Annotated in this window: 53 protein-coding genes, 1 tRNA gene and 3 pseudogenes (2 of these 57 running past the window's edge); 22 read left to right on the top strand and 35 right to left on the bottom strand. The window is 53.7% G+C overall.

Annotated elements, in window-relative coordinates; all coding sequences use genetic code 11:
* Positions 1-2394, bottom strand: partial view of a hypothetical protein gene (locus PGR91_RS06080; RefSeq protein WP_118656541.1) — the 5' portion only. Its footprint begins 174 nt before the window's first position; only the first 2394 of its 2568 coding nucleotides appear in the window; the start codon lies at positions 2392-2394; the stop codon falls past the left edge of the window.
* Between the two features lie 259 nt (positions 2395-2653).
* Complete coding sequence (locus PGR91_RS06085) at positions 2654-3328, bottom strand: porin family protein (RefSeq protein WP_101570731.1); 675 nt, start codon at positions 3326-3328, stop codon at positions 2654-2656.
* A gap of 873 nt (positions 3329-4201) precedes the next feature.
* Between PGR91_RS06085 and PGR91_RS06090 the strand changes: the two genes are divergently transcribed.
* Positions 4202-5167 (top strand): hypothetical protein, encoded by a 966-nt coding sequence (locus tag PGR91_RS06090; protein WP_055204541.1) that lies wholly within the window; start codon positions 4202-4204, stop codon positions 5165-5167.
* A 437-nt stretch (positions 5168-5604) separates the two neighbouring features.
* Positions 5605-6573, top strand: coding sequence for a hypothetical protein (locus PGR91_RS06095; protein WP_101570726.1), 969 nt, complete (start codon positions 5605-5607; stop codon positions 6571-6573).
* 340 nt (positions 6574-6913) lie between these two features.
* On the opposite strand, the gene PGR91_RS06100 is transcribed toward PGR91_RS06095, so the two are convergent.
* Together PGR91_RS06100 and PGR91_RS06105 are read right to left on the bottom strand one after the other, a co-directional pair.
* Positions 6914-8146, bottom strand: a complete 1233-nt coding sequence (locus tag PGR91_RS06100; RefSeq protein WP_182424154.1) for an energy transducer TonB — start codon at positions 8144-8146, stop codon at positions 6914-6916.
* On the bottom strand, positions 8143-8715 hold the full coding sequence (locus PGR91_RS06105) for an RNA polymerase sigma factor (protein WP_101570722.1): 573 nt from the start codon (positions 8713-8715) through the stop codon (positions 8143-8145). Before PGR91_RS06105 ends, PGR91_RS06100 begins: the two co-directional genes overlap by 4 nt.
* Before the next feature lie 117 nt (positions 8716-8832).
* Here PGR91_RS06105 and PGR91_RS06110 point away from each other — a divergent pair, with 117 nt between their 5' ends.
* Positions 8833-10674, top strand: a complete 1842-nt coding sequence (locus PGR91_RS06110) for a vWA domain-containing protein (RefSeq protein WP_118656543.1) — start codon at positions 8833-8835, stop codon at positions 10672-10674.
* A 100-nt stretch (positions 10675-10774) separates the two neighbouring features.
* On the opposite strand, the gene PGR91_RS06115 is transcribed toward PGR91_RS06110, so the two are convergent.
* On the bottom strand, positions 10775-11305 hold the full coding sequence (locus PGR91_RS06115) for a DJ-1/PfpI family protein (protein ID WP_055204054.1): 531 nt from the start codon (positions 11303-11305) through the stop codon (positions 10775-10777).
* A 167-nt stretch (positions 11306-11472) separates the two neighbouring features.
* Here PGR91_RS06115 and PGR91_RS06120 point away from each other — a divergent pair, with 167 nt between their 5' ends.
* A complete protein-coding gene (locus PGR91_RS06120) occupies positions 11473-11814 on the top strand; it encodes a winged helix-turn-helix transcriptional regulator (RefSeq protein WP_101570721.1) in 342 nt (113 codons plus the stop codon).
* A gap of 174 nt (positions 11815-11988) precedes the next feature.
* Here PGR91_RS06120 and PGR91_RS06125 read toward each other — a convergent pair whose 3' ends face one another.
* The 8 genes and pseudogenes from PGR91_RS06125 to PGR91_RS06160 form a co-directional block, all read right to left on the bottom strand.
* The gene (locus PGR91_RS06125; protein WP_101570718.1) at positions 11989-13158 is read right to left on the bottom strand and encodes a MalY/PatB family protein; all 1170 of its coding nucleotides are present in this window, start codon (positions 13156-13158) and stop codon (positions 11989-11991) included.
* 3 nt (positions 13159-13161) lie between these two features.
* Complete coding sequence (locus PGR91_RS06130; protein ID WP_118656545.1) at positions 13162-14595, bottom strand: MATE family efflux transporter; 1434 nt, start codon at positions 14593-14595, stop codon at positions 13162-13164.
* A gap of 18 nt (positions 14596-14613) precedes the next feature.
* A complete protein-coding gene (locus PGR91_RS06135; protein WP_101570716.1) occupies positions 14614-15480 on the bottom strand; it encodes a DUF3737 family protein in 867 nt (288 codons plus the stop codon).
* Positions 15481-15491: 11 nt separating this feature from the next.
* On the bottom strand, positions 15492-16061 hold the full coding sequence (locus tag PGR91_RS06140; protein ID WP_118656547.1) for a DapH/DapD/GlmU-related protein: 570 nt from the start codon (positions 16059-16061) through the stop codon (positions 15492-15494).
* A gap of 15 nt (positions 16062-16076) precedes the next feature.
* Positions 16077-17123 carry a cyclophilin-like fold protein gene (locus tag PGR91_RS06145; RefSeq protein WP_118656549.1) on the bottom strand — a complete coding sequence of 349 codons (1047 nt, stop codon included), beginning with the start codon at positions 17121-17123 and terminating at the stop codon, positions 16077-16079.
* Positions 17124-17363: 240 nt separating this feature from the next.
* A complete protein-coding gene (locus tag PGR91_RS06150; RefSeq protein ID WP_118656551.1) occupies positions 17364-18185 on the bottom strand; it encodes a carboxymuconolactone decarboxylase family protein in 822 nt (273 codons plus the stop codon).
* An 11-nt stretch (positions 18186-18196) separates the two neighbouring features.
* Positions 18197-18577, bottom strand: a pseudogene (locus PGR91_RS06155) (putative quinol monooxygenase); the annotation flags it as partial.
* A gap of 256 nt (positions 18578-18833) precedes the next feature.
* Complete coding sequence (locus PGR91_RS06160; RefSeq protein ID WP_101570709.1) at positions 18834-19919, bottom strand: alpha/beta hydrolase; 1086 nt, start codon at positions 19917-19919, stop codon at positions 18834-18836.
* 167 nt (positions 19920-20086) lie between these two features.
* Between PGR91_RS06160 and PGR91_RS06165 the strand changes: the two genes are divergently transcribed.
* The 7 genes from PGR91_RS06165 to PGR91_RS06195 all read left to right on the top strand — a co-directional run bounded on the left by PGR91_RS06165 (position 20087) and on the right by PGR91_RS06195 (position 26422).
* Complete coding sequence (locus tag PGR91_RS06165) at positions 20087-20983, top strand: helix-turn-helix domain-containing protein (protein WP_055204077.1); 897 nt, start codon at positions 20087-20089, stop codon at positions 20981-20983.
* 19 nt (positions 20984-21002) lie between these two features.
* Entirely contained in the window at positions 21003-21836 is an 834-nt protein-coding gene (locus PGR91_RS06170; RefSeq protein ID WP_118656553.1) for a helix-turn-helix domain-containing protein, read from the top strand.
* A gap of 306 nt (positions 21837-22142) precedes the next feature.
* On the top strand, positions 22143-22958 hold the full coding sequence (locus PGR91_RS06175; RefSeq protein ID WP_118458636.1) for a helix-turn-helix domain-containing protein: 816 nt from the start codon (positions 22143-22145) through the stop codon (positions 22956-22958).
* Between the two features lie 113 nt (positions 22959-23071).
* Positions 23072-23638: a DapH/DapD/GlmU-related protein gene (locus tag PGR91_RS06180; RefSeq protein WP_118458668.1), complete on the top strand. Its 567-nt coding sequence runs from the start codon at positions 23072-23074 to the stop codon at positions 23636-23638.
* Between the two features lie 2 nt (positions 23639-23640).
* Positions 23641-24795, top strand: a complete 1155-nt coding sequence (locus PGR91_RS06185) for an aldo/keto reductase (protein WP_118656555.1) — start codon at positions 23641-23643, stop codon at positions 24793-24795.
* A 356-nt stretch (positions 24796-25151) separates the two neighbouring features.
* On the top strand, positions 25152-25553 hold the full coding sequence (locus PGR91_RS06190) for a hypothetical protein (protein WP_228385773.1): 402 nt from the start codon (positions 25152-25154) through the stop codon (positions 25551-25553).
* Between the two features lie 155 nt (positions 25554-25708).
* Positions 25709-26422 carry a flavodoxin gene (locus PGR91_RS06195; protein ID WP_118656669.1) on the top strand — a complete coding sequence of 238 codons (714 nt, stop codon included), beginning with the start codon at positions 25709-25711 and terminating at the stop codon, positions 26420-26422.
* A 225-nt stretch (positions 26423-26647) separates the two neighbouring features.
* On the opposite strand, the gene PGR91_RS06200 is transcribed toward PGR91_RS06195, so the two are convergent.
* From PGR91_RS06200 to PGR91_RS06210, 3 genes are read right to left on the bottom strand one after another with little or no spacing between them, the layout of a single operon-like run.
* Positions 26648-27256: a flavodoxin gene (locus PGR91_RS06200; protein ID WP_118656557.1), complete on the bottom strand. Its 609-nt coding sequence runs from the start codon at positions 27254-27256 to the stop codon at positions 26648-26650.
* A 27-nt stretch (positions 27257-27283) separates the two neighbouring features.
* Positions 27284-27964, bottom strand: a complete 681-nt coding sequence (locus PGR91_RS06205; protein WP_118458640.1) for a dihydrofolate reductase family protein — start codon at positions 27962-27964, stop codon at positions 27284-27286.
* Between the two features lie 14 nt (positions 27965-27978).
* Positions 27979-28824, bottom strand: a complete 846-nt coding sequence (locus PGR91_RS06210; RefSeq protein ID WP_118458642.1) for an SDR family oxidoreductase — start codon at positions 28822-28824, stop codon at positions 27979-27981.
* A 372-nt stretch (positions 28825-29196) separates the two neighbouring features.
* Here PGR91_RS06210 and PGR91_RS13570 point away from each other — a divergent pair, with 372 nt between their 5' ends.
* Both PGR91_RS13570 and PGR91_RS06215 read left to right on the top strand, forming a co-directional pair.
* Positions 29197-29334: an HNH endonuclease gene (locus PGR91_RS13570; RefSeq protein ID WP_118458644.1), complete on the top strand. Its 138-nt coding sequence runs from the start codon at positions 29197-29199 to the stop codon at positions 29332-29334.
* 77 nt (positions 29335-29411) lie between these two features.
* A complete protein-coding gene (locus PGR91_RS06215) occupies positions 29412-29573 on the top strand; it encodes a hypothetical protein (protein WP_153498041.1) in 162 nt (53 codons plus the stop codon).
* Positions 29574-29660: 87 nt separating this feature from the next.
* Here PGR91_RS06215 and PGR91_RS06220 read toward each other — a convergent pair.
* Positions 29661-30218 (bottom strand): annotated as a pseudogene (locus PGR91_RS06220) (Fic family protein); the annotation flags it as partial.
* Positions 30219-30680: 462 nt separating this feature from the next.
* Here PGR91_RS06220 and PGR91_RS06225 point away from each other — a divergent pair.
* The 3 genes from PGR91_RS06225 to PGR91_RS06235 all read left to right on the top strand — a co-directional run bounded on the left by PGR91_RS06225 (position 30681) and on the right by PGR91_RS06235 (position 33011).
* Positions 30681-31631 carry a bifunctional helix-turn-helix transcriptional regulator/GNAT family N-acetyltransferase gene (locus PGR91_RS06225; RefSeq protein ID WP_118656561.1) on the top strand — a complete coding sequence of 317 codons (951 nt, stop codon included), beginning with the start codon at positions 30681-30683 and terminating at the stop codon, positions 31629-31631.
* A 124-nt stretch (positions 31632-31755) separates the two neighbouring features.
* A complete protein-coding gene (locus PGR91_RS06230; RefSeq protein ID WP_253906318.1) occupies positions 31756-32100 on the top strand; it encodes a cupin domain-containing protein in 345 nt (114 codons plus the stop codon).
* A 62-nt stretch (positions 32101-32162) separates the two neighbouring features.
* Positions 32163-33011 (top strand): RteC domain-containing protein, encoded by an 849-nt coding sequence (locus PGR91_RS06235; protein WP_118458654.1) that lies wholly within the window; start codon positions 32163-32165, stop codon positions 33009-33011.
* A gap of 373 nt (positions 33012-33384) precedes the next feature.
* On the opposite strand, the gene PGR91_RS06240 is transcribed toward PGR91_RS06235, so the two are convergent.
* The 7 genes from PGR91_RS06240 to PGR91_RS06270 all read right to left on the bottom strand — a co-directional run bounded on the left by PGR91_RS06240 (position 33385) and on the right by PGR91_RS06270 (position 41132).
* Entirely contained in the window at positions 33385-34611 is a 1227-nt protein-coding gene (locus PGR91_RS06240) for a site-specific integrase (protein ID WP_118656565.1), read from the bottom strand.
* A gap of 270 nt (positions 34612-34881) precedes the next feature.
* A tRNA-Lys gene (locus tag PGR91_RS06245) sits at positions 34882-34954 on the bottom strand.
* A 117-nt stretch (positions 34955-35071) separates the two neighbouring features.
* A complete protein-coding gene (gene rnhA / locus PGR91_RS06250) occupies positions 35072-35533 on the bottom strand; it encodes a ribonuclease HI (protein WP_101570697.1) in 462 nt (153 codons plus the stop codon).
* Between the two features lie 92 nt (positions 35534-35625).
* Positions 35626-36009 carry a TraR/DksA family transcriptional regulator gene (locus tag PGR91_RS06255; protein ID WP_055204085.1) on the bottom strand — a complete coding sequence of 128 codons (384 nt, stop codon included), beginning with the start codon at positions 36007-36009 and terminating at the stop codon, positions 35626-35628.
* Positions 36010-36104: 95 nt separating this feature from the next.
* Positions 36105-39545 (bottom strand): isoleucine--tRNA ligase, encoded by a 3441-nt coding sequence (gene ileS / locus PGR91_RS06260; RefSeq protein WP_118656566.1) that lies wholly within the window; start codon positions 39543-39545, stop codon positions 36105-36107.
* A gap of 103 nt (positions 39546-39648) precedes the next feature.
* Entirely contained in the window at positions 39649-40575 is a 927-nt protein-coding gene (locus PGR91_RS06265) for a DMT family transporter (protein ID WP_172970765.1), read from the bottom strand.
* A gap of 125 nt (positions 40576-40700) precedes the next feature.
* Positions 40701-41132 (bottom strand): META domain-containing protein, encoded by a 432-nt coding sequence (locus PGR91_RS06270; RefSeq protein WP_101570694.1) that lies wholly within the window; start codon positions 41130-41132, stop codon positions 40701-40703.
* Positions 41133-41275: 143 nt separating this feature from the next.
* On the opposite strand from PGR91_RS06270, the gene PGR91_RS06275 reads away from it, so the two are divergent.
* A complete protein-coding gene (locus tag PGR91_RS06275) occupies positions 41276-41650 on the top strand; it encodes a RidA family protein (protein ID WP_055204093.1) in 375 nt (124 codons plus the stop codon).
* A gap of 99 nt (positions 41651-41749) precedes the next feature.
* Here the strand turns inward: PGR91_RS06275 and PGR91_RS06280 are convergent, their stop codons facing one another.
* Positions 41750-43045 (bottom strand): glycosyl hydrolase family 28-related protein, encoded by a 1296-nt coding sequence (locus tag PGR91_RS06280; protein WP_147387396.1) that lies wholly within the window; start codon positions 43043-43045, stop codon positions 41750-41752.
* Between the two features lie 309 nt (positions 43046-43354).
* Between PGR91_RS06280 and PGR91_RS06285 the strand changes: the two genes are divergently transcribed.
* Positions 43355-44494, top strand: a complete 1140-nt coding sequence (locus PGR91_RS06285; RefSeq protein ID WP_118656568.1) for a 6-bladed beta-propeller — start codon at positions 43355-43357, stop codon at positions 44492-44494.
* A gap of 112 nt (positions 44495-44606) precedes the next feature.
* Here the strand turns inward: PGR91_RS06285 and bla are convergent, their stop codons facing one another.
* The 10 genes and pseudogenes from bla to prfA all read right to left on the bottom strand — a co-directional run bounded on the left by bla (position 44607) and on the right by prfA (position 55198).
* Entirely contained in the window at positions 44607-45593 is a 987-nt protein-coding gene (gene bla / locus PGR91_RS06290) for a class A beta-lactamase, subclass A2 (RefSeq protein ID WP_118656569.1), read from the bottom strand.
* Positions 45594-45609: 16 nt separating this feature from the next.
* Positions 45610-47217 carry a 4Fe-4S binding protein gene (locus PGR91_RS06295; protein ID WP_118656570.1) on the bottom strand — a complete coding sequence of 536 codons (1608 nt, stop codon included), beginning with the start codon at positions 47215-47217 and terminating at the stop codon, positions 45610-45612.
* Positions 47218-47232: 15 nt separating this feature from the next.
* Positions 47233-48171 (bottom strand): DUF362 domain-containing protein, encoded by a 939-nt coding sequence (locus PGR91_RS06300; RefSeq protein WP_101570684.1) that lies wholly within the window; start codon positions 48169-48171, stop codon positions 47233-47235.
* A gap of 36 nt (positions 48172-48207) precedes the next feature.
* The gene (locus PGR91_RS06305; RefSeq protein ID WP_182424240.1) at positions 48208-50085 is read right to left on the bottom strand and encodes a TonB-dependent receptor; all 1878 of its coding nucleotides are present in this window, start codon (positions 50083-50085) and stop codon (positions 48208-48210) included.
* Between the two features lie 4 nt (positions 50086-50089).
* Positions 50090-50381: pseudogene (locus PGR91_RS06310) on the bottom strand (phosphoribosyltransferase).
* Positions 50382-50385: 4 nt separating this feature from the next.
* A complete protein-coding gene (locus PGR91_RS06315) occupies positions 50386-50895 on the bottom strand; it encodes an ECF transporter S component (protein ID WP_118656572.1) in 510 nt (169 codons plus the stop codon).
* 63 nt (positions 50896-50958) lie between these two features.
* Positions 50959-52083, bottom strand: coding sequence for a DUF362 domain-containing protein (locus PGR91_RS06320; protein ID WP_055204113.1), 1125 nt, complete (start codon positions 52081-52083; stop codon positions 50959-50961).
* A 255-nt stretch (positions 52084-52338) separates the two neighbouring features.
* Complete coding sequence (locus PGR91_RS06325; RefSeq protein WP_055204543.1) at positions 52339-52920, bottom strand: HdeD family acid-resistance protein; 582 nt, start codon at positions 52918-52920, stop codon at positions 52339-52341.
* Positions 52921-53261: 341 nt separating this feature from the next.
* Positions 53262-54089, bottom strand: a complete 828-nt coding sequence (gene pyrF, locus PGR91_RS06330; protein ID WP_118656574.1) for an orotidine-5'-phosphate decarboxylase — start codon at positions 54087-54089, stop codon at positions 53262-53264.
* Positions 54090-54112: 23 nt separating this feature from the next.
* Positions 54113-55198, bottom strand: coding sequence for a peptide chain release factor 1 (prfA, locus tag PGR91_RS06335; RefSeq protein ID WP_055204545.1), 1086 nt, complete (start codon positions 55196-55198; stop codon positions 54113-54115).
* Positions 55199-55370: 172 nt separating this feature from the next.
* Between prfA and PGR91_RS06340 the strand changes: the two genes are divergently transcribed.
* The 4 genes in view from PGR91_RS06340 to PGR91_RS06355 are tightly spaced (each overlapping or abutting the next) and all read left to right on the top strand, a layout consistent with a single transcriptional unit that may run on beyond the window.
* Positions 55371-55775 (top strand): YbaN family protein, encoded by a 405-nt coding sequence (locus tag PGR91_RS06340; RefSeq protein ID WP_070103317.1) that lies wholly within the window; start codon positions 55371-55373, stop codon positions 55773-55775.
* Entirely contained in the window at positions 55732-56322 is a 591-nt protein-coding gene (locus tag PGR91_RS06345; RefSeq protein ID WP_101570672.1) for a purine phosphorylase, read from the top strand. Before PGR91_RS06340 ends, PGR91_RS06345 begins: the two co-directional genes overlap by 44 nt.
* A complete protein-coding gene (locus PGR91_RS06350; protein WP_118656576.1) occupies positions 56319-57119 on the top strand; it encodes a 1,4-dihydroxy-6-naphthoate synthase in 801 nt (266 codons plus the stop codon). Before PGR91_RS06345 ends, PGR91_RS06350 begins: the two co-directional genes overlap by 4 nt.
* Positions 57116-57671, top strand: partial view of an aminotransferase class I/II-fold pyridoxal phosphate-dependent enzyme gene (locus PGR91_RS06355; protein WP_101570669.1) — the start only. Its footprint extends 566 nt past the window's final position; only the first 556 of its 1122 coding nucleotides appear in the window; it begins with the start codon at positions 57116-57118; its stop codon lies beyond the right edge, outside the window. The genes PGR91_RS06350 and PGR91_RS06355 overlap by 4 nt, the downstream gene beginning before the upstream one ends.

The following is a 57671-nucleotide window of genomic DNA, read 5'->3' on the forward strand; positions in this document are numbered from 1 at the left end:
TTTATTCGCCAGTCGCTCCGGAGTGTCGTAAACAGGATGGTAAAACTCGGCTCCAGGTATATAACCCACCGTTCTGTACAGGCCGAACCGGCGTTTTCCCTGGGCGTCCTCTTTCAGATAAATCTCGAAACGGCAGGGATAATCCGGGCTGGTACCGATCGGCAGATACGGAAGAAACTCCCGCAGCGGAGGTCCAGGCATAGGCATGAGTACCGTACGGATGTATTCGATGTCCCTGACCGTATATAAGTTCAAAAACTCGGTACCCATAATCACCTCGCCATTCAGGCGGAATTGAAGCGGGACACTCATTCTGCCCCCCATATCTATACACCATCCCAAAGGCATCTGTTTCATTCCCGGAAAGTGTTGTACATATTTCTCCAGCGACATCGTACTCAGTTTTGCGAACTGCGCCGTATCCTTGTGCAGTCTCTTTTCGATTCGCAGGGCCGGAGCGTTCGGATCACGGCCATGAACCACCACCTCGTCGATCTGGTACGTTGTAAGACTGTCCAAACCCGTTGGAGGCGGAGACGCCCGACGAACCTCTTCGAGCCGCTTTTCCCTGATTGTCTCGCTCTGATAAGGAGCCAGGGGCGTAAGCCCCGGACGGTAATAAGTGTCTTCGAAATGGATCTCGTAGGGAATCTTCCCTTTTTTGTTGTAAAACGGGATCAGAAATACCGTCGTATCCTGAAAATCCAACCCTTCGAACAGAAAGTGTCCCGCACTGTCCGTCGTGGCAGTGAACGCCCGGTCGCCCAGACCGTCGCCCCGGGAGGCGAACGCCGTTAGGGTCGCTTCCCCAACGCCTTTGCCGAACATATTGTTCACGCGACCCGAGAAAAACTGTCCGTGCTCGAAAAAGAATTTCGGCCTGAACGGAGCGGTGCGGAACAGACTGTCCGTACGGAAACGCCGCCAGCCGTGCGTTAGCATAACCAAATCAAGGCTGTGCTGCCGGGCCGGCGAGTCGTCCAGAAAATAGTACCCCGGATTGTGGACGTATCCCTTCAGATCGGAGGTCAGCAACAGATAAGTGTATATATGATCGGACAGGGAATCCGGTTTCACGGCGTCCGCATCCGTTATGCTGACCGAAAACCGTCCGGAGAGGGGTTGCGCTCCCCTTTTCAGCGAAATATCCGCCCGCACCTTCTCGCGGACTCCGTAAGCGGGTTTGTCGGCGCGGACGGTGAAACGGGGAGTACTGCCGGGTTTGCGGATATAGACCAACCGTTCGGTGCGGGGACAACCGGTCGAGTCTGTCAGCAGCAGGTGAAGGATACCTTCCGGTAATGAATCGGTTCTTATCGTTCCTGTATTTTGCCGCGCGTCTACCGGGTGCAGCAGACAGCACACGCCCCGCGTATGTCCGACCAAAAGGCCAGACGCGGGAACTTTTCCCAGAATCCGGTAACGAATGTCCCGGTTTCCCTGAACGACCTGCAAAGCGCAGGCGTTGTCACGCACAGCCGGAAGGGAAACGGAGACGGAAAGCGTATCGAGGAACGCGACCGCGCGATAGCTCTCGCTCTCGCGGGGCGTGAGCAGGAAACGGCCCATTCCGTCGTGCTCGCTGCGGAAGCGGGCTACGGTATCGTTGCCGCCGTTCAACAGATACCCCTGTACCTCCGCAGGACTGCCGTCCGGACGGACCGCCCTGAACGCAACGATCTGGGGCATGTCGGATCCTACCAGTTCGCCCCCTTCGGGAAGGAACTGGATGTCGAACGATGCGCGGGGCGGTTCGATAAAGACCGTACGGCGGAAAACGGAATCCTCGCGTATCGAAATCCGGATATCGGCATAGGCCCCGCGGGAAGCGGAATCCCCGGGCAGGGGAACCAGTACGGCGCCCGTGGACGAAAGACGCTGCGTACCGGAACCCAGGTGTTTCCCGTTCTTATCGTACAGATCGAACGACGCTTCCTTTTTCGAAAGGGGGCGTTCGTAACGGTCGAGAAAACGGACGACCATACGCTTGTCCGTATAAGTGACCGAATGGCGGACTTTCGAGATATTCTGTCCGATCACGATGTTTTTCTGGAAGAAACCGGAGGCGTCGAAATTGAGCATCCAACCCGTATAAGCCCGCAGGGTGTATTCCCCGGAAAAAAGAGTATCGGCCAACGGGAGGCAGTTTGCGAACCCCATCGAATCGCGTTTGATCTTTCTCGAAGTCACCAAACGTTTGGCCCGGTCGTACAGATCGACGTAAATGAAATTGGAGAGCGTATCGGGTCTGTGTGTCACGGCATCCGTCAGATAGGCCCGGAACCAGATCGTGTCTCCGACCCCGTAGTAGGGCTGGTTCAGATGAAGGTAGAGCTTCTCGGGATGTTTGGCGGCTTGCGCGTCGAAAAAGGACTGTATCCCGGAATCTTGCATAGCGTTCCGGTTTTCGCGGGCTGTTTGGGCACGGGTGTGCGGGCAGGCAAGATAAACTGCCGTACATAAAATCAGCAAAAATCTATCCATAGCGCATATGGTATTGGATTGTATCAAATTTATAAAATATTCGATTGATTTACAAAACAATTCGACGTTCGTTCGTGTCGTGCCGGAAAATAATAAAGAAAGCGGGCGACTTTACAAAAGTCACCCGCCCGTATCAGAAAACGGTTCTGGAAGTATTTCCCCGATAGGTTTAGAATTTCCAGCCGAGAGTCAGCGAAAATACCCGGTTTTTGATTTTTTTCAGGTCGCCGCCTTCTTGCGCTATTTCCTCTTTGAACGTATCGGTCGCGATGTCGTTCAGCGAGAAGTTGTAGCGGGCGTCGATTACCAGTCCGTAGTCGAGGGTATAGGAGAGGCCGACGGGAATGGCGATGTCGGTCGTCCGGAACAGGTTTTCGTCTTTGAGGTCGGCGGTTTCCCACGGTCCGTCGTTGCTGCGCACCCGCAGTTTGGAACCGATGAGGAATCCCGGTTGGATGCCGGCTTTCAGGGCCAGTCCTTTGGTTACGTAAAAGTTGGCCAGGATCGGAATGTTCAGGTAATTGAGCCGGTAGCTAAACTCTTCGGACTCGGTTACGAATCCTCCTCCCGGGCCCCGTTCCGTCCACGTCGCCTTGTCGGTGGAACCCTGCCGGGAATAGAGCACGTCCGCCGAGACGGCGAGCCATTTCAGCGCGCGGTATTCGGCGAAAGCGCCGACGATCAGCGAGGGTTTCGTTCCGTTCAGGTCGCGGGTATTCTCGGCGGAACTAGCGTACAGGTCGGCGATGTTGATTCCGACTTTCGGGCCGAACGTAAAGGTTTTCTGCCCGGAAACGACTCCGGCGGCCAGCACAACTGCGATTAGGAGAATTGTTTTTTTCATAAGGCGGGTTTTTGTCCGTAAATAATTGACTGAAAATAAAACCGAGGAAATCTGTCGTTACTGCAAAAGTAAAAAATAATTCGTAAAAAAGTCTCCGTTGCAATCCGATATGCAGCGGAGACCGTGTTCGATTGAACTGGGTATGTAACCGAAAATCCCGAAGGACGTTTCAGTAGACGTTGGTCTGCAAAGTAAATCCGGCATTCATCTGTCCGGTTCGAGACTGTTCAAGACCAATCGGGCGGTGATTTTCGGATGGCGTCCGCTCCGGCGGTACCGCACTTTCCCTGAAAATCCGTTGTCCTGTATCGATCGTCGTCGTGGCCGTGGTAGGCAGGAGGGGAAACGTTAATCGAAAAAACGCCTCGGAACCAAATCGGTTCCGAGGCGTCGGGGAAAACAGTAAACGTGGACCGCTTACGGATTGTCCGCCTGATTTTCGAGCCGGGTACGGCCCGCCGTTTCATAAACATAAATAATTTTTGTACTGCACTTTGCGAAGTTTTTGGAAGAAATATCTTTTCATGTGGCGTATGTTGTTTTTTTACGGGCGGAATCTCCGAACCGGTATTCCCGAACGGATCGGCCGTCCTCTGTACCTGCGTTTTATTCGCATTTTACGATTTGATTTGAGCATTATTATTCGTACCTTTCGGTACTGCAAATGTATTTTCAGAGAACGGCATATTGGTGTCGTTTATAAAGTATTTAAATTCAAATATTTTCTAATAAAACAACCCGGGAGTCGGGAACGGTGCGATTTTCGCAACGCGCTCCGGATGGAACCGCCCTGTTTTGCCGACCGGCGCAGCGATCGCCTTCGCGGTTTCTTTTTGGGATTAAAAAGTAAAAAACATGGATACGACGGAAATGATGATGACCGACAAGCTGAATTCCGGCCTGATCGAGTCGATGAAAGAAAAGATTCCGGAGGGAGCCAACCTGGCGAACCTGTTGATGGATATACTGTATATAGGTAAAGAGGCCGTTTACCGGAGGCTGCGGGGCGAAGTGCCCTTTACGTTTACCGAAGCCGCGGTGATCTCGCAAAAGTTGGGCGTATCGTTGGATCAGCTGATCGGCGCCAACTTCGGCGGGAATGCGCTGTTCGGGCTCAATATCGTGCATTATGCCGATCCGGTCGAGACGTATTACGCGATGATCGACGGTTATGCGAAGATTTTCCGGGAATTGAAACGAGAGCCCGAGTCCGAGCTGGCGACTTCGTCCAACATCATTCCGCAGACGCTTTATATGAAGTACGATATGTTGTCTCGTTTCCGGCTGTTCAAATGGATGTACCAGCATGACAAGATCGACTGCACGAACCATTGTTACGACGATCTGGTGCTGCCGGAAAAGTTGTTGCAGCGGCAAAAGGAACTCGTCGACGAGGCGCAGCAGTTCGAATCGACCTGCCATATATGGGACAGCATGATTTTCCAGTACTTGGTCAACGATATCAAATATTTTACGAAAATCCACCTGCTGACCGAAGATAACGTGTTTCAACTGAAAACCGAACTGCTCCAATCCCTCGATGAGTTGGAGGAGATCGCCATGAAAGGGAAATTCGCATCGGGGAAAGACGTTCATATTTACATTTCGAACATCAATTTCGAGGCGACGTACAGTTATGCCGCGTCGAAGTACCGCCATGTCAGCATGATCCGGATATACGCGATCAATTCCATTACATCGCGCGATACGGAAGTGTTCGGCAACTTGAAGGAGTGGATCCGTTCGCTGCGGAAGTTTTCCACGCTGATTTCCCAGAGCGCGGAAATGCAGCGGATTCAATTCTTTAAAAAACAGCGCGAGATTATCGCGGAATTGTAGTGTAAGGGTTTCCGCAACTCTGCGGAACGTCTTGTTGCGAAAAACGAAAATACGGTAGTTGAAAAGCAGCCGGGTTGCATTATGCGGCCCGGCTGTTTTTTGTGCGGTGCAATATTAGAAATCGTTCGTTTCGAATCCTGCGGATACGGAAACTTTTATTCGAAGCGGAAGACGCATCTTTGTATGGATGAGAAAAGGAGGGAAAAAAAACGGCGCGGTCGATCGCCGGACGGGCAGTCTGCCGGTGCCGGGTATCGTGCAGCGAAAGGGAGCCGGGCGTGCGGATGGCGCAAGCAGGAACAGCGGGAGATGCGCGCGCCTGATTCCGAAAATACCGGTTTCTCCGGTCCGCGGAGCCGCTGATCCGTCCCGCGAGTTCGGGCGGCGCTTCCGGGCGTAGAATGAAATGACTTAATGAACGACAAAAACAAAAAACAATGAAAAACGAGATGGTTAATGAATTGATCGGAGTCATGCGGGAACGGATTCCCAAAGGCAGCAACCTGGCCAATTCCCTGATGGAGATCCTATGTATGGGTAAGGAGGCCATTTACCGTAGGCTGCGGGGCGAGGTCGCCTTTACGTTCGAAGAGGTTTCTCTGATCTCGCAGCATCTGGGCATTTCGCTCGACAAAATTGTCGGACGCCGGATGCTCAACGATACGATGTTCGACCTGAACCTGCTGCATACAGGGGATCCGATCGAGAGTTATTACGAAATCCTGGTGCGTTACGCGAAATTGTTCGACCTGCTGCGCGACGATCCGACGGCGAGCGTGGCGACGGCTTCGAACCTGATTCCGTTTACGTTCTATTCTCCGTACGAATGCCTTTCGAAATTCCGTCTGGGCCGCTGGATCTACCATCACGGTAAAATGAAGCCTCCCGCCAGCCTGTCCGACCTACAAGTGCCGGACAAAGTGCCCCAGATGCACTGGAAACTCAGCGCAAGCATCCGGCAGTTGTCCCACACCAGTTTTATCTGGGATTACAACATATTCCGGTCGATCGTCAAGGAGATCCGTTATTTTGCCGGACTCGACCTGCTCTCCGCCGAGGACGTGAGAAATATGAAGAAAGAATTGGGACTGCTGCTGTCGGAACTGGAAGCCGTGACGACGACCGGAGAGTTCAGCAAGGGACATTCGCTGGCGATCTACCTGTCGGATATCAATTTCGAGGCGACTTACACGTATGTCGAGAAGGGCGATTTCCAGGCCTGCCTGTTCCGCGTTTATTCGATCAACTCGATGGATTCGCAGAATCCGCGCATGTGCAACATTCAGAAAAACTGGATACAGTCGCTCAAACGTCATTCGACGCTGATCTCGCAGAGCAGCGAGATCCAGCGGAGGCAATTTTTCAACGAACAGCGGGAGATCGTCGAAAGCCTGCAGGAAGCTTGATTCGTTCTTTGCCGAAAACGGGCGAAGGCCGGGCCGTATGTATGTACGGGTCGGCTTTTTTGCGTAACGGGACGTACTGTATCGTTTCGTGTACCATGTCCGGACGTGCTCGTTGAGAAGCGGAAATTTTTACGTTCGATGCAGACCGTCAGCCGGGACGGTTTCCGGTGACGAATCCGTTGCGGGCGGCAATGAGCGCGGGGTACGCCGCCCGGACGGAAGAGTTTCCGACCTGTCTGCCGGAAAACGGGATTCCGGGAGGCCCCCGTGAAAGCGGAAAGAGAAAGGAACAGTCGCTCTTGGCGGTTGCATCCGGCGCGGAAAACGGTTCGGTCCGAGGTCAGAACCGGATGTCGAGGCGAACGAAGCCTTTGCCGGGCGTCCAGTCGGGGCCTTCCCGCACGAGGCGGACGGCTTCCCGGTCGGCTGCGGCACCCAGGCTGCGGATCACTTCGATGTCGACGGGGCGTCCTGCGGAGTCGATCCTGAAACGGAGAGTTACTTTGCCGTGCGGTAGGTTCCCGTCGTCCGGATAGACTTTGTGCTCGTCCAGATACCGGAGATAGGCTTTGTGTCCGCCGACGGGGATGGATTTGCGGACGTCTTCCTGTCGTGCTTCGGGTTTCTGCGTACCGTAGCCTACGACGATGCATTCTGTCAATTGCTCGTCGTCCTCCTGCAATGCGAGCCGTATCGGGCGGGAGGTGTCGGCCGGTATTTTTTCGGTGCGATATCCCAGGTAGTTGATTTCCAGTGTGTCGGTTCCCGGAATTTTGGATAGCGAGAAATTTCCGTCGCTGTCGGTTACGGTGCCTTTGCCGGGTCCGGAAGCGACGGTGGCTCCGATAAGCGGCGTGCCGTTTCTATCGGTGATCCGGCCCCGTACCGATGCGGGTCTCCCGATTTTCCGGAAGATTCTTTCGGAATCGGATGCCGGGGAGACCTGAACGGAGGATTGCATTTTCTCCGGGCGGTCGCTGCGTTCGGCGGCGATGTCGGCAGCGACCGGCAGGGCGGCCTCGTCCTGCGAAAGGCTTTCTTCGGAAGGAGCCGGCGGCGGAGTGCCGGCGACGGTTTCGCCCGGCCGGGATTTTTCGTTTTCGGCGTATTCTGCCTCTTGTTTCGCAAGGGGCGCCCGGTCTTCGGCTGCGGGCGTCTCTTCCGGATAGACCGACGGCGTTTCGGCGGCGGTTTTTGCCTCCGGGCGGGATTTTTCGGGCGTCGCGGCGGCGAGTACGACGGAATCGGCCGGAACGGAGCGTTCGGGCGTATCCTGCCGCAGTGCAATCGCCGGTTCCTGCATCGGAATATTCCGTAGCGTCAGCAGGTATCCTCCCGCGCCGGCGCACAGCAACAGCGCCGCCGCCGCGCTCCAGTAAATCCTGCGCCGCAGTTTTCCAGCGGCGCCCGTCACCCGGCGCTGCATTCGCCGGATCGCATCGGTCGGATCGCCCGGTACCGCATCGTATCCTTCCAGCGCATCGTGCAGGAACGGATCGTCCATCGCTTCGCGTTCGATGCGGCGGGCTTCCCTACCCTTGCGGTTTCCGGTTATGTAATCGATCAGTTTCATCGTTCCGTCCGTTTTTCGATGCAGATTTTCAAGTTGCGTTTCCCGTTCTGGATGTAGCTTTTGACGCTTTTCAAGTGCCATCCGGTCGCTTCGGCGATATCGGCGTAGGACATCTCTTCGAAAAAGAAATGCCGGATGCTGATCCGCTGCGGTTCGGGCAGTTCCTCGAGGCAGGCTTTCAGCGGTTCGTTCCGCGATACCGCTTCCGGTTCGTCCAATAGATGCGTAATTCCCGCCGATTCCATAAATCGCGCGTCCGGTTCGTGCGGAATTTCCCGTTTCGTTTTACGCAACTGCTGCAGGCAGTGATTTTTCGCCGCACTGTAAATCCATGTCCGGAATTCGCGGATTTCGTACCGTGCGATTTTGGGTTGCAGCTCTTCGAACAACGCCATTACCGCATCTTCCGCGAGATCCTGCCTTTGCAGGTATTTCAGGCATACGCCGTACAGCAACGGTATATACCGGCTGTACAGCGTGCCGAAGCAGCTATCCTGTCCGGTTTGGCGAAGCCGTCGCAGCAATTCGTCGTCGTCCGGTTCCCGGGTATGGGTCTGTGCGAAAAACAAGCCTGTTTTTGTTTTAAAGGTAGCTATTTTTACGGTTCGTCAAAAAATTTCCGGGTAATTTATGGAATTTCCGTGCGGAAGGCATCTATCAGGCAAACGAACCTTAAAACATGGATTATGAAAAAAGGAATTTTAAGAAAAACGCTGGTTGCGGCTTTTATGCTGCTGGCTGCGGCGCCGCTGCTGCGGGCCGAACGAATCGACGTGAGCGGACGGGTGACCGATGCCGACCGGACCCCGCTGCTCGGGGTAATCGTCAGGGCGGGAGCGGCCGACGGCGTGCTTACCGACGTAAATGGAAATTTTTTGGTGAAAGGCGTCGAACGCGGGAGTATGCTTACTTTTTCGTATATCGGGTATAAGACCCGTTCGGTAGCCGCCGATTCGGTTCGGCTGCACGTGGTTCTCGAGAGCGATAACTTGCAACTGGAAGAGGAGTGCGTAGTCGTCGGTTACGGGACGGAGAAACAGAGCCTGCGGGCGGAGCGTATGCCGCGGGCGGTTTTCGCCGCGGATTGCGGCCTACCCCTGCCCGCGCCGGTTGCTGGAAACGGCGAAGCGTACGCCGCCTTTGCCGAAAATCGGTTCCGTCCGGCGCAGTCCGAACCGCTGTCCACCTTTTCGATCGACGTGGACGGAGCTTCTTACGGCAATCTCCGGCGCATGATCGGCAAGGGTGAGACGCCTCCGCAGGACGCGGTGCGGATTGAGGAAATGGTCAATTATTTCACCTACGGTTATAAAAAGCCCGAGGGGAACGATCCGGTGGCTATTTCGACCGAAACCGGGATTTGCCCGTGGAACGAGGCGCACCGGTTGGTGCGGATCGGTATCAAGGCGCGGGAGATCGCTTCCGAGGCTTTGCCCGCGTCCAACTTCGTGTTCCTGATCGATGTTTCGGGATCGATGTACGGCCCCGACCGACTCGGGCTCGTCGTTTCTTCGATGAAGTTGCTGATCAACAACCTGCGCGACAAAGACCGCGTCGGCATCGTTACTTACTGCGGCAGTGCGAAAACGGTTCTGGAGTCCGTGCCGGGCAGCGAAAAACAGAAAATCAGGGACGCGCTCGAACAACTCGAGGCCGGCGGTTCGACGGCCGGCGGCGCGGGGATTCAGAAGGCTTACGACCTGGCTCGGCGCAGTTTTATCGACGGCGGTAACAACCGGGTGATCCTTTGTACGGACGGGGATTTCAACGTCGGCGTTTCGAGCGAGGCGGAACTGGAACGGTTGATCGCGAAGGAGCGTCAGAGCGGCGTTTTTTTGACGGTTCTCGGTTACGGGATGGGGAATTACAAGGACGGAAAGCTGCAAACGCTGGCCGAAAAGGGTAACGGCAACCATGCCTATATCGACGACCTGCAGGAAGCGAACCGCGTGTTGGTGAACGAATTCGGTTCGACGATGCACACGGTTGCCAAAGACGTGAAATTGCAGATCGAGTTCAACCCGGCTCGGGTTCAGACTTATCGTCTGATCGGATACGAAAGCCGGTCGCTGAACAAGGAAGATTTCAACGACGACACGAAAGACGCCGGTGAAATCGGCGCCGGGCACTGCGTGACGGCCCTTTACGAAGTGGTTCCGGCGGGTGCGGCGGGGAACGTTCCGGGTAGTGTCGATCCGCTGAAATACCAGTCGGCCGCTCCGGTTCCGTCCTATGCGGGGCCCGATTCCGAGATGCTGACCGTCAAACTCCGTTACAAGGAGCCGGACGGAGACGTCAGCAAAAAAATGGAGGTCGCCCTGGTCGATTCGGGCGGAGACCGGGTGTCGTCCGATTTCCGTTTCGCTTCGGCCGTGGCGATGTTCGGACAGTTGCTGCGCAATTCGGATTTCCGAGGAAAAGCCACGTACGACGATGTGATCGCGCTGGCCCGCCGGGGACTCGACGACGATCCGCAGGGATACCGGCGGGAGTTTATCCGGTTGGTCGAGACGGTGAAAAACCTGTAACGTTCGAAACCGGGAATACAAAACGGGGAGGCGTGAGACGAGCGCCTTCCCGTTTCGTATTCAGGATATGGTCGTGTGAGGAACGACCGGTTGCCGGTAGTTACTTTTTCAGTTCCTCCACGACTTTCGGCAGCATCGTCCGGATGGTGTGTTCGTCTTTGGCCGTGTAGAAATTGCCGTCGGTCACCGAATCTTCGTCGGTGGCTTTGCCTTTTTGAATGGCGGTTTTCGCCAGCGGATGCAGCGCCAGTTTCCGGCCGGCGGTTATCCCGGCGAACTCGAACATCATCGCGGCGGCGCAGTGCCCGATCATGATTTTCCCTTTTTCGCCGAATGCTTTCAGTACGGCCATCAGGTCGACGTTGTACGGTTTCTCCGCGTTTTGCTGGAAGACCGGCACGGCGTCGCCGCAGGCGAATACCAGGGCGTCGAATTCGTCTTCGCGTCCTTTGAGGTGGGCGATCACGTCGTCGGCGACCAGCGCGATGCCCGAATTGCTTTTGATCTCTTTCGAATTCGCTACGGCGAATACTTTGCAGGGAATCCCGTTTTCATAAAATGTTTCCAGGTACTCGAACAGGCCGAACCCGTTTACCGGATTGACGGCCACGACAGCTACTTTCTTTGCCATGACGTTTGATTTTTTTAGTGAAACAAAAGTTATCTTTCGTAAGTTCGTTATATTTGTGAACAAATGTAGCGGAAACGAAAAGTAAAAACAAGAAGGCACTTGCAGATAAGTAAGTTACACGCATGTAACCGTTGCTGATCTTCAGGGAGTCGTTATCAGAAAAAATCATGCAAAATTTTCATCGCGACGGAATATGTCCGATCCGGGACGTGCTGAGCCGGCTGGGCGACAAGTGGTCGTTGCTCGTGCTCGTTTCGCTGCAAACGAACGGAGTCATGCGTTTCGGCGATTTGCAGCGGTCGATCGGCGACGTGTCGCAACGGATGCTGACGGTCACGCTGCGCACGCTGGAGGCGGACGGAATCGTGGAACGGAAAGCTTATGCCGAGGTGCCTCCGCGGGTGGAATATCGTTTGACCGACCGAGGCCGGAGTCTGATGCCGTGTCTGAACGGACTGGTGGAATGGGCGCAGCGGCACGCGGACGGCATCCTGGAAAACAGAAAGTAGAAGCGACGCATCCGCCCTGGTTCGACGATACGATCGAAGAGGTGCTATGCGAAAATTCTGGGCGTGCATTGGGCGACGGCCTCTCCCGGACGCAGATAGGATGGGTGGGTCGTATATATTTGATCTAATGGTGATTATGTTTCGATGCCCGATTTCAGATTATCTCCGGCCGATTCAATCCCGGCGGCGCTCCAGGACACGTACCGTCCGTTCCAGTCCGTCGGCAAGCAGCGTCCGGGGACAGGCGATATTCAGCCGGATGAATCCTTCTCCGCCGGGGCCGTACAGCGTGCCCGAATTGACCATCAGTTTCTGTTCTTTCTGCAAACGCAGGGCCGTATCGTCCGAGCCGATACCGGTCGCCCGGCAATCGATCCAGACCAGGTAAGTTCCTTCGAGCGGCAGCACGGGGTATTGCGGCAGTCGTTCTTCGAAAAAGCGGCGGAGGTATTCGTAGTTTCCCCATAAATACTTTCGCAGGGCGTCGAGCCACGCCCCGCTTTCGTCGTAGGCCGCTATCGTGGCTGCTACGCCGAACGGGTTGACGTCGCACACTTCGTTGATGTTGACGGCGCGGTCGATGCGGCGGCGAACCTGTTCGTCGGCAGCGACGATGTCGGCGATTTGCAGCCCGGCCAAATTGAACGCCTTGCTTGGGGAGACGCAGGTCGCGGAGTTCATTAGGAAGCGTTCGGACAAGGAGGCGAAAGGCGTATAGTCATGCCCTTCGTAGGTCAGTTCGCAATGGATTTCGTCCGCAACCACGAATACCCCGTGCCGCAGGCAGATGTCGCCGATACGCCGCAGCTCTTCCGGCGTCCAGACCCGTCCGACCGGGTTATGCGGGTTGCATAGCAGCAGCAGCTTCGCTTTCGGATCGGCGGCTTTCGCTTCGAGATCGTCGAAATCGACCGTATAGCGGTTGTCCCGGTAAACGAGGCGATTGGCCGACATTTCGCATCCGTCGTTGCGGATCGACGAGTAGAAACAGTTGTAGGCCGGGGTCTGGACGATCACCCTGTCGCCCGGAACCGTCAGGGCTTTGATGATCGCCGACAACGCCGGAACGACGCCGCTCGTATAGACGATCCACCGGGGATCCACCTGCCAGCGGTGACGGTTCCCGAACCACCGCACGACGGCATCGTAATAAGCCTGCGGCACTTTGGTATAGCCGAAAATCCCGTGCGCCACGCGCCGTTGCAAGGCTTCGATAACGGCGGGAGCGGTACGAAAGTCCATATCCGCCACCCACATGGGCAGTACGCCCTCTTCTTCGGGGGTATCCCATTTGTAGGAGTTCGTCCCGCGACGCGGGATAATTGTGTCGAAATCGTATTTCATAATTTATTTTTTTATCCGTAATTTATAAATCCAGTTACCGCCCCAGAGTCTGACTAAGAATATCGCGCCCCGGAAACAAAGTTCGATGCACATGGCGAGCCACACGCCGCGCAATCCCATCGCGGGAGCGAGCCATGCGGCCAACGTCAATCGGACGCCCCAGATACTCGCGAAATTCATCAGGCTGGGAACCGACGTGCTACCCGCTCCGACGAAAACGCCGTAGGCCACGATGGAAGCTGCGAACATCGGCTCGGCAAAAGCTTCGATTCGCAGTATTTCGACTCCCAGTACGCGGATTTCCTCGACGGGCGTCATCACGCCGATGATTTGCGGAGCCGCCATATACATCAGCGCGCCCATGATTCCCATGACCGACATCCCCGACCAGACGGTGATGTTGGCGAAACGCCTGAGCAACCGGATCCGGTTCGCTCCGAGACTTTGTCCGACCAGTGTCGTAGCCGCTTCCGCGATGCCGTAGCCGGGCATGTAGCAAAGGCTTTCGGCTATGATGGCGAACGAGTTGGCGGCTATCGCGACGATGCCGAGCGGGGCGACGATAACCGTCGTCATGATCTGCGCGCCGCAAATGGCCGCGTGTTCGAATCCCATCGGCAGGGCGATGCGCACGGCTTTGCGCAACGTATCCTTTCGGGGCACGAGAAGCCCCCGTTCCCCGGACAGTTTCAGCAGGGGCGACCGGAGGCAGAGATACCACATCATCCCTCCGCCAGTCGCCAGTTCGGCGAGCACCGTTCCCAATGCCGCGCCTTCCACGCCCAGGCCCGCACCGGGTACGACGAAACTGAAGTCCAGAATCTCCATTTGCCGTGTCGGGAAGATCAGAAAGAAATTGAACACGACGTCGAGCAGGCACATCAGTACGTTCAACAGGCTCGGCACGCGCATGTTTCCGCTGCACCGCAACATCCCGCCCGCAAGGAAATTCAGTTGCAGGGCCGGCAAAAAAAGCGAAAATATCCGAAAGTAAACGGACGAATCGTGCCGTATGGCCTCGTCGCCGCCCAGCCAGCCTGGAAGCGCTCCGCCGATGGAGACGCCGACGGCCGCCAGCAAAGAACCGAATATAAATGTAGCCGCAACGGATTCCCGGAGCACCTTTCTGGCCCCTGCGAAGTCGCCGGCCCCGATCCGGTGCGCCACCTGTACGGAGAACCCCGTTGCTGCGGTCGCGCACAGTCCCCAGAACAGCCACGTCGTGGTCGATACCAACCCGATGGAGGCCGATGCGTTCGCCCCCAGGCTCCCTACCATCGAAGCGTCGATATACTGCATCGCAATGGAAGACAACTGGGCCATAACGGCCGGCGCACTGAGGTAGGCGGTCAATCGCAACTGCTGCCCCAGCGTCATCTTTTTTCCTTCGCGGATGAGCGATAAAAGGTAATCGGTATTGTCGTTTCCCGTTCCCATCGGCCTGTCCGGAAATTATCAGGCGGAGAAACAAGTCCGTTCGTCCCGGAGTTTCAGCGCGCAGTCGGCAGGAGCCTTGATATGCTTGTCGAGGATAATCTCGCCGTAACTCTCGGCGATTATGCGGCCGCTGCGGGGATTCTTCACGCTGCGGACGGGGCTGTCGATCGTGGCGTGTACGCTGCTGTACTCGAAAGCCAGGTCGCAGTCGTCGGCCATCACGCAGTTCTCCAACACGAGGTTTTCCGCATAGCACAGGGGCTGCGTACCGGAAATTCTGCAATTCACCAGACGCAGGTTGCGCGAGTGCCAGCCCAGGTATTCGCCGTTCAGCTCGGAATCGTAAACCGTCACGTTTTCCGTTTCCCACAAAGCGTCCTTCGTCGTGATTTTGGCATTGCGCAGTTCCATGTTCTTCACATACTGGAACACGTATTTGCTGTCGCTTTCCAGTCCGTCGATGCGGAGTCCGTTGCAGAACATAAACGGATAAGTTCCTCCGTGCAGCTTCAGATTCTTTATGTTCAGCCGGTTGCACCGCCAGAACACCTCGTCGGCGTCGGTCATCTCCACATTTTCGATCTCGATGTCATGCATCTCGCGGAACATCTTGGGAGCGTCGATCCGCGTATCGGTCATTTTCAGGTGGTCGGAATACCACAGGGCGGAACGGGCGCCGACATCGAAGAAGCATCGGTCGATGGCGAAGCCGTGGACGTGCCAGAAAGGATAATTCCCTTCGAACCGGCAATTGACGGCTTCGATGTTGCTGCACTCTTTAATGGCCGACTCTCCGGCGCGGACGGTTACGTTCTCCAGCCGGAGATCGTGCGATTCGAACAGGGGGCGCTCGCCTCCGAATTCCGTATTCGAAATAAGTTTCATCGTTTATCGTGTTATTCGTTTTTGATCGATTTGATGAGCCGTGCCGGAATACCGCCGACGACCGTATTCGCCGCCACGTCTTTCGTTACTACGGCCCCCGCTGCCACGACGGCATTGTCGCCGACGGTTACGCCCGAAAGAATCGTGGCGTTCGACCCTACCCAGACGTTTTTTCCCAAAACGATCGGGGCGGGATAAGTCGTTTTACGGTCTTCCGGAGCGAGTCCGTGATCGAGCGTGGCGAATACGACGTTGTGCCCGATTTGGCAGCCGTCGCCGAGGGTTACCCCGCCGTGATCCTGAAAGTGGCAGCAAGCGTTGATGAACACTTCGTCTCCTACGGCGATGTTCTTACCGAAGTCCGTATAGAACGGCGGGAAGACGCGGAGCGACGGCGGAACCCGGTAGCCGAACAGGTCGGAAAGCAACCCGCGCACTTCGTCCGCCGTATGGAAGGATGCGTTCAGCCGGAAGGTGACGCGCCTCGCCTCGTTGCTCATTTCGTCCATAAAACGGCGAATCTCCTCCGAGTCGAGCGCCTGGCGCGTCTTCGCGTATTCTTTGAAAGTTTCGATAGTCATGTTTTGTTCGTTATCTTATTGCCGTTCGAATTTTACCCGCACATCGCCGGCGACACGCAACGCCTCGATGCCGTCGCCGTCGATATGTCCGATTTTAATCAGGTCGTTGCTCCGCGATCCGTTCTTGCAAAAAATCGCCACGTTACCCCACGGCGCGTAGATCGTGATGTCGCCGGGTATGGGGACGCAGCCGCGCGCGGTGCCGGCGGTCGTCAGTGCCGGGGAAGGATAGAAAATCTTTTCGGTCGTCTGGTTGTAGTCCTTCAGCGTCACTTCCAACGGCAGGCGCGAAAGGAAATCCCGTGCGGCGGCATTGTCTTCCATCGTGGCGGTAATCGTGCGGTCGCCGACCGAGATGTTTACGTTCGGCGATGAGATGCCGGGTGTGACCGGTTCTTCACGGCCGGCGCCGATTTCGTCGAGCCATTCCGCAACGCGGCCCTCCATCTGGGAAAGTGTCGAGGAGGTCAGCAGCAACGTTCGATCGACGAAGGTCGCTTCGGGACAGAGCGACCGCGCTTCGCCGATCGAAGCGGATATGCCGCTGCCGCCGCTCGTGGCGAACAGGGCGATCCGCTTGCCGGCGAGTTTCGAGGCGTGTTCGTGCAGGAAAGCCTGCATTGGCGTCGCCATGCTGCCGTACCAGATCGGATAGCCGACGAACACGATATCGTAACCGTCGAAGCTGTCTACCGAAGTGCCGACGGCCGGATAACGGCCTTGCTCGATAGCGGCCAGTTCCTCTTGCGCTCGCTCCAGCATGGCGTTATAGTCGTTCTCATAAGGCATTTGAGGTTCCACCTCTATCATGTCGCAGTCGAGTGCCGTCCGGATCTGTCGCGCCATACGTTCGGTATTACTCGTGCGCGAACTGTAAAGTACCAGGTATCGGCCGCTGCCTTCGGGAGCGAGCGTATCGGAATCGTCCGTATCGTCTCCTCCGCCGGGCTGTTCGGGAGTTTCGGGCTGTCCGGGCGTAAACGGTTCGTTGTCGGAACCCCCGCAGGCTACCATCGACAGAACGGCGAGCAGCAGGAACGGAAGCAATAGTAATTTTTTCATCTCTCTTTATTTATATTATTTATTTGATACAAAAGTAGATTGTCCCGGTCGTACTTTTTGTAGATAATTCCCCGGTTTATATACCCGAATTACGGATTGTGCTTCCGATTGCAAAAACGTCCCGTCGTAACAAAAGAACTCCCGTAATACGATCGATTACGGGAGTCTGTTTTCGGTATGCCCGTATTCATTTCGGACATTCGATGCCGTAGAGCCGTTCGACCTTCGCCGGCGAACCTTTTATCGCTGGTCGAGTTGACCGTATTCTTCGTCCGTAACGGGTTTGAGCCACTCGTTGGAAGCGTTCTCGCCGGGAACCTCGAATGCAAGATGGGCGAACCAGCTATCGGCCGCCGCCCCGTGCCAGTGCTTGACATTCGCCGGAATGTGGATGACCGTGCCGGGAAGAATCTCCACGGCCGGCTTTCCCTCTTCCTGATACCAGCCGCGCCCGGCCACGCCGATCAGCATCTGTCCGCCGCCGTTCGTCGCACGGTGGATATGCCAGTTGTTCCGGCAGCGGGGTTCGAACGTGACATTGGAGATCGATACCTGCTCGCGCGAAATCGGGGCGAGGTAGCTGTTGCCGGTGAAATACTGGGCGTATGCCGTATTCGGTTCGCCGATCGGGAAAATCATTTCGCGCTGGAAAGCGGCCTTGGCGTCCTCTCCGGCTGTATCCTCGGCCCACACGCCCTTTGCCAGGTTGAATGCCGCCCACGCTTTCGGCCAACCGGCATAGAAACCGATGTGGGTGATAATTTCGGCGATCTCCGTGCGGGTGATTCCGTTCTTTCTGGCCGACTGAAGATGGAAAACGAGCGAATTGTCCGTAATGCCTTGACTGATCAGGGAAGCGATGGTCACTACACTGCGGTCGCGCAGACCGAGTTTATCGGTGCGGCTCCACACTTCGCCGAAGAGGACGTCGTCGTTGAGTTCCGCGAATTTGGGGGCGAACGCTCCGAGCTGGTCGCGCCCGGCCGTTTGTACGATTTTTTCCTGGGCCATAACGTTGATTGTTAATATGCTGAATACTGAAAATAAAAGGAATTTATTCATAATCGTTTCGTTTATTGGATGAAGTTATTGATGCGGTTTGCTGGGTTGAGCGGCGTCTGGTCGGAGAGCACGAGCGTCTTGACCATATGCAGCGTTCCCTGTTTGTACTTCTGAAAATGCTCCGATGCAACGTGTGATTCGTAAGCCTCGCGGCTCGCATAGGTTTCGAGAATGGTTATCCTGCGGGGATTCTCCTTTTCGCTGACCGCATACATGGTCAGCACCCCCGGCTCGGTACGCAGGGAGATTTCGCCCACTTCGGTCGCATACTTCATATACTCGTCGAGATATTCCGGATAGACCTCTACTTTCGACAGCCGCACGATGCCGTCGGCCGCCATCGGCAGTTTGGCGCACATGCCGGGTTGCTTATCCAGATTCAGACATTTGCCGCATGACGGCAGGACGAACAGAGACAGAAAGCCTATGATTGTTTTGACCATAATCAGTTTTTATAAACCTGTTTTATTCGTCGATCTGACTTTCGGCGAGGTGACCTATCAGATCGATTTGCGCGTATTCCCGGTCGAACGTTTCCGTTTCCCAGGCCGACGGACGAATCATTCCCGCTCCGAGCAAATTGTCGAGATGGTCGGAATGGGCCTTAGCCGTCGCCGTTCGGTAAGCGGGATTTCGGCAATCGGAATCCTATTTTCCTTTCAAGGCTTCCTTAAAAAAAACGTCTATTTTGTCGAAAGGTATGACATCGAGGTTGTCGTAAAGATCGACGTGGTTGGCTCCGGGGATAATCAGCAGTTCCTTGTTGTCTCCCGTCAGCCGTTTGTAGGCGTCTTCGCTGAAATAACGCGAATGGGCCTCGGCCCCGTGTATCATCAGTACGGAGCTGCGTATTTCGCCGATGTAGGAGAGGATCGGCATATTGACGAATGCCAGGGAACTGGTTTTGATGATTCCCTCGTTTGAATTCGGCGACCGGCGGTGGTAGCCCCGTTCGGTCTTGTAATAGTCGTGGTATTGACGGACAAAGAGCGGAGCGTCTTCGGGAACCGGGTCGACTACGCCGCCGTTACGTTCATAACTGCCGTTGCCGTAGTCCTTGCTGCGTTGGGCGTTCAGTTGTTCGCGCAACTTGTAGCGATCGTCGGCGCTCATGGCGTCGAAATATCCGTTGGCATTCACGCGGCTCATGTCGTACATGGTGGAAGTGACCGTAGCCTTGATGCGCGGGTCGTTGGCTGCGGCATTGAGCGCGAACCCGCCCCAACCGCAGATGCCGAGAATGCCGATGCGCCCGGGATCGACATCTTCGCGGGCGGTCAGGTAATCGACCGCCGCGCTGAAATCTTCCGTGCTGATTTCGGGCGAAGTGAGGTAGCGGGGCGCGCCGCCGCTCTCTCCGTAAAACGAGGGGTCGAATGCGACGGTCAGAAAGCCGCGCTCGGCGAGGGTCTGCGCATAACGGCCCGAAACCTGCTCTTTCACCGCCCCGTAAGGGCCGCTGACCGCGACGGCGGCCAGGCGTCCCCGCGCATTCTTCGGTTTATACACGTCTGCGGCGAGCGTGATGCCGTAACGGTTGTGGAAAGTGATTTTCGAGTGTTCCACTCGGTCGCTCTGCGGGAAGGTCTTGTCCCACTCCTGCGTTAATTCCAATGTGTCCATGTCGGTCGATTTTATGTTTTTTAACGTTGTCTTTCCCGATGCCGCGACGTTCGTGAAAGCCAGAAACGTCAGCAGGCCCAATGCCGTTTTCAAAAAAACTCTGCCATCCATAATTTTCAGTTTTTATTAAACTTCCGATTGCAAAATTACCGCGATAAAACGGCGGGATTGTATACGATTTACCGATATTCATACCCGAATCCCCGATTCTGCAGTGAGGCCGTGCGCCGTTTGAATTAAATAAGTTATTTTTGCTCGAAAGAAAACCGTTCAGACCTATGGAAGAGATTATAAAACTCGACGAAGTAGACAAGTACAACAAATTTTTCGGACTCGAGACGCGGCATCCGCTGGTAAGCGTGGTCGATTTGTCGAAAGCGACGCGGTGGCCCGAGCATTTCAGGATCAATTATTGGGTGTATGCCCTTTTCCTGAAGGATACCCGTTGCGGCGACATCATGTACGGCCGTCAGAGTTACGATTATCAGGACGGGACGATCGTTAGTTTCGCGCCCGGACAGGTCGTGGAGACCGAGATGTCGCAAAATACCCGGCCGAATGCCCACGGTATCCTGTTCCACCCCGACCTGATCCGCGGAACGGCGCTCGGTCAGGAGATCCGGAATTATTCCTTTTTTTCTTACGAAACCCGCGAGGCGTTGCACCTCTCGGAAGAGGAGCGGCAAACCGTGATGGATTGCCTGTATAAGATCGAAGCGGAACTGAAGCACGGCATCGACAAGCACAGCCGCCGGCTGATTACGGCCAACATCGGGCTGTTGCTCGACTACTGTATGCGTTTTTACGAACGGCAGTTCACCACGCGCGAAGAGGTGAACAAAGACATCATCGTCCGTTTCGAACGGTTGTTGGACGACTATTTCGACAGCGAGGCCCCGTTGCAGGAGGGACTGCCGACCGTCAAATACTTTGCCGACAAGGTGTTTCTTTCGGCAAACTATTTCGGCGATATGATCCGCAAGCAGACCGGACAGACCGCTTCGGAATACATTCAAAACAAGCTGATCGAACGGGCCAAAGAATCTTTGCTGTCGACCGATAAGACGACGAGCGAGATTGCCTACGGCCTGGGCTTCCAATACCCGCAGCACTTGAGTCGGATGTTCAAACGGGTTACGGGTTGCACCCCCAACGAGTTCCGCTCGCGGAAATAGTCTTTATGCGGAAAAGGCGATGAGCGACTTGCAATTTCCCGGTCTCTATATCGGCGAAGCTGCCGATCTCCGTCCGGCGCTCCCGTCCCTCGTCCGATGCGGATACTATGCGCTGGTCATGGCGGCGGATGTTTCCGAATCCGGGACGAAATACGGCCGGCAGTACTACGATTACAACTGCGGGACATTGATCTGCCGCCATCCGGACGCTGCATATGCAGGACTTCCGGCCTTCTGCCTGTGGGCGGTTGCATTCCACCCCGATCTGTTCGAGGGCTGCGTACAGGAGAAACGGGCCGAAGAGTATACGTTTTTTTCGTATGCTCCCGCAGAAGCGCTCCACGTATCCTGCGAAGAACGTCGCATCCTCACCTCCTGTTTCGACGATCTGCGCCGGGAACTCCGTCACGGTGCGGATCGCTACACGCGCGCGATTCTGACCCGGCATATCATCCGGCTGCTGGATTATACGACCCGCTTTTACGAGCGGCAGTTCATCACCCGGAATACGGCGAACGAAGCCCTTGTCTGGGAGTACGAAGCCTTTGCCGACCGCTACCTCACCGACGGAAAATGGGCGATACGGGGCCCTCTTACCGCCGCACGTTGCGCGGAACGGCTCCGGTTGTCGGAAGCTTATTTCGAAGACCTTCTCGAACAGGAACTCGGGCACACGCATCATTGCCACATGCAACTCAGGCGTATCGAGATCGCGAAACGGAAATTGCGCCTGTCACAGGAACCGCTTTGCCAGATCGTACGAGAACTCGGATTCCCTTCGGTGCAATATTTCGGCTTTCTCTTCAAGAAAATGACCGGACTTTCCCCCGGCGAGTATAAAAGAATAAATTGAGTTGATAAATTTGGACAGGTCTTGTCCGATCCTATCGGCTCTTTGTCGAAGCGGATTCCGAACGTAGATCACAACGTTGGTTACGTATTCCTGTCGCTTTATGTCGTACAGATTCTGGGTGATAAAGGAATCTTCTACGGGACATCTATTTCTATGTAAAAAACAAAGATAATGATATGTTAATACTATACAAGTCTTTTAACGTCACTAAACTCAATAGATAAAAAATGAGCTTTACAACAGATAAGCTTTACAACAGATAATAATAGACGCAACTCGTTATTTTTGCAAAAAATAGAGATTGATATGGAACAACTGAATGTATTTGACTGCTCGAATGTCCTTATAGCAAGTTTTTTCACAGATGACAGAGGCTGCGCCCACGAGAATCGGGAACACACGCTGATCTACCTGTGTTCAGGCGAACTTGAAATCGAGGAACGCGGCAAGAAAACGATATTGCATCCGGGCGAGTGCGCGTTCATGCGGCGAGACAACCGCATGTGGTTACAGAAACACGCCGACGAGGAGCATCCTTACCGCTCCGTCGTGTTGAAATTCACGAAACCGTTTCTGCGGGAGTTCTACCAGACACTCGACAGAAAAGAGATTCCTATGGAATCGAAGCGTGAAAAAGTGAGCTTGCGTGTATTGCCGAATAACCGTCCGGACATCCGCAGCTTGTTTGAGTCGGTTGTCCCCTATTTCGATGCGGGCGTGAAACCCTCCGATGACGTGTTGAAACTCAAGATGATCGAGGGGGCTTATGTCTTACTAAACACGGACAAGAATCTCTACGCTTCACTGTTCGATTTCGTTGATCCGTGGAAAATAGACATCATCGACTATCTGAACGATAACTACATGTATGACCTGTCGATGGAAGAGATCGCAAGTTATACCGGTCGCAGTCTGGCGACGTTCAAACGCGATTTTGCCAAAGTTAGCGACTTGACGCCGCAGAAATGGATCATTAAACGCCGGTTGGAGGCCGCACACGAGTTGATAAAGTCCGGTAAGAAGCGGGTAACGGAAGCCTGTTTCGATGTCGGGTTCAAGAATCTTTCCCATTTCTCGAAAGTTTATAAGGAAACATACGGTTATGCTCCCAGTATGATTTGAGCTGGAAGAAAATCGGAATGAACTTCACGACAAAGTTGTTTGAGCCTCGCAGCAAAATGGTTGCGAGGTTTCCTTTTTACCTTTGCATCAGAATATTAAAAACAAAAGAAGTTATGAATGATATTTTTGCAAAGGACTTGAACGGCGAAATGGTCTCGCCTAATGACGCAGGTTACGAAAAGCTGATTGCAGACATCTTCGCCACGATGAAAACGGCGACGGAGATGAACACGGGCTATCGCACGCCTGAAGAGGTACACGAGTATATGGGGCGCATTCTCGGCAAACCGCTCGATAAGAGCACCACCGTATTGCCGCCTCTCTACATCGACTACGGCAAGCCCGTGACCGTCGGCAAGGGATGCTTCATCCAACAATGCTGTACTTTCTTCGGTCGCGGTGGCATCTCCATCGGCAATGATGTTTTTATCGGCCCGAAGGTTAATCTCATAACCATCAATCACGATGTCAATCCCGACAACCGCAGTGCCACCTACGGCCGCCCGATCGTCATTGAGGACAAGGTGTGGATCGGTATCAACTCTACGATATTGCCGGGCGTTAGGATCGGCTACGGAGCCATCGTCGGCGCCGGCAGCGTGGTGACGAGAGACGTGCCGGCCATGACCGTCGTAGCGGGCAATCCGGCAAGAATCATCAAAACGATCGAAAAGAAATAGATATGGAAGAGAAAAAGGGAATGAGCCGGCGCAGTTTTTTGAAGACTGCGGCCGCAGTAGGAGCGGCACTGACTATTCAGCCCGCAATAGATAAGGTAAAAGCCGCCAATGTCGCATTCAACGGAGAAAACGCATTGTCCACGGAAAAAGGCGGTATGCCGCACCGTACGCTCGGCACGGGCCGGGCGGCTTTCGAAGTGTCCGCTATTGGCTTCGGCGTGATGGGCATGACCTACAACCGTAGCCAGCACCCGGACAAGAAGCAGTGTATCCGCCTGCTACATGAAGCTGTGGAACGTGGCGTAACGCTTTTCGATACGGCCATCATCTACGGGCCGCTGACCAACGAGAATCTGGCAGGCGAAGCGTTGGCGGAGTTCAAAGACAGAATCAACGTGACGACCAAATTCGGACACGAAGTCATTGACGGCAAAGGCACGGGGCGTCAGGACAGCCGTCCTGCAACGATTCGCAAGTATTGTGAGGATTCGCTCCGCCGCCTGCGGCTCGACACGCTGCCTATGTTCTACCAGCACCGCGCCGACCCGAACGTACCTGCCGAGGAGGTGGCGCAGACCATTGCCGACCTGATGAAAGAGGGCAAGGTGCAGCACTGGGGCATGTGCGAGGTCAGCGCCGACACCATCCGCCGGGCCCATACCGTATGCTCGCTGACAGCCATTCAGAGCGAATACCACCTGATGCACCGCGACGTGGAGACGAACGGCGTGCTGAACACCTGCCGCGAGCTGGGTATCGGCTTCGTGCCGTACAGCCCGATCAACCGGGGATTTCTGGGCGGTTGTATCAACGAGTACACGGTCTTCGACCCGACGAACGACAACCGTCAGACCCTGCCGCGTTTCCGGCCGGAAGCGATACGAGCCAATACGCGCATCGTGAATGTGCTACAACAGTTCGGTCGCACGCGCGGCATGACTTCTGCGCAGGTGGCTCTCGGTTGGCTGTTGCAGAAAGCCCCGTGGATCGTGCCGATTCCGGGAACCACGAAACTCTCGCATCTGGAAGAAAACTTGCGCACGCTCGATTTCGACCTCGCAGCGGAGGAGTGGCGAGAACTCGAAACAGCCGTCGCCGCCCTTCCCGTCGTGGGCGACCGCTACAACGCCGAACAGCAGCGGCAGGTGGGACGATAATGTAAAGTATTTACTATAATAGATTATCTTATGAAACCATAGTTGGCGGAGGATAGGCGGAAGACGCCACCGGTGAGGATGCAAAAGCGGTATTCCAGCGCGAAATGATTTTCCCCATCGGAGAAGTGTAAAGCACTGGCATGGCGCAGCAGCCGACAGTTGGTTTGCGCACCTCGCATTTGACGTTCCCGGAGAAAAAACATCCAACGAGTGGCTCGAACCCGTAACCGACGAAGAGTACGACAAATTACAATAATCTTGAACTTACGAACGAAGTAAATTGAGCCTCGCAGCAAATACGTTGCGAGGCTTTGCTTTTACCTCTGCATCAAAGGAATAACTAAAAAATATCAGATATGAAAACGAAAATATTGCTTCTGTTCGCGTGGCTCATGGCGACTGCCACAGGATGTTCCGCTGATGAATCTCGTAAGGATTTGTCGGATATGCCTCCGGCCGAGAAACTGGAAGAACCGGTCGCTCCTGCCGGTAACCGCAAGGCACAGATCGTCTATTTCTCCCATACGGGCAATACGCGGACAATAGCCGGTTATATTCACGACATGGTAAAGAGCGATATGGTGGAACTCGAAACCGAGGATACTTATACCGATATTACGATACGCTGTTGGCGCAAATCCGTCAGGAGGTCGCAGATGAGTATTGTCCGCCGTTTGCGACACGCAGCGAAAACATGCTGGATACGGACAAACGATATGTTCCGACCTTGTTCGATTTCAGCGGAACATGCGGAATGAATCTGCTCGACCTGTTGCGAAAAGAAGAGGATGTTGAAATCAAGTGGCAAAAAATACTGAATGAGCTTTATAGCAAACTTAATTGAGCCGACGAACAAAGCCCGTTCGTCCGGCTCTGGCTATTTTTGCAATGTAAACCAGTAAAATATATGAATATGAAAAAGTTTCTGTATCTTCTTTTTGCGATGTTCATCACAGTGGGATTGAACGCCTGTTCTCCCGATGACGATCCGGAGAATGAACCCCCGACGGAAATTCCTGAAAATCCGGACGACCCCGATCAGCCGGATAATCCGGACCCCAATCCCAACCCTGACCCTGACCCTGGCCCGAACCCGAATCCGAATCCGACAACAGGAAAGACGCTCATCGTCTATTACAGTTTCACGAACAACGTGCATACCGTCGTGGGTGACCTGCGCACGCAGATCGAAGCCGATGTGATACGGGTGGAACCGGCCGAGAAAGGACTCGACTATGCAGCGAACAATTACGCCATCGGCAGTGCATTGATTCAGGCGATCCGGAACAATCCCGGCAATGCATCTTCTTATCCGGCAATCGATCCCGTAGAGGTAGAGTTCGGGCAGTACGGCACCATCATCGTGGCGGCGCCGCTTTGGTGGAGCAACATGGCGGCTCCTTTGCAGACGTTCCTGTTCAACCATGGTGCGGAGATGGTCGGCAAGCGCATCGGTCTGATCGTATCGAGTTCGAGTAGCGGCATCAGCGGCGTGGAGTCGGACGCCAAGCGGTTGATTCCCGACGGGAACTTCCTGACGCCGAGCCTCTGGATCCGTTCGTCCCAGACATCCGACTGCCACTCGATGATAGCCCAATGGCTGGAAGATATAGGTTATACGGAATAAAATAGGAGACGGTATGAAAAAGATATTCATTCTATCGATGCTGCTTGTTCCGGTGATGGTTTTCGCGGTATCCTCGTCGCCTATTTATCAGCGACAGGAACGACGGCACGAACCGCCGAAAAACTGGCAAATGTTACGGGAATGAATTAGAAAAGCGGGATAAATAATTTAGCCCCTGCCGGATAAATTTGCGGCAGGGGCTGTTTGTGATGCACAAGAATTCCTTTATTTCAATTTATTCAGCCAGGACTGCACGGTCTTTTTTGCCTGGGCCTGCGAGTTCTGGGCGGTAGTTCCTTGAACTGCGAGACCTTTGGCAATGGTCGCGCCCTTGCAGGCTTGTTCCAAAAGACGCTCCGTGCCGGACAATCCGCTGCCCTCGTGCGTGCAGAACGGGATGACGGTCTTCCCATTCCAGTCGTGCTTTTCGATGAAGGTATAGACCGCCATCGGCATATCTCCCCACCAGTTGGGATAACCCAGGAAGATGACATCGTAATCCTCTGCGGCAATGTCCTCTTTTACGGCAGGCCGGGCCTTGTTCTCTTTTTCTGTTTTGGCAATGTCCACACAAGCCCTGTATTCATCGGGATAAGGCTTCACCGGTTCTATCTGAAACAATTTGCCATTGGTCTCTCCCGCAATCATCTCGGCAATGATGTGCGTATTGCTTTTGCTGATGTTTCCGACATTGTAATTCTCTCCGGTACGGGAGAAAAATGCCACCAATACTTTCTTGTCTTTCATTATATTCTCTTTTGGTGCAGTGTTTTGCGCGAATGCGGAAATCCCGCATATGCAAAGCACGGTTAAAATCGACAGAATCTTTTTCATGATTTCATACTGTTTTCGGAGGTTGTATTATTTACACCGATAACGAATCCAGACCGTTTCCGTTCCGGCTATCCGCTCGACACTTTGCAGTTTCAAATGATAGGGTGCTTCACTCTTCCAGGTGCAGCCGTCAAACAGGGCGGTCTGTCCCTTGCGGCCGTCAATACCCGAAGCCAGCAACAGGCTGACTTCATCGATGAGTCCGGCTTCAAGAAAGCCTCCGTTGATATTGCCTCCACCGACAATAATCAAACGTTTCACATCGAATTGTTCGCTTAAAATATCCGTTGCACGGTGCAGGTCGATGCGCTCTTTTCCCGTCGCTATCCATGATACATTGTTCTTGCGAAGCATCTCAAGATGGGGTTCCGGCACGTTCTCGCTCATCACCACAAGCAGGGGATGCCCGTCCGCCTCGCCGGATGCCATCTGCAACCGTCCGTGGGTATCGACGATGACGGTGTACTCCCCGCTTTCCACTGCTTTGTGGACAGACTCTTTGCCAAGTCTCGCACCGGCATACCCGGAAATTTCCTCCTTTACTGCGGTACATTCAAGCGCGGCCGTCACCCGACCGGATAATTTGGAACTCGAACCGAAACTTTCCAATGTGGTGTAATACTCTTCACCGCTGATCTGTGCCACCATCGGACAGTCGATTCTTCCGTCGATGGATGCCACCATGTGGCAAATAATATAAGGTCTCATAACTTCTTTATATTTTATTTGTTATCTGTTTTTTCAGGTTTCAACTCTCCGTAGAAATAGGCCGCGGTGGCCCCTCCGTCGATGAGAAAATCGGAGCCCGTGATAAACGCTCCCCGGCCGCTCATCAGTAGTTCGGCGACATTGGCCACTTCGTCTGCCGTTCCGGGACGACCTGCCGGACATTTGGCGAACATGTTCTTGTAAAATTCGCCTCTCGGACCGTTGAACTCGTCGATAGCCAAAGGTGTTACGATGATACCCGGCGAGATGGAATTGACACGCGCTCCCCGTTCTCCCCATTTTACGGCCTCCGCCATGACACGCTTCACGTTGCAGCGTTTCGCCATCTGGTAGGCGTGCAGGGTGTCGCGGATGCGGTCCGGTTGCAACATATCCAATGCAAGCAGCGCGTCAGTCGGAGTGGTGGCGAGCAGCTCGTCCTCTTCCGGAGTGAGAGCCGGCATACGGTGTCCCGACTGACTGGAGATGGTAACCCCGACACCGCCGCACCCGATTACCTTGCCAACTTCTTCCAGCAAGAGGGCCGTTCCATACAAATCCACCCTCAAAATGGTTTCAATGGGTGCCTGACTGGGAGATACGCCCGCAGCATTAACAAGCATTGAAATCTCACCAAACTTTTGGGCTTCGGCAATCATGTTCAAAATGGATTCCCTTGAAGACAAATCCATCTCTACGGGACTCGTATCAAATCCTGCTTCATTCAAAATCCTGCTGACACTTTCCGCATTTTTCTGCGTCCTGTCGCCCACTACGATTTTCTTTCCGTAGCCCATTCTTCGAGCTATTGCCATCCCTATCTGACCGGCTCCGATTAAGAGCATTACTTCTGTATTCATATAACATTCAGGTATTTTTTATTTTGCAAAAATAGCGGATAAAGTATATATAGATGATAGACGGATTACGGATAAGTTTACCTAAATTACGGTTCTTGATTTTTTCAGTTTATAGGTTCCATTGCAAATCCTTATTTTTGTATCCGAATTAAGCGTAAATGAGGATGAATGAGAGAGTAAAGGAATTTAGAATAGACATGCGCCAACCTGAAGAAGCCGATCCCGCCGAGGGTATTCGTTGCACACAACTGTGTTTCAGAATCAATCACACCATGCCGATGACGGACGAGTATGACCGGCTTGTATCCGGAACTGTTTGCCGGTAATATTTTGAGTCGCTGCGGCGACACCGGATAGTACGAGACCGTCGGATTGCTCATCGTCCCGATCAATCGAGGCGGCGCGAAGCTCGATATGGCCAATCTTCAGAGCCTTTGTTATCCGTGCCATAACCGCGTCGGGCATCGAATCGCACACGAGATAACCAACACTTGGTTGCCTATGATATAAACCGATGAAAATGGGCGTGCGGTTGTGGTTTGCAAGCGAAAAAATGGAGCCGCCTGCGCCCATTATGAAAACCGAATATGAGAACGACACTGAACCTGACGCAGATCGTGGAGGAGTGGCTCGCCGAGACGGACATCCTTACGGCGACGAAGGCCGCCGCCGTAAGGTGGCCCGCATCGACATATTCGAGACTTCGATACCTAATTAATGGACGCACGGTCATCCATATCCCAGCGTAAGGGCAAAGTAGATAAACGCGATACGGTCGCCGTGCCGGGGATGATCGCGGAGCAGGACAGTTGTAACGTTTGGGGGCACGAATAGAATCAATACTTGATCTTGAAATAGTCGAGTATCGCCTTATCGTTATCTTGTGCGTTAAGACAGGTATCCGTTAGATACTCTTTTACTTCGGGCCAGCGTTGCAAGTCTCGGTAATAAAACATCTTCAGGTCGTCGGTGATGATGAAAGACACGATGCCGTTTGCGAGGCACTCTTTGAAGAGGAGGAGCCGACCGACACGACCGTTGCCATCCTGAAACGGATGTATGGATTCGAAACGCTGATGCAGGTCGAGCAGATCGGTAAACGACTTTCTCGGTTTGGCGTTGTATTCGGCAAGCAAGGCTTTCATTTCGCGCCGCACATTTTCCGGTGCGGCGGTTTCGTTACCGCCTACCTCATTGGGCAGGCGTTTGTATTCCCCGACGGCGAACCACTCCTTGCGGCTGTTCGATGTTCCCGATTTGAGTATTGCGTGCAACTCTTTGATAAGAGATTCGGTAATCCTCTCCTTGGCACGATCGATAATGAGGTCGATGCAACGGAAATGATTTGTCGTCTCTATGATATTGTCTGTACGCACGCTCTCGCCCTCGATTCCGTCAATAACGAAAAATCCTCACAACATCAATGTTGTGAGGATTTTGCTTGATTTTTCTTCCTAAGGCTTGCTTAAGTTGTGATCCGCCTGGGTTATGAACCAAACGTTATTTCTTCCTCAATATCAGTACTTTCGGAAATTTTGGCTTTGCATCCGTCACGCTTTAGTCCTTAAAAACTGTCTGCTCTTGTCCGGTGTCTGTCTGCCAACATCTTGGGTTCAAATGTACGCATTATTTTTGAATTTTGCAAACCGTTGAAAATAAACATTCTAAGGTTAGTGCAAGGTGCAAGCTATATATATAAATATATACTTGCACCTTGCACTAAAATTTGTAGGCATAAATTCTCAAAATAAACTTATTACTTGCCAAGAGAGAAAAATATTTTCTGTATTTCTTTTGCAGATAAAAGTTTGTTTTATACTTTTGTGTAATCAATTACGTTTTTAATAACATGTAATATGGGATTTTTTGAAAAAACAGGTAAAATGGCTATTGGTAGCAGATTACGTATGCTTACCGATAAGGTTACAGCTGACGCATCTCAAATTTATCAATTGTATGATGTGGATATAAAACCTAAATGGTTTCCCGTCTTTTTTGTATTATCTGATGGAGAAGCTAAGACGATAACGGGTATTGCCAAAGAAATAGGTCATACTCACCCGTCAGTGAGTAATATTGTAAAAGAAATGGATGCAAAGGGGCTAATAAAAGAAATAACGGACAAAACAGACAAAAGAAGAAATGTTATTGTTCTGTCTGATAAAGGAAAAGAAATGGCAGATATTTTATCTACGCAATGCTCTGATGTAGCAACCGCAATCGAGAATATATCAAAAGAAACACGTAATGATTTATGGAGAGCTATTGAAGAATGGGAAGAATTACTTTCTGAGAAAAGTTTATTTCAACGGGTGAAAGAGGCGAAAAAGGCAAGAGAAAGCCATGATATACAGATAGTTTCTTATACCCCAAGTTTTCAAGCTATATTCAAATCGTTGAATGAGAGTTGGATAACTGCCCATTGGCGTTTAGAAGCACATGATTTGGAATATCTTGATTATCCTCAACAAAATATTATTGATAAAGGTGGATATATTTTTGTTGCGACTTACAAAAACGAACCAGTTGGCGTATGTGCTCTCTGTAAAATGGATGATTTAATATTTGATTACGAATTGGCAAAACTTGCTGTCAGTCCAAAAGCACAAGGGAAAGGTATTGGCATTCTGTTATGTAAGGCTGCTGTAAATAAGGCAAAAGAACTTGGAGCCAAGAAATTATTCCTTGAAAGCAACACACTGTTAAAACCTGCTATTCATATATACAAAAAGATAGGATTTAAAGAACTTTCTGAATATCATCCTGCTTATGAAAGAGGTGATATTCAAATGGAGCTGACAATATAAATCGACAATATTTATGCTTAGTAGATTATTCGTTTTGAATGTAGCTAATTTATGTAGTTGTCCTTTTAATGAAAACATATTGAAAACAAATAACGAAAAAGCAATTAATCTAAAAAGTAGAAAGATGACAAAGATAAAAATTGTGGTACACAAAAAAGATGCCTTGAAAAAAGTATTTAAAGGTGTTTCATTGGATTCTTTGGCAATTGGTGAAAAGTCAATGGTAGCCAAGATGAATTATGTAAAAGGTAATTTCGCCACAACGCATCAACACCCGCATGAGCAATGCGGCTATGTTATTTCAGGTGAATACCGATTGAAAGTGGAAATACCGGAAGAAAATATTGATATATTGCTTCATGCAGGCGATAGCTATGCTATTCCGGGGAACACGCCCCATTCGTTTGAAGTTATTGAAGGTGGTGAGGTTGTTGATGTGTTCACTCCTCAACGAGAAGATTACTTGTAATAATTGAGAATCCACCTTGCTGTTGATTTTAGCAAGGTGGATGACTTACAAAAGAATTACAGATGAAAGAGAAACTTTCCCAAATATTAGTTCTAATAGATTCAGAAATAGATGAAATTGACCTCTACGGTTATGATATTATTCCGACTTCTCTTTCAATGGTGCATCGGTTACAAGACGTATTGAATGATTTAAGAAATCAATTACAAACTTATGTTTTCCCTACTAAGGAAGATGAAATATCATTCTTTAAGTCCCAGAAGCCGGAAATACTTGGTCGATTATTGTATTTTCATAAAATATATCGTATAGAAACGCAATGTCCTAATGGTAGTAATGAAGCCGTTAGAAGCTATCTTAATAAGGAATTGGACAATCTGACCTATTTCTTCAATAGGAATTTAGATTTTTATCAGTATTATCGTTCACATTCAACCATATATGATGAATACTATTTTGTTCGTGGAAAGGCTGATTTAAGATTATGTACGGATAGCGTACAACTTGACAAAGATCCAAAATTCTCAACTGGATATGATTACAAGGTCGCAAAAATTATAGCCAATGAGATGTTACGTATTTATTTAAATAAGAGGTTAGTTAAACTGGAAACCGATAATCTTGTAGAAGATAACCTGCAAAAAGGCACGAAATGTCCTTTTCGTTTCACGGGTAAAAAAGTTTTTCTTATAGAATTGGGTTATTCTCTTGTTTCTTCGGGGGACATTAACAATGGAAATGTGGAAATTAAAGAAATAATGAACTTTCTCGGCACAGTGTTTCAAGTGGAATTAGGGGATTATTATGCTGCTTATATTGCCATGAAAGAACGGAAGAAAGACCGGACGGCATATCTTACCCGTTTGCAAGATTGTCTGATTAAGCGTATGGACAAAGATGATAGCAAATAATATTTTTTTCTTTTCGCAAGTAATTATGTTCTTGCAATAAATAAACCATTCAGTATTTCAATCAATATTGAATGGTTTATTGTTTTCATTCAATATTGCCATATTGAAATCTTGCTTTCAATCAATCAAGCTATCAATATTTCAATAAAACAAGATTGCAGAATTACAAAAATAAACTCATCGGTCGGGGAACGCCCAGCGGCAAGGGGCGGGACCACCCATCCCGACGAGCGAAAAAATCTTTAGTTGGGGAATCTCTTTCTTCTATTGGCAAACGACTTCGGAGTGAATTTGCCCAAGGTGTTTTGCGGCACGGAAAACAGATTTGTGTGCCACAAATCACACCTTGCTGTTATCTGACGATAACATAGTTTCATCGGCTGGCAGTCCTGTGTGGAACATCCAACTTTTGAGCCAATATTTCCATGTCGCTACTTACTTTCAAATTGGTAATCCTCGCATAAATTTGAGTGGTTCTGATATTGGTATGTCCCAAAATCTTAGATACCGTTTCAATGGGAACACCATTGGCAAGCAGCACCGAAGTCGCACACGAATGTCTTGCAACGTGGTAGGTCAAGGTCTTTTCAATTCCGCAAATGGCTGCGATTTCTTTTAAGTAATCATTCATTTTCTGATTGCTGATAACTGGTAAAATCTTACCGTTTGGCAATTTGTCTTTGTCCTTTTCCAATATGGCTTTTGGTATATCCAGCAATCGGACGGTAGATGTAACATTTGTTTTGTGTCTTTTCCGTATAATCCACAAATTACCGTCAAATCCGGTGCGAATGTTCTCTTGTCTTAGTTCGCATACATCAATGTAAGAAAGTGCCGTATAGCAGCTAAAAATAAACAAGTCACGCACTTGTTCCAGTCGCTTGGTGCTGAACTCGTGATTGTAAATAGCGGTAATTTCTTCCATAGTCAGATAATCCCTATCGGTACGTTCAAACCTTACCCGATAACTCCCGAAAGGGTCGGCAGTCACTAAACCCGTATTCTTGGCAAAGTTTACCACCGTGCGAAAGCGTTGTACGAACTTCATAGCCGTATTATGGCTACATCCGTAGTTGTTCTTGATATACAGCAGGAAATCTTCAATGAATACCACATTTATATCTTTTATGAGCATGTCGGAAACGGAGTACTTGAACTTCATAAACTCGATAAGCCGTTTCTTTGTCAGTTCATAACGTGAATAGGTTTTGTCTGTGGTATTCATTTTGACCTTTTGTAAATACTGCTCGTTGTGCTGTTTGAAGAACTCTATCAAAGTCCGTTCTCTTGCTATCTTGCCTAAAAAAGCGTTCTTTACCAGTTCTGCGGTTACATATCCGTCTTGCGCCATTAACGCATGGTAATGTTGATGAACTGTGCTGCGAATACTTTCCAGCATGGAATTGATGTGTACGGCTTCTGCGGTTCTGCCGGAAGCCTTGCCTAATTCCACGCTCCAGTGAGCCGGATTTATTTCCAGTTTGGTGTTAAACTGGGCTACAACTTGGTCGATAGTGATACGTGCGATAATCGGTGCGTTACCGTTCTTCTTTACTGCATTTCGTTTGACGAAATAGAGTAGCTTAAAAGTACTTCTCATAATCTCTTTTTTTAGTTACAAACTTAAATTGATAAACTGAAAATGAGATATTTGCAGTACGGACAAATCAAGACAACAAACCGCCAATTTTGGACATTCCGTGACCTAAAATCTTAGAGGGTGGACAGGTCATGAATTGGTCACAAAAGTGTGTCATTTTGTGACCTTTTCGTGTCTTAGGTCACAGACATTATACAAAGAAAAACTCCTACAATACCTTGATATTGTAGGAGTTGTACATTTACTGTCCATTTCTGTCCAGCGTTTCTGTGATCCAGCCGGGGCTCGAACCCGGGACCCCAACATTAAAAGTGTTGTGCTCTACCAGCTGAGCTACTGAATCTCCGTTTTTGGTGGTGCAAAGATAGACAGATTTTTCTTTAAACCAAAAATAAAACGGTTTTCTTTGCCTTTTTTTGTCATTTTATCGCAGTTCGCACCGGTCGTTTCGTGCGGTCGTTCAGGTTTCGGGGCGGTACCCCGTGTCGGGAGGAAGGTTCGGCAAAGATGCCGCCGCGACGGCCAGTCGGTCGCAGCGTTCGTTTTCGGGAATGTCGGCATGTCCTTTCACCCAGACGAAGCGAACGCGGTGGCGGCGGTACGCTTTCAGGAACCGCGTCCACAGGTCGGCATTTTTTTTATCTTTGAAACCTTTGCGTTCCCAACCGAAAACCCAGCCTTTTTCGACTGAATTGACGACATACTGCGAGTCGCTGTAAATCGTCACTTCGCACTGGTCGTACCGGAGCGCTTCGAGCCCCGCGATGACGGCCATCAGTTCCATCCGGTTGTTGGTCGTATGGGCGTAGCCGGCGCTCAGTTCTTTGCGGAACGGGCCGCTCAGCAGGACTACCCCGTATCCGCCGCGTCCGGGATTCCCCTGTGCGGCGCCGTCGGTGTAAATCGTAATTTGTCTCGGCATATGCGTTAAAAAAGAGGGACGCGCCCTCTTCTTTGTTAGTAAATTCGACCCCGGTACGGCCTGAGGAAGCCTCCGCCCTACCCTCGTGATTGCTATTTGTGCTCGCCTTTGGCTTCGATACACAGCGTGGCGTGCGGTACGATACGCAGGCGTTCCTTCGGGATCAACTTCCCCGTTTCGCGGCAGATGCCGTAGGTTTTGTTCTCGATGCGGACGAGCGCTGCCTCCAAATGCTGGATAAATTTTAGCTGCCGTTGGGCAAGGCGTCCGGATTCTTCTTTCGACAACGTGGCGGCACCCTCTTCGAGCACTTTGAAAGTCGGCGAGGTATCCTCGATATCGTTGCTTGCGGTGTGCGTAATAGTCGATCTCAGCAAATCGTAGTCAGCCTTTGCCTTTTGTAATTTTTCCAGTATTATCTGCTTAAACTCCTGCAGCTCCTCGTCGGAATACCGTGTTTTTTCATTTTCAGACATGGCCCTAAAGTTTTTGGTTTATGTATAAAAATAATATTAATTTACGAATCGGCAAAAGTTTTTGGCGGTAACCCCGGAAAATAATCGTCCGCAGGTTATGCTTTTTTGACCAATATGCTGACTGTCAAATCGTCCAACTCGATGTTTTGCGTGCCGGGATCGGTTATCGAATCGGCTGAGGAAATACTTACCGCCAGCGTTTGCGCGGCGATATAATCGCCGTACGATTCGACCGCTCCGTCGGTTTGACCGTTCTTGCCGATCGTTATCCGGATTTTGTCCGTGACTTCGAACCCGCTCTCTTTTCGGATGTTCTGGATACGGTTTACCAATTCCCGTGCCATTCCTTCTCGCTTCAGCTCTTCGGTTACCGTGATATCCATCGCGACGGTCAGTTTCCCTTCGGCGGCGACCAGCCAACCCGGCATGTCCTCCGACGTGATGTCGAAATCGGCGGCCGTGGCTTCGATCTTCACGCCGTCAATTTCGGCCGTCCACGAGTCGGTGCGTTCCAACTGTGCGATGTCGGCCTGCGAGAATCCGGCGACCAGCGCCGAAATTTGTTTCATCTGCTTTCCGTACCGAGGCCCTAACGTCTTGAAATTCGGCTTGATCCGTTTGGTGATTACGTCGGTTGTGTCTTCGATGAATTCGAGTTGCTTGATATTCACTTCGTTCAGGATCAAATTCTTGACGGCTTCGATATGCTCTTTCAGCACAGGGTCGAGCACCGGGATCAGGATCCTGCTCAGCGGTTGGCGCACCTTGATATTGACCTTGCGGCGCAGCGCCAGCACCATCGACGATACCTTCTGGGCGAGCGCCATTTTCTCTTCCAGGTCGCTGTTTACCAGCGAATCGTTCGCCTTGGGGAATGCGCTGAGGTGTACCGACGCATCGCAGTGGCGTCCGCTGAGGGCGTTCAGGTCGGTGAAGATCCGGTCGCTGATAAACGGCGCGAACGGCGCAGCCAGTTGCGAAACGGTCTCCAGACAGGTATAGAGCGTCTGGTAAGCGGCCAGTTTATCTTCGGAAAGTTCGCCGCCCCAGAAACGTTTTCGGTTCAGGCGCACGTACCAGTTCGACAGGTTTTCGCCGACGAATTCCTGGATGGCGCGAGCCGCCGGCGTCGGATCATAATTTTCGAGCGCGTCCGTTACCTCTTTGACCAGCGTGTTCAGCAGCGAGATGATCCAGCGGTCGATCTCGGGACGTTTTTCGACCGGCACTTCCGGTTCGCGGCCGGTGAATCCGTCCACGTTGGCGTACAGCGCGAAAAAGCTGTACGTATTGTACAACGTTCCGAAGAATTTGCGCCGTACTTCGTCCACGCCTTCCACGTCGAACTTGAGGTTGTCCCACGGCTGCGAGTTCGAGATCATGTACCAACGTACCGCGTCCGCCCCGTATTTTTCGAGCACTTCGAACGGATCGACGGCGTTGCCGAGGCGCTTGCTCATCTTGTTGCCGTTCTTGTCGAGCACCAGACCGTTCGAAATGATGTTTTTGAACGCCACGCTGTCGAACAACATCGTGGCCAGCGCATGCAGCGTGAAGAACCAGCCGCGCGTCTGGTCCACTCCTTCGGCTACGTAATCGGCCGGATATACTTTTCGGAACTCCGCATCGCCGATCTCGAACGGATAGTGCACCTGGGCGTAGGGCATGGCCCCCGAATCGAACCACACGTCGATCAGGTCGCTCTCGCGCACCATCTTTTCACCTTTGTCGGATACCAGCACGATGTTGTCCACATAGGGCCGGTGCAGATCGAATTTTTCGTAATTCTCTTTGCTGAAATCGCCTTCGACGTAACCTGCGAACGGGTTTTCGGTCATAAAACCGGCGGCGACCGATTTGTCGATTTCGGCTTTCAGCTCGGCGACTGAGCCGATGCATTTCAGTTCGCTGTGGTCTTCGGTCGCCCAGATCGGCAGCGGGGTGCCCCAATACCGTGAGCGCGACAGGTTCCAGTCGACAAGGTTCTCGAGCCATTTGCCGAAACGTCCCGAACCGGTGCTGGCCGGTTTCCAGTTAATCGTTTCGTTCAGCGCGATCAGCCGGTCTTTGACGGCCGTCGTTTTGATGAACCACGAGTCCAGCGGGTAGTACAGCACCGGTTTATCGGTACGCCAGCAATGCGGATAGTTGTGCGTGTGCTTTTCGATCTTGAATACTTTGTTCTCGAATTTCAGCTTCATGCACAGGTCGACGTCGAGCGTCGGATCGTTGTCCGTCAGCTTCGGATCGTAAGCGTTCTTGACGAAACGGCCTTCGTATTCTTTGTAGGCAGTCGTATCGACATGGGTTTTCACGAACTCCGGATCCATGTCCGCGATCAGGAAAAATTTCCCGGTGCGGTCGACCATCGGCTGGCGTTTGCCGGCGCGGTCGGTCACCATCAGCGGGGCGATTCCGTTTTGCCTGGCTACGCGGTCGTCATCGGCGCCGAACGTCGGAGCGATGTGCACGATTCCCGTCGTGCCGTCGTCGGTCGTCACGAAGTCGCCGGTGATGACGCGGAATGCGTCGCCGTCCGGCTTGATCCACGGGATCAGTTGTTCGTATTCGACGCCGGCGAGGTCTTTGCCCATGTACTCTCCGATCACCCGGTACGGAATGTTTTTGCCGTCCCCGCCGTAACCGTCCAGCGGCAACTCTTCGTTTTTCTTCGGAAAAAAGTTATGCAGCAGCTCTTTGGCCAGGATAACGGTGATCGGTTCGGCCGTATACGGATTGAACGACTCTACTTTTACGTAACGGATTGCGGGCCCTACGGCCAGCGCGGTATTCGACGGCAACGTCCACGGCGTGGTCGTCCACGCCATGAAGTACAGCGCCCCTTCGACCCCTTCGAACAACGGCTCGCTTTTCGCGTTGCGAACGATCCGGAACTGCGCCGTGCAGGTCGTGTCCTTCACGTCGCGGTAGCAGCCCGGCTGGTTCAGCTCGTGGTTGCTGAGCCCCGTGCCGGCGGCCGGCGAATAGGGCTGTATCGTATATCCTTTATACAGCAGTCCCTTCTTGTACAACTCGGCGAGCAGGAACCACAGCGTCTCGATGTACTTGTTGTCGTAGGTGATGTACGGGTCGTCCATGTTGATCCAGTACCCCATGTCGCGGGTCAGCCGTTCCCACATGTCGGTATAGGTCATCACCTCGCGGCGGCAGATGCGGTTGTACTCCTCGATCGAAATTTTCGTGCCGATGTCCTCTTTGGTGATGCCGAGCTTCTTTTCGACGCCCAATTCGACGGGCAGTCCGTGCGTGTCCCATCCCGCTTTGCGGTGTACGAGAAAACCCTGCTGCGTTTTGTAGCGGCAGACGATGTCCTTGATCGTACGCGCCATGACGTGGTGGATCCCCGGCGTTCCGTTGGCCGACGGAGGACCTTCGTAAAAGACGAACGTCGGATGTCCCTCGCGGGTCGTTATGCTCTGGTGGAATGCGTCGTTGCGGTCCCACTGTTCGAGAATTTCCCGGTTGATCTGCGATAGATCGAGTCCTTTATACTCTTTGAATTTTGAACTGCCCATGTTTCGATAACTTGACTTTTGCAATAATCTGCAAAAATAGCTATTTTTTGGCAGATTGTCAATAATATCCCGGGATTATGCGAAATCGGTTCTGCCGGCGGGTTCACTCCCCGCCGTGCCGCGGGGCCGACGGATGGTTTTTATATGCGTTGACTACCAGCAGTACGCCGACGAAAACCGCGATCGAGGCGAGTCCACGATCCCAGGACAGTTTGTCCATGCCGAGGGCGACCGAAAGCCCGGTCGCGATGACCGGTTGCAGGTAGAAATAGACGCTGCTAATCGTCGGTTTGACGTAGTGCAGACTGAAAATAAGCAGGTAATTCGGTCCGAAACTCGGGAGCAGGACGGCGTAGGCGATTACCCACCAGATGTGCGGCGGGATGGCGGCGAAATCGGTATGGATCACCGAGCTCAGTCCGAACGGAAGCAGCATCAGCGCGGCCAGCGGATACATCCAGCGCAACAGGGTGATCGGTTTGTAGCGCATGATCAGGTCTTTGAGCCATACCATCGAGAACGACGAACTGACGATGCCGAGGAAGACGATCGCGTCGCCGCCCAGTTTGGCCGTCGCCGCCGTCGTGCCGCTGTTGCTGAGAATCACCACGAGCGCGCCGGCCAGGCCGATCACCATGCCGACGATTTTCATCGGAGTGAACCGGTCGATCAGGAAAAATACCGAGATCACCAGTACGAGGATCGGCCCCAGCGTGGCGATGATCGAGGCGTCGATCGGGCTGGTATGCTGGATGCCGACCATCAGGAACAGTTTTTTTGCGACGCCCATCAGTACGGCTGCCCCGATGAATTTTACGATGTCTCCTTTGCGTTGCACCCGTTCGACCGGAACGAAAAAGAACGACAGCAGAGCCAGGATCGCGGCGATACTTACCGCCAGGGTCGCCAGTGCGTAAGGCGACATGTATTGCGGCATAATCATCTTGTAAAACGGGTAATTCATCGCCCAGACCAGATTGGCCAGGATCAGGCCGAGGTGGGCCTTGGTCTTATTTTGCAGTGCGTTCATGGATGGATGATTGATTCGTGGGGAATCAATTCGCAAAAAACGCGCCGGGAATACCAGGAAAACGATGCGCCGTCCCTCGGGACGGCGCATCCGTTTTTTTTTAGCAGGTATTCTCCTGTTTCCGTTTATTTCATCGTCGTGTCCTGCGCCTGCATCACCATCAGCATTTCGCCGTCGTGCATCAGCATCAGCAGGTCTCCGTCGATCCGGTAAGAATCCACCCGGTCGAGTTCTTTGATGAATTTGTCTTCCTGAGCCTGATTCGCACACATGGCGCGCGTCGAAGCGACCGATTCGATTTTGATTTTGCCGTTGTCGGACAGCGTGTAATTGCCCATGATCGAATTGCAGTCGCCGCGTCCGCCGAAACGGCCTTTTTCTTTGCTGAATACCAACGTATAGTTGTTGTCGGCTTTGAACGGCTGTCCTTCCCATTCGACCATCGCCCAGGTGGTTTCGGTCAGGGGTTTGGCATTCTTTTTTCCTTTGCGACAGGAGCAGCAGGCCGTGACCGAAACGGCGAGAGCGATTGCGAGAATCAAACGTGCGGTTTTCATAATAAGTTGATTTTATTTGTAATTGTTAAAAATATCCTCCGAAAAAACGGCAAGCAAAGCTAATAATAATTTCCGAGAACCCGTCCGGATTCCGGATGATGTTTTAAATTTGCACGACAGTATAACCGATAAATTACAGAGCCATGAAAAAAGTTATTGCAACCGCGGCGGCCCCGCAGGCCGTAGGCCCTTACAGCCAAGCCGTCGAAGCGGACGGGACGGTTTACGTTTCCGGCCAACTCCCGATCGATCCGATCAGCGGTACGATGCCCGATACGGTCGCCCGGCAGACCGAACAATCGCTGCTCAACATCGGGGCGATCCTCGCCGAAGCCGGATGCTCGTTCGACAACGTGGTCAAATCGACCGTTTTGCTCGACGATATCAGCAATTTCGGGGCCATGAACGAAGTCTACGCTCGATTCTTCACCGGGCAGATGCCGGCCCGGGTGTGCTATCAGGTCGCGGCGCTGCCCAAAGGCGCAAAAGTCGAGATAGATGTGATCGCCGTAAAATAGACGCGGTACGGCTTTCGTATCGGGAAAACGACCGGACGTTGCTGTCCGGTCGTTTTTGTCGTTGGGAAAGCGTTGCCGGGCGGGCGGCCGCTTGCGGGCTTATTCGAAGTCGAGGGTTTTCAGGGTTCCGTTCGGATCGACGTACCGGATCAGGGCGTTCGCTCCGTCGGCCGATTTCGTAAAGTCGGGACTCCCGGTATACACGTTTCCGATACACCTGCTGCTGACCTGCGACCGGTTTCGAATGGCGGTGCCGTCCATGTTGAAAATATTGCCGTCGATCAGCAGGTTGCCCGAGTTGGGAAGGATGTCTATGCACACCCTCTTCGGCGAGGCCGGCTCGGCGAACTGGTTGTGCGACACGATGAAATCGTTCACGGCGTCGCATTCGATGTCTTTGGATGTGTACGACGATACGCTGTCGGGGTCGGCATGCCACCTGCTCGCCGCCCGGTTGAAGCAGTAAAACAGGTTTCCGGAGACGAATCCCTGCCGGATGCCTTTCAGGGCCAGTCCTTTGACCTTGTAGTGGATGTGGCTGTCGGTCAGGTGGAACGCCGGTTCGCCCCACCCGTCCGTTCGTGCCGACAGCCTTACCCGAATGCCGGTGTCCTGCCCTACGAAATAGCAGTCGGATACGATCCCGTCCTCGCTGTCTATTTCGCTCCGGTACAGCAGGCCGTATTCCGCCCCTCCCCAGAAGTAGCATTTGTCGACGAGCGGGCTGTAACAGTCCAGCAAGGCGAATCCCGCAGCCATTTTACCGTGCGAATCGCCGTACTCGGACGTGATCTTGACATTGTCCAGCATCGGATACCAGGCGTTCTTTACGACGATTCCGTTGGCGAAATAGCCGTTGCTGAAATGCGGTCCCCGTACCAGCAGGTTCCTTGCCTGGAACATCCTCGAATGGTGATCTCCGGGGTTCTGGTCGGCCGTATTGAATTCGACCGCCGTACCGAGGCCTTTTTTTACGGCGACCAGCGAAAGATCGCAGACGGTCACGGTCAGCATATTCGTCGCCAGATTGAAATAAAGCCCTCCATCCTCGTTGTCGCAGATCAGTTCGGTCGCGTCCTCCCCCGCTCCCCTGACGCAAATTCCCGAATGGTAATCGTATCCGCCGAACTGCGGCTGGTCGAAAACGATCCGTCGGGATATCCGGAACGACCCCGCCGGAAGGACGATCTCGACCTGCCTTTTGCCTTCCATCCGCCGGAATATTTTCTCGAAGGCCGGGGCGCAGTCGGTCGTCCCGTCGTTTTTCGCTCCGAAGTCCAGGATGTTGTAGGTGGCGCATCCGCGGTCGTCGCGGTCTTTCGGCCGGGCGGCCAGGCTGTCGCGGCCGGTCGCGATGCAGAAAAGCGTACACAGCAGTAAGGAATGAAATCTCATAATTTTCTGTTTTACGGACTTTTGAACGGTACGGTTAAAACCCGTTCGGGGTGTTTCCGACACGGAATGCAATATTGCAAAGATTTCCGGAATAAATCAACGACGGGCAGACTAAAGATGGGTATTTTGTCCACATACCTGATTCGATTTAATTTATCAGTTAGTGCCAAATTTGCATGTAAAGATTAATCGGTTTATCTTCGGGATGATATAAGTATATGCCATTAGGCGCGTTGTGCGCGTCTTTTGCCGTAATTGTTTTCTTCAAGAGTAAACTTCATTTGAACAATGATTTATAGTTGATTGCCGATGTACAAGTCGTCGTTTATTTGTTTCTGGGTTTCTGTTTTGTGGATCGCTGGCTGTACTTCGTCCGCAGAATCCGGATCCGCCCCTGTTTTTACGGTGACTGTTGGGGAAGCGAATACGGGTTTATGCGATTCTCTCTGGCGTTATTCGAAACCGGTATTTCTGGAAACCACTTCCGAATCGGCGCTGAGTATGATCTCGAAAGTCGTTCTGTGGAACGGTCGGATCTTTGTTTCGGATAACCGCTATGATAAAATATGCGTGTTCGATACCGCCGGAAAGTTTTTATGGAATATTCGCCGGGTCGGCAGAGGGCCCGGGGAGTATATCGGAATGACGGATTTCGTGATCGATCCCGACCGGGAAGAATTGATCATCTATGCCGATAAGCCCTACAAATTGATTCATTGCGGTGTACAAGGCGATTTCCGGTATGAAAGCCGGTTGCCGGACGCTCTGTTCAAAGAGTTGGCTTTTACGGAAAAGTACCTTGTCGCGATTAACAGCCAGCAGATGTTTCCGGCCGATTATCTGTCCCTGATAGAACGGGGACGGGAAGATGGATTTGTAAAAATTCCTTTTGAACGTCCGATTCCTTTCAATACCTATTCCATCGGGCGGCAGCTCGTCGTTTCCGATCATCTGAATTTTACGTGCCGGTACGACAATACGGTCTACCGATTGGACGGGAAGAAAATCGTACCTTGGTTCCAAATCGATTTCGGGGAGAAAAATTTCCCTGCGTCGCGGTTGAATGTACAATTGACACAGGAGGAGTTTTGGGATTTGCTGGTAAAGGGTTACGTTTATTCCGTTACGAACGTCACCGAAGACGGGAAAACGGTTTATTTTACGACGAACCTGTCCGGATTGGGGAAGATCGATTTGGAAGGACGGCAAACAACTTATTTGCGGTCTCTTAAAGATGGACGTCTGGGGGTTTTCCTCGGGGAAATGCTTGCCGTCGAACACGTCGGAGGGCATCCCGTGGTCGGGTTCTCTCAGACTTTACAGCAATTGAAATTGTCGGTATCCGACCGGGGAAATTCAACGGATTCGGTTTTTCTGAGCCGTGTGCGGACAGCCCGGGAGGATGATAACCCGGTTTTGTTTTTTTATTCGAATCATCCGTTCGAATAAAGGTTGTATTGCCGAACTTCTGAGCGTAAGTACCGCTTCCCGCTACCTGCGGCGTCGCAACCAAAGTTAAAAAGAAGAGCGCTTGTTTGTTTGGCAGGGCGCTCTCTTTTTTTTACGGACTCCCGGCCGCATCGTCGGCCGACACGCTTTCGGGGTGGCAAAGCGTCGGACGGTTCGGATCAGTCGGACGTATCATAAAATCGTATACGATTGCGGAAATGCGGGCGATTATGGAGGCGTTCGTCGGATCGTCTTCCTGCGAATCGCTGACGAATACGGCGATGTAGTATCTTTTGCCGTCCGGCGTCAGCACGAATCCGGCGTCGTTGTCGGCGATTTTGACGCCCGTTGAGGTGCGGTCGGAAGAGCCCGTTTTGTGGCCGACCGTGCAGTCCGGGGGCAACAGACCTTTGAGCTTGTCCTGCCCGGTCGAGGTTTCCGTCATGATCCGGATCAGGAATTTTTTGTACTTGGATGCGAACAGCCGGTTTTCGAAAAAGGTCTCGATCAGGCGTGCCGTCGCCGTCGGCGTACTACGGTTCAGGTATTGGTTCTCGATCCGGTCGTGCATCGTTTTTTCCGAGGCGGAAATGAACGTGTTTTCGATGCCGAGGCCGCGCACGTATTTTTCGACGGCTTCGGGGCCTCCGGCATATTCGAGCAGGATGTCGCAAGCGTTGTTGTCGCTGTGCGCTACGCTGTATCTCAGCAATTCCGCTATCGTAATCGAAAAGTCCCGGCCGGGGTGTCGTTCTCTCAGCGGGCTGTATGTGTCCGGGTGCATGTCCGAAGCTTTTATGCGGACGACGCTGTCCAGCCGGGTGCGGTTCCTGTCCATGCGGTCGAGTACGGCCAGGGCGATGTGGAATTTGAATACGCTCATCAGCGGGAACAGGATGCTGTCGTTCGCCGCGACGATTTCGTCCCGGTTGGACAGTACGGTCACCCCGACGGTCGCCCGGTACCGGGACAGCACGGAGTCGATTTGCCGGACGAGCGTTCCGCATTGCGGTTTTGCCGTAGCGCATAAAGCCGCGAACAGGCATACGGCCGTCAGACAGCCATATGCGGCGATTCGTCGGACGGTTTCGGCGGTCATAAGCGGTCTGCGCATTTTAAAATCCGAAATCGTCGATTTTGATGTCGCTGCCGCCCGACCGTTCGAACGGTTTCGCCTGCTGTTGCACCGGATTGCCTTCCACGTGGATCGCCCGGAACGGTCGTGCCGGGCAGACGTATTCGCAGCCGCCGCATCCGACGCAGATATCCGGGTCGATCGACGGGATGGTCAGTCCCTCCTTGTACGGGATCATCGTCACCGCTTGCGTCGGACAGTGCTCGGAGCAGGCGCCGCAACTCGTTTCGTCGGCATAGACGATGCAATCTTCCTTAATGAATACGACGCGCCCCACCTGCGTCAAGTGCTTTTGCTCGACGGTAAGCGGATGGATCGCCCCGTTCGGACATACGTCCGAGCAAACGGTACAGTCGAAATTGCAGAATCCGCGGTCGAAATACATTACCGGCTGCATTACCCCGCCGAGTCCGTATTCGGTTACGGCCGGTTTCAGTACGTGCGACGGGCATTTGGCGATACATAGGTGGCAGGCCGTGCAGTGTTTGAGCAGGTGCTCCGGGCTGACCGCTCCCGGGGGGCAGAGCGGATGCTGCCGTTTGTACCCTTTGCGGCCCGATAGCAACTCTTCCTGTTTCCTGGCGAATGCTTCGGGCAGCAGGGCGGCGGTCGCCAGCAGCGTGCCGAGGAACTGCCGCCGCGACCGGTCGGGCGATTCGGAAACGCCTGCCGTTTCGGGCGGGCTGCAAGGGGCAGGTTGCGAAGACGTAGGAACCGTTTGCGGGATACCGCCCTTTTTTACGGCCAACGGAACCGCCGCTTTCGATGCGGTGGACGAGAACTGGATCGCCTGCTGCCGGCAGTTGTCCAGGCAATCGAAACAGGCTATGCAACGGCTGTAATCGACCGTGTGCGTCTTGCGGTCGATGCACGACGCTTTGCATTTCGAAGCGCATACGCCGCAACCGTTGCAGTTGTTCTTGTCGATCCTGATTTTGAACAGCGCGTATTTGCTCAGGAAACCCAGCAGCGTGCCGACCGGACAGATCGTATTGCAGTACGAGCGACCGTGTTTCCATGCCAAAAAACCGATGATTCCGAACGTGGCCAGTGCGACGATAAAAGCCAGCGGGCTGACGACGGCGACTTCCGTGCGGTAGAAAGTATAGTTGTCGAATTTCGTGAAAATCGCTTCCAGCAGGTTGTTGCCGGCCATGTAGACCGGGCTGAAGACATTCGATACCAACCGCCCGTAAGCCCCGTACGGATCGAGCAGGCTCAGCACGACGGTCAGGCCGAACAAGTACGTGACTACGACGACTCCGAGCACCGACCACCTTAGGATCGTTTTCGCCGGCGCGAACGCGAACCGTTTCCGTTTTTTCTGCAACCGGCCGGCGATTCGGTTCACGATATCCTGGAAAATGCCCGTCGGGCAGACGACCGAACAGTAAATCCGCCCGAACAGCAGCGTCGCCAGAATTAGCCCGGCCAGCGTGACGAGGCTCAACGACAGCACCGCCGGCAGGAATTGGATACTGACCAGTCCGTGAAAACTTTCCGGCAGCCATCCGGCGAAGTCGAGGAAGTAGAGCGTAATCAGGGTAAAGGTCGCCGCCGCCGCTACCACACGCAACTTTCTGAGCATGATGTTTTCGTCTTTTTACAGTTTGATTCGTTTGACGTTCAACTTATCGAGATCCGTCGTGCCGATGTTCAGCGCCTGGCCGTTGGCCAGATGTCCGACCGATTCCATCGGCATTTCGCGGATCTGGTTGAAGAATTTCGTGGCGGCCGTGTCGACGGCGACGATGTCCGGCGATACGAAAAGCCCTTTGGCGAGCACCACGTCGTCGGCCGACTGACCGCGCGGTCCGTTGGTCTTCATCACGCGGTAGGCGTCCACCACGTTCAGCGCCGGTTTCTTTTGCAGCGTGCAGATGTCGGCGATGCACTGTTGCAGGTCGTCGCGGTGGAATGCGCCGCGATCCCAGACGATGCCCATCAGGTTTTTCATCGAGATGGTCAGGTTGGCTCCCCCGTGGTGTTTGAGCACCGGTACGTTGATCCAGACGTCGCTGTCGAGGATCGCCCGGTGCACCTTGGCGTTTTTGAGGATTTTGCCGTGCGGCAGCGAAATGTCGCGGTAATAGGACTCCTCGTGGGCCGGAACGACTTTCGCGCCTGCGGTTTTGGCGGCATCTTCGATGCCGCTGTTTTTATAACATTTGATCCAGTCGTCGCAGGTGTGGTCGAAAACCGCGACCTCCTTGGCTCCGGCGGCCAGGCATTGTTTTACGATCTCGGCGATCAGCTTGGGATTGGTGTTGCCGGCCAGTTCGGGCGTTTTGTCCCAGCCGATATTCGGTTTGACGGCCACTTTGGCCCCTGCTTTGACGAACTTTTTCATGCCGCCCATTTCGGCGATCGCTTTGCGGAACATGGCGTCCGGTTCGCCGCCCATGACGGCGATCAGGTCGGTTTTTCCTCCCGTAGCGGGGTCGGTGACGGATTGGGCCAGCAGATCCATCGTTCCGCCCGGCTTGATAATCATCGCAACCCCCGTCAGGGCGATCGCCTTTAAGAAATCTCGTCTGTCCATCGCGTTTGTTTTTAGTCGGGTTGTTTTCGAAGTATATCAGAAGCGCAGGTTCACGCCGCCGAAAACCGTGGCTCGGGGCATCGGGTAACCGGCGTTGATTTCGTAGTCCTGAGCCAGCAGGTTCTCGCCCCGCGCGAAAAGTTCGACGACGGAGCTCGCTTGCCACGAGGCGCGTAGGTTCCACAATACGAATTGCTCCGTGCCCGGCGCTTTCAGATCCGTATAGAGTCCGCGGACGTATTGCACCCCGGTCGATACGCTCCAGCGCGGCCGGATAAAGTCGATACCGGCGTACAGTTTGTGCTGCGGCGCCGCCAGTATTTTGTATTCCATGTGCAGCCAACTGTAATTGCCCGAGAAGGCCAGCGACCGGGCGGCCCGGTATCGCGCGGTCAGTTCCACGCCGTAGTTTTCGATCCGGCCCGTGTTGACGTTTATCGGCCGGTTGCCGTCGAAAACCGCCTGGATCGTGTTGTCGCCCTTAAGGTAGTAAACATTGGCGCTCAGCGACAGTTTGCGTTGCCAGAAACTCTGCGTAACGGAGAACTCGTAATTCATCAGCCTTTCGGGTCGCAGGTCGGGATTTTGCGGCGGAAACATGTACATTTCGCGGATGGTCGGTGTCCGGAATCCTTTGCTGAGGATCGCTTTGAGGACGGTTTCGGGCGCTATCGGGAAACTGATCCCGAACTGCGGGACCCACTGCGCGCCGAAGTGCGGGTTATAATCCATGCGGACGCCCGCGTTCAGCGTCATCCATCTCGCGAGCGTCTGCTGCATGTTCAGGTAGACCGCCACATCGTTCAGCGTCTTGTCGGCCAACTGTTCGTCTCGGTCGGGATAGCGGTTCCAGGCGCGTCCCCCGCTGCGTTGGTAGTCCGCTCCGAGCGTCGTCTGGTTGCCCGTAAACAGCCGGTACGACTGGTAGGCCGTGATGCCCAGCATCCGGTCCCGCGAACGGAAACGGTAGTCCGGCGACGGTTGTCCCGGGCTGTGCCCGTCGTCGATTTTGTGATATCCGAAGTTGTAAAAGAATTTCAGCGATCCCGACGTGCGTTCGTAGCGGTTGTCGAGCGAGAACGAGGTCATTCCGCGGGTAATCAGCGCATCGTTGTCGATCAGCGGAGCGGTGACGGAACCGGGGTTCGAGGCGGCGAAATGGTTCAGGTTCACGTCCGCGAACGCTTTCCAGTGCGCGGTGAAGTCGTAGCCCAGCTTCAGGTAGCCTCCCCAACCGCCGAATCCCATGTCCTTGCGGTGTCCGTCGGTATGACTGTAATTCAGCGCGGCGAAACTGTTGAATTTTCCTTTCCGCACGGCGTTGCTCACTTCGACGTTCAGCGTGTTGAACGAGCCGTACATCAGGCGGGCCATGTTGTAGACGCCATCCGCTTGCCCTTTTTTCGTGATGATGTTTACGACGCCGCCCATCGCGTTCGACCCGTACAGGATCGAGGCCGGGCCGCGCACCACTTCCACCCGTTCGGCGTTCATCGACTGGTAACTGTCCGCCAGCGGATGCCCCATCAGGCCCATGTACTGCGGATGTCCGTCGATCAGCACCAGCACCCCGGAAGTGGGTTCGCCCCCTACTCCCCGGATTTTCATACCGCCGGCCGCGCCGGCCGCCACGCCGTACCCCATCACGCCGCGTCCGGTGATGAACAGTCCGGGCACCTGTTCGGTCAGCACCGGCAGCAGCGACGGTTCGAACCGCCGTTCGATTTGCCGTTCCTCGACGACCGATACGCTCATCGGCAGGTTGCGGAAGTTTACCGCCGGCCGCGATCCGGTCACGATCACTTCGTCCATCCGTACGGAGTCGGCGAAGCGTTCCGGTACGGCACTCCGTGCGGAAATCATGCCGCAGCATGCCATTGCGGCGCATAGGTAAAGTTTCGTCGGTACGTTCATACGGTCAGAGTATCCCTGGAAATCGGAAGCAAGCTTCGTTGTACAGCGCGTAGTCCGCATTCCCCTTTACGTCGAAGTCGACCGGGACCAGCCGTTTTCGGTTTGTCGTATTTCGGCCGCTGGCATTCGTCGCGCAGGTTGATTCGCAGCGGGCGAACCTCTTTGTTCAGCCGCAGGTTCAACGGCGCGGCCGGTATGATCCCGCCGTTGGCGATCGCTACCAGCAGGTCGAAATCTTCCGGGATCGGGATTTCCCGGAAACGGGTCAGCACTTCTTCGAATGTTTTTCTCGGCATCGTGTCAGCGTTTGGCCAGCCATTTCAGCAGCGCGTACCCGGCTACGATCTGCAACAACATGCCCGGAACGCCGAGACGGAAATCCTGCATGGCGGTAAGGAAGCTGCCCGTGAGGACCCATTCGAACAGCGAGCCGATGATCTGGTAAGCCAGTACGACGGCGACCATCGCCAGCATCGAAACGTTTTTCAGGTAACGGGCCGCCATAGCGGCGGCTACGGCCAGCGTGACCGATTTGATCAGGATCTCGGGCAGTACGGCGGCAGCGGGCATCCCGAACAGCGCGCTGTTCGCCAGCGGAGAGAGCACGGCCGTCAGCAGGCCGACCCGGATGCCGAATTTATAGGCTGCGATCAGCGTAAAGAAGTAGATCGGCAGCAGGATCAGTCCCCCCTGCGGAATCAGATGGCATAATTGCGGCAGAATCAGATTGCCGGCTACGAACAGCAGCGTGAACCAATAGGTCTTGGCCTGTCGGAAGTTCAGCGAATAGAGTTTTACAGTCGTTTCCATAACATAGTTGTATTTTAAAGTTATTCGATTGCGGTATTGCGGAGTATCTTCGGGGAGGAAACGTTACCTCACCTCGATCAGTTCGTATTGCATGTTTCCGATTCCGATCTTTTCGGCGTGCGTCAGTCCGGCCAGCCAGTCGGTGTCGGGATGCATCAGTCGGAATTTGTCGGTATCTTCGAGGTGTTCGTGCGGACGACTTTCGGTAAGTCGGTTGACCGTCTGCAACGCGGGCGCGTGGATCACCAGGTCGGCGCAGGCTTTGTCCAGGGCTACCGGGTCGAATGAAGCGGCGATTCCGAGGTCGGGGACGACGGCGGCGTCGTTGTGATTCCAGCAGTCGCATTCCGGCGAGACGTTCATGATGAAGCTGACATGGAAGTTCGGCTTGTCTTTCAGCACGGCCTTCGTGTATTCGGCGATTTTGTAGTTCAGGCGTTCCGATGTATCGTTGGCCCCCATCGACGCGCTGTCGTACTGGCATAACGCGATGCATTGTCCGCAGCCGACGCACTTCGAGTAGTCGATCTCGGCTTTCCGTTCCGGGTTCAGGTGTATGGCGTCGTGCGCGCAGTGTTTTACGCAGATGTTGCAGCCTCGGCAGTTTTCCGTTTTGACGACGGGCTGGGCCGCGCAGTGCAGTTCCAGCTTGCCGCCGACGCTGGCGCAACCCATGCCGAGGTTCTTCAGCGTACCACCGAATCCGGTCTGTTCGTGTCCTTTGAAATGGGTCATCGAGATGACAATGTCTGCGTCGGCGACGGCCGCGCCGATTTTCGGTGCTTTGCAGTATTCGCCGTCGATTTCGATTTCCCGGTAGTCGATGCCTTTCAGTCCGTCGGCAATGATGACCTGACATTGTGCGGAGATCGGGTTGTAGCCGTTCTCCATAGCGCTCTGTAGGTGGTCGACGGCATTCGCGCGTCGTCCCGAATAGAGCGTGTTGGCGTCGGTCAGGAACGGTTTCGCGCCGAGCGAACGCAGCAGTCCGGCCATCCGGGCGGCGTACTGGGGCCGCAGGTAGGCCATGTTGCCCGGTTCCCCGAAATGAATCTTGATCGCGGCGAAACGGTTCTCGAAATCGATGCCGGCGATGCCCGCCCGGCGAACCAGTCGCTCCATTTTGTCCAGCAGGTTGCTGGTCGGCGTGGTGCGGAGGTTTGTGAAAAATACTTGAGAAGAAGCCATGTCCTGAATAAATTGGGTTGAAGCCGACTTTGTAGCGAGTCGGCGATTTTTGCCCAAAAGATACGGATTTTTAGAAAAAGATTCTAATTTTCCCATTGAAAAAGCGGATCGAGGACGATTCCGGATTTTGCGGATCGGATCTTTCGCGTACGGACGGGCGGTTGTACCGCAAAAGCGATGTTTTTCGGGAAAGGCTCGTACGAAACGAAAAATCCCGGCCGGAGCCGGGATTTGCAGAGAAAAATAACGAATATTCTATTTCATATGTTTGTGTACGTCGCGCAGTTGGAAGGCGAAAATACAGGCCGACATCCCGGCGAAAAGCAGTGAAATGCCTACCCAGATGATCACGGCCGCCGTCCCGAACAGTATCGGCTGGAACAGGATCCACATCGAAAGCAGCAGCAGTAGGACGCCGCTTACGATCGTCCATCCCGAACCGGGAACGTTCATCGCGTTCATGTCGCTGCCCAGTCCGATCGCGCTGAAGCTGCGGAACAACAACCAGAAAGCGAGGAAGATCGGCAGCGTCGCTGCGGACAGCGCCGTATTCAAGATCAGGATGACGCCCAAGATCACCTCGATGATGCCGCCGGCCAGCATCCATCCGCGCCCGGTCATGTAGTGTTTGTTGCCGGCCGAAAGAATGATCTGGAACAGGCCGGAAAAGAAGATCAGAAAACCGAACATCAGCGACATGCCCAGGTAACTTTGCGCCGGGTACAGGAATACGACCAGGCCGATGATGAATAGCGCGATGCCGGTCAGCAGCAGCAACCACCAGTAACGGATCGCCTGTTTCGAATGTTCGAGCAGCGTTTCAAAAGAATTGTCCATAGTTTGATTTTTTAATGAAATATTACTTAATTTTGAACGATAGAAAATTTTATATACCGGGCGATTCGTTTCGACCCCGTCAAACGGACGGAAGGGTTCGAACGGTGTCGGGTAACGCCGTAACGGAGTGCTCATTTTCAGTGCCAGTTTTGCGAAATCCCGGGTCACGCCGTTTTTTGCGGGATAGAAAAGTCCGAACGAAACAGACCGGAAAGGAATATCCTTTTCATATCTCATGGAATTATGTCGCCGGATCGGGAGAGTGTCGGCGTATGCGGATGAAAATGAAAACGCCCCGAAATCGTATGATATTCCGGGGCGTTATTTTTCGGAATCGTTTTTTACAAGCCGTGCGCGGACAATAATTCGGCCATCTGGGCAGCCATTTCGGCCGCTTTTTTCGCGGCCGTGTCGGCAAAGAGTTCCGATCGGTCGGCATAAATGATCCCGCGCGAGGAATTGACCAGCAGACCGCAACGGTCGTTCATCCCGTAACGGGCCACTTCTTCGAGGCTGCCGCCCTGCGCGCCCACTCCCGGGACGAGCAGGAAATGGTTCGGGATCAGTTCCCGGATTCCTTTCAGCATCCGGGCTTGCGTCGCGCCGACGACGTACATCATGTTTTCGGCCGTGCCCCATCCGCTCGATACGTCGATCACTTTTTCATAAAGATAGCCGCCCTCTTCGAGCCGCTGCATTTCGAAATCGGCGGCGCTCGGGTTGGAGGTCAGCGCCAGAATGACCGCCCATTTGCCGTCGAAGCGGAGGAACGGGTCGACCGTGTCGCGTCCCATGTACGGAGACAACGTCACCCCGTCGGCCAGATCTTGGCTGAAAAAGGCGCGGGCGTACATCTGCGACGTATTGCCGATATCGCCCCGTTTGGCGTCGGCGATAATCATGATTTCGGGATAGTTATCCCGGATATATCGCACCGTTTTGACGAAACTTTCCCAGCCTTTCGCGCCGTTTTCCTCGTAAAAAGCGAGGTTGGGCTTGTAGCATACGGCGTATGCCGCCGTGGCGTCGACGATCGCCCGGTTGAAGGCGAAAACCGGATCGTCTTCGGACAGCAGGCGCTGCGGGATTTTGTTCGGATCGGTATCCAGGCCTACGCACAGGAAACTGCGTTTCCGCCTGATCTGTTCGAAAAGTTCCGATGAAGTCATGGAGTATTCGTTTTTGAGGTTCGTTACTCTTCGCTCGCGCGCAGCCGTTCGGCATTCTCTGCTACCTGTAACTTGTCGATAATCTCCTGGATGTCGCCGTCCATCACGGCGCTCAGGTTGTAGAGCGTCAGGTTGATCCGGTGGTCGGTCACGCGGCCTTGCGGATAGTTGTAGGTGCGGATCTTGGCGCTGCGGTCGCCGGTCGACACCATCGTCTTACGCTTGCCGGCGATCTCGTCGAGGTATTTTTGGTACTCCAGGTTGTAAATACGGGTACGCAACTCTTCGAACGCCTTGTCGAAGTTCTTCAACTGCGATTTCTGATCCTGGCACTGCACGACGATGCCCGTCGGGATGTGGGTCAGCCGAATCGCCGAATAGGTCGTGTTGACCGACTGGCCGCCGGGCCCCGATGCGCAAAAAATATCCTTGCGGATGTCATTCATATTGATTTCCAGGTCGAACTCTTCGGCTTCGGGCAGTACGGCCACCGACGCGGCCGACGTGTGTACGCGGCCTTGGGTTTCGGTCTGCGGCACGCGCTGTACGCGGTGTACGCCCGATTCGTATTTCAGCACGCCGTAGACGCTGTCGCCGATCACTTTCATCACGATCTCCTTGAATCCGCCCGAAGTGCCCTCGCTCATGCTGTTGATCTCGTATTTCCAACCGCGTTTCTCGATGTATTTGGTATACATGCGAAACAGGTCGCCGGCGAACAGGGCCGCTTCGTCGCCGCCGGTTCCGCCGCGGATTTCGACGATGGCGTTCTTGCTGTCCTGCGGGTCGGCCGGAATCAGCAGCAGCTTGATCTCCTCTTCCAGCCGCTCGAGTTCCGGTTCCAACTCGGCGACCTCCATGCGCGCCATTTCGCGCAGTTCGTCGTCCTTTTCGGTCGTGAGGATCTCTTTGGCTTCGGCGAGGTGGTTCAGCGCCGTCCGGTATTTTTCGCTGGTTTCGACCACCGGCTGCAGTTCTTTATACTCTTTGTTCAGCGCTACGAATTTTTTCATATCGGCGATCACTTCCGGATCGGTCATCTGCTGGCCGATCTCTTCGTATTTGATCTTCAGTCCGTCGAGGCGTGAAAGTATCGAATTTTCTGACATAAAAATGATAATTATCGGATGATGCTCCCTGCGAGGCGTTTCCGGTGCGCAACGCGTTCCTTTTGAGAAACTGGGGATTGCACCTGCCGGATGCGATCCGCCGGCCGCCGGAAGCGTCACAAAGGTAAACATTTTTTTGATTTTTCGTATCTTGCGCCCGTTTCGTACGACTATGAAGAATACGCTGCTCAAAATCGCCGGATACCTGGCCGTCGGGCTCGGTTTCGTCGGGGCTTTCGTTCCGATGCTGCCGACCACGCCTTTCCTGCTGCTGGCCGTTTACTGCTTTTCGAAAAGCGATCCCCGGATGAACCGCTGGATGCTTCAGAACCGGGTTTTCGGCCGCTACCTGCGCGATTACAGGAGCGGTCGGGGAATCCCGCTGTCGGTCAAGATAACCGTGTTGTCGGTGATGTGGAGTTCCATGCTGTTCGTCGGCATCGTACTTAATAGCCGGATTTGGGTCGCCGTTTTGCTTTTTACCGTATCTTTGTTCGTCTCGATCCATATTCTGAGAATCAAAACCGCTTGCCGTGAAGAACGAAAAGATCGTCATACTGAGTCCGACGGAGCCTGAAATAGCGCCTTTCCGCTACGGTGCCGCCGACGGGCCCGAAATCCGGATCGCCGGGGTCGGCCCGTATCGCTGCGCTGTGACGACAATGGCGGCGGTCCGCGATTGCGACCCGCAGTTGCTGATCCTTGCCGGGATCGCGGGGGCGTATCCCGGCAGCGGATTGTCCGTCGGGCAGACGGTGCTGGTCGCTTCGGAGTGCGCCGCCGATGCCGGTTCGTTCGTGGCCGGCGATTTCACGCCGAAGTTCAGTGGGCGTTACGACTGCCCGTGGCTGCCGGCAGGGGTTCCGTTCCGTGCGGTCGATAGCAACAGCGTCGGCGTCGCGGGTACTCCGTTCGCCGATCGCGTCGGGGTGCAGATCGAGAATATGGAAGGCGCGGCGTTCTTTTATGCCTGCCTGCAGTGCGGAGTGCCGTTCCTGGAACTGCGCGCCGTTTCCAACCGCGTCGGCGATCCGTTTCCGGAATGGGACGTCCGGGGGGCGGTGACCGCGTTGGCCGACTCGCTGTGCGAATTGTTGCATTTCTTAAATACCGAGCGAACATGAAATTACAGCTTCATATATCGACCTGTCCGAACGATACGTTCATGTTCGATGCGATGGTGCACCGCCGTATCGACACCGAGGGTCTCGAATTCGACCTTTCGCTGGCCGATATCGAACAACTGAACGCCGGAGCGTTGCAAGGCGTTCCGGACATTTCGAAATTGAGTTATGCGGTCGTGCCGCAGTTGCTCGACCGTTACCGGGTGTTGCACAGCGGCAGCGCGCTGGGGCGCGGCAACGGGCCGCTGCTGGTCAGCCGCCACCGGATTTACCCGGACGAAGTGAGCGGTATTCGGGTGGCGATCCCCGGCGAGCACACGACGGCCAACCGCCTGTTGGCGACGTTGTATCCGGGCGTGACCGACAAGCGGGTCTATCTTTTCTCGGACGTGGCCGACGCCGTAATGAGCGACGAATGCGACGCCGGGGTGCTGATCCACGAAGGACGTTTTACGTACCGCGAAAAAGGGTTGCGGCTGGTGGCCGATCTCGGCGAGGAGTGGGAGAAAAAGACCGGACTGCCGTTGCCGCTCGGCGCGATCGCCGTATCGCGGCGGCTTGACCGGCAGACGCAGCGGAAGATCGACCGGGTGTTGCGGCGCAGCGTCGAATTCGCGTTCGCCGAGCCGTCGGCTTCGGCGGAATTCGTGCGCGGGTATGCGCAGGAACTCAGCGAGGAGGTGACGCACCGGCATATCGAACTGTTCGTAAACGAATATTCGGTCGATCTGGGGGCCGAAGGAAGGAAGGCGGTGTGCGCGCTGCTGGAAAGAAAAGAAGAGGAGATTTTCGTATGATGCGCGAAACATTGCGGCGGCTGGCGGCCGAAGACAACCTGCGGACGCTGCCCGAAATAGGGATCGACGGGAAATACGTCGTTTACGAAGGTCGTAAATACCTGAATCTGTCGTCGAACGATTACCTGGGCCTTTCGTGCAGCGGCCTGCACCGGGAGTTTATGCGGCGGATGACCGACGGAGGGGATTTTCTGCTTAGTAATCCGTCTTCGCGGCTGATTACCGGCAACAGTCCGGATTACGGACGGCTTGAGATGGCGCTGTCGGAACTGTTCGGCGGGCGTGCCGTACTAGTCGTCGGCTGCGGTTACATGGTCAATTCGGGCGTGCTGCCGGCCGTTACCGGCAAGGGGGATCTGGTACTGGCCGACAAGCTGGTGCATGCCAGCCTGATCGACGGACTCAGGTTGTGCGAAGCCGACTGGAAACGGTTCAACCACAACGATACGGGACATTTGGAGCGGTTATTGGCCGCCCACCGTCGTTCGTACCGGAACGTTTGGATCGTGACCGAATCGATTTTTAGCATGGATGGCGATCGCGCGCCGCTGA

Source organism: Candidatus Alistipes pullistercoris, assembly GCF_027665465.1.
Taxonomy (GTDB): domain Bacteria; phylum Bacteroidota; class Bacteroidia; order Bacteroidales; family Rikenellaceae; genus Alistipes_A; species Alistipes_A hominis.

Excerpts from the sequence above, each read along its gene's own strand:
- PGR91_RS06185 (WP_118656555.1), top strand. The coding sequence starts at position 23,641 with ATGGAAGAGAAAAAGGGAATGAGCCGGCGCAGTTTTTTGAAGACTGCG.
- PGR91_RS06240 (WP_118656565.1), bottom strand. The coding sequence starts at position 34,611 with ATGAGAAGTACTTTTAAGCTACTCTATTTCGTCAAACGAAATGCAGTA.
- PGR91_RS06180 (WP_118458668.1), top strand. The coding sequence starts at position 23,072 with ATGAATGATATTTTTGCAAAGGACTTGAACGGCGAAATGGTCTCGCCT.
- bla (WP_118656569.1), bottom strand. The coding sequence starts at position 45,593 with ATGACCGCCGAAACCGTCCGACGAATCGCCGCATATGGCTGTCTGACG.
- PGR91_RS06285 (WP_118656568.1), top strand. The coding sequence starts at position 43,355 with ATGTACAAGTCGTCGTTTATTTGTTTCTGGGTTTCTGTTTTGTGGATC.
- PGR91_RS06340 (WP_070103317.1), top strand. The coding sequence starts at position 55,371 with ATGAAGAATACGCTGCTCAAAATCGCCGGATACCTGGCCGTCGGGCTC.
- prfA (WP_055204545.1), bottom strand. The coding sequence starts at position 55,198 with ATGTCAGAAAATTCGATACTTTCACGCCTCGACGGACTGAAGATCAAA.
- PGR91_RS06140 (WP_118656547.1), bottom strand. The coding sequence starts at position 16,061 with ATGACTATCGAAACTTTCAAAGAATACGCGAAGACGCGCCAGGCGCTC.
- PGR91_RS06270 (WP_101570694.1), bottom strand. The coding sequence starts at position 41,132 with ATGAAAACCGCACGTTTGATTCTCGCAATCGCTCTCGCCGTTTCGGTC.
- PGR91_RS06235 (WP_118458654.1), top strand. The coding sequence starts at position 32,163 with ATGAAAGAGAAACTTTCCCAAATATTAGTTCTAATAGATTCAGAAATA.
- ileS (WP_118656566.1), bottom strand. The coding sequence starts at position 39,545 with ATGGGCAGTTCAAAATTCAAAGAGTATAAAGGACTCGATCTATCGCAG.
- PGR91_RS06210 (WP_118458642.1), bottom strand. The coding sequence starts at position 28,824 with ATGAATACAGAAGTAATGCTCTTAATCGGAGCCGGTCAGATAGGGATG.
- PGR91_RS06090 (WP_055204541.1), top strand. The coding sequence starts at position 4,202 with ATGATGACCGACAAGCTGAATTCCGGCCTGATCGAGTCGATGAAAGAA.
- PGR91_RS06325 (WP_055204543.1), bottom strand. The coding sequence starts at position 52,920 with ATGGACAATTCTTTTGAAACGCTGCTCGAACATTCGAAACAGGCGATC.
- PGR91_RS06145 (WP_118656549.1), bottom strand. The coding sequence starts at position 17,123 with ATGAAAAAATTACTATTGCTTCCGTTCCTGCTGCTCGCCGTTCTGTCG.
- PGR91_RS06225 (WP_118656561.1), top strand. The coding sequence starts at position 30,681 with ATGGGATTTTTTGAAAAAACAGGTAAAATGGCTATTGGTAGCAGATTA.
- PGR91_RS06135 (WP_101570716.1), bottom strand. The coding sequence starts at position 15,480 with ATGAAACTTATTTCGAATACGGAATTCGGAGGCGAGCGCCCCCTGTTC.
- PGR91_RS06215 (WP_153498041.1), top strand. The coding sequence starts at position 29,412 with ATGAGAACGACACTGAACCTGACGCAGATCGTGGAGGAGTGGCTCGCC.
- PGR91_RS06165 (WP_055204077.1), top strand. The coding sequence starts at position 20,087 with ATGGAAGAGATTATAAAACTCGACGAAGTAGACAAGTACAACAAATTT.
- PGR91_RS06150 (WP_118656551.1), bottom strand. The coding sequence starts at position 18,185 with ATGAATAAATTCCTTTTATTTTCAGTATTCAGCATATTAACAATCAAC.
- PGR91_RS06315 (WP_118656572.1), bottom strand. The coding sequence starts at position 50,895 with ATGGAAACGACTGTAAAACTCTATTCGCTGAACTTCCGACAGGCCAAG.
- PGR91_RS06265 (WP_172970765.1), bottom strand. The coding sequence starts at position 40,575 with ATGAACGCACTGCAAAATAAGACCAAGGCCCACCTCGGCCTGATCCTG.
- PGR91_RS06120 (WP_101570721.1), top strand. The coding sequence starts at position 11,473 with ATGCAAAATTTTCATCGCGACGGAATATGTCCGATCCGGGACGTGCTG.
- PGR91_RS06205 (WP_118458640.1), bottom strand. The coding sequence starts at position 27,964 with ATGAGACCTTATATTATTTGCCACATGGTGGCATCCATCGACGGAAGA.
- rnhA (WP_101570697.1), bottom strand. The coding sequence starts at position 35,533 with ATGCCGAGACAAATTACGATTTACACCGACGGCGCCGCACAGGGGAAT.
- PGR91_RS06230 (WP_253906318.1), top strand. The coding sequence starts at position 31,756 with ATGACAAAGATAAAAATTGTGGTACACAAAAAAGATGCCTTGAAAAAA.
- PGR91_RS06175 (WP_118458636.1), top strand. The coding sequence starts at position 22,143 with ATGGAACAACTGAATGTATTTGACTGCTCGAATGTCCTTATAGCAAGT.
- PGR91_RS06130 (WP_118656545.1), bottom strand. The coding sequence starts at position 14,595 with ATGGGAACGGGAAACGACAATACCGATTACCTTTTATCGCTCATCCGC.
- PGR91_RS06350 (WP_118656576.1), top strand. The coding sequence starts at position 56,319 with ATGAAATTACAGCTTCATATATCGACCTGTCCGAACGATACGTTCATG.
- PGR91_RS06110 (WP_118656543.1), top strand. The coding sequence starts at position 8,833 with ATGAAAAAAGGAATTTTAAGAAAAACGCTGGTTGCGGCTTTTATGCTG.
- PGR91_RS06190 (WP_228385773.1), top strand. The coding sequence starts at position 25,152 with ATGAAAACGAAAATATTGCTTCTGTTCGCGTGGCTCATGGCGACTGCC.
- PGR91_RS06320 (WP_055204113.1), bottom strand. The coding sequence starts at position 52,083 with ATGGCTTCTTCTCAAGTATTTTTCACAAACCTCCGCACCACGCCGACC.
- PGR91_RS06125 (WP_101570718.1), bottom strand. The coding sequence starts at position 13,158 with ATGAAATACGATTTCGACACAATTATCCCGCGTCGCGGGACGAACTCC.
- PGR91_RS06100 (WP_182424154.1), bottom strand. The coding sequence starts at position 8,146 with ATGAAACTGATCGATTACATAACCGGAAACCGCAAGGGTAGGGAAGCC.
- PGR91_RS06295 (WP_118656570.1), bottom strand. The coding sequence starts at position 47,217 with ATGCTCAGAAAGTTGCGTGTGGTAGCGGCGGCGGCGACCTTTACCCTG.
- pyrF (WP_118656574.1), bottom strand. The coding sequence starts at position 54,089 with ATGACTTCATCGGAACTTTTCGAACAGATCAGGCGGAAACGCAGTTTC.
- PGR91_RS06095 (WP_101570726.1), top strand. The coding sequence starts at position 5,605 with ATGAAAAACGAGATGGTTAATGAATTGATCGGAGTCATGCGGGAACGG.
- PGR91_RS06170 (WP_118656553.1), top strand. The coding sequence starts at position 21,003 with ATGAGCGACTTGCAATTTCCCGGTCTCTATATCGGCGAAGCTGCCGAT.
- PGR91_RS06160 (WP_101570709.1), bottom strand. The coding sequence starts at position 19,919 with ATGGATGGCAGAGTTTTTTTGAAAACGGCATTGGGCCTGCTGACGTTT.
- PGR91_RS06275 (WP_055204093.1), top strand. The coding sequence starts at position 41,276 with ATGAAAAAAGTTATTGCAACCGCGGCGGCCCCGCAGGCCGTAGGCCCT.
- PGR91_RS06305 (WP_182424240.1), bottom strand. The coding sequence starts at position 50,085 with ATGAACGTACCGACGAAACTTTACCTATGCGCCGCAATGGCATGCTGC.
- PGR91_RS06300 (WP_101570684.1), bottom strand. The coding sequence starts at position 48,171 with ATGGACAGACGAGATTTCTTAAAGGCGATCGCCCTGACGGGGGTTGCG.
- PGR91_RS06115 (WP_055204054.1), bottom strand. The coding sequence starts at position 11,305 with ATGGCAAAGAAAGTAGCTGTCGTGGCCGTCAATCCGGTAAACGGGTTC.
- PGR91_RS06255 (WP_055204085.1), bottom strand. The coding sequence starts at position 36,009 with ATGTCTGAAAATGAAAAAACACGGTATTCCGACGAGGAGCTGCAGGAG.
- PGR91_RS06085 (WP_101570731.1), bottom strand. The coding sequence starts at position 3,328 with ATGAAAAAAACAATTCTCCTAATCGCAGTTGTGCTGGCCGCCGGAGTC.
- PGR91_RS06195 (WP_118656669.1), top strand. The coding sequence starts at position 25,709 with ATGAAAAAGTTTCTGTATCTTCTTTTTGCGATGTTCATCACAGTGGGA.
- PGR91_RS06200 (WP_118656557.1), bottom strand. The coding sequence starts at position 27,256 with ATGAAAAAGATTCTGTCGATTTTAACCGTGCTTTGCATATGCGGGATT.
- PGR91_RS06280 (WP_147387396.1), bottom strand. The coding sequence starts at position 43,045 with ATGAGATTTCATTCCTTACTGCTGTGTACGCTTTTCTGCATCGCGACC.